The 54,985-nt window shown below is 57.2% G+C and carries 50 protein-coding genes, 1 tRNA gene and 3 pseudogenes; 38 read left to right on the forward strand and 16 right to left on the reverse strand.

Translation table 11 applies throughout. The features are described from left to right. The 3 genes and pseudogenes from DBR44_RS18030 to rstA all read right to left on the reverse strand — a co-directional run. A pseudogene (locus DBR44_RS18030) lies at window positions 1-181 on the reverse strand (hypothetical protein); the annotation flags it as partial. A gap of 138 nt (window positions 182-319) precedes the next feature. Further along, window positions 320-1,591: a two-component system sensor histidine kinase RstB gene (gene rstB, locus DBR44_RS18035; protein WP_124645386.1), complete on the reverse strand. Its 1,272-nt coding sequence runs from the start codon at window positions 1,589-1,591 to the stop codon at window positions 320-322. A 2-nt stretch (window positions 1,592-1,593) separates the two neighbouring features. Continuing rightward, on the reverse strand, window positions 1,594-2,310 hold the full coding sequence (gene rstA, locus DBR44_RS18040) for a two-component system response regulator RstA (protein ID WP_124645387.1): 717 nt from the start codon (window positions 2,308-2,310) through the stop codon (window positions 1,594-1,596). Between the two features lie 308 nt (window positions 2,311-2,618). Between rstA and DBR44_RS20120 the strand changes: the two are divergent. The 7 genes and pseudogenes from DBR44_RS20120 to cyoE form a co-directional block, all read left to right on the forward strand. Next, window positions 2,619-3,698: pseudogene (locus DBR44_RS20120) on the forward strand (FIST signal transduction protein); the annotation flags it as partial. Continuing rightward, entirely contained in the window at window positions 3,681-4,511 is an 831-nt protein-coding gene (locus DBR44_RS20125) for a methyl-accepting chemotaxis protein (protein ID WP_370449679.1), read from the forward strand. The pseudogene DBR44_RS20120 and the gene DBR44_RS20125, both read left to right, overlap by 18 nt. A 781-nt stretch (window positions 4,512-5,292) precedes the next feature. After that, window positions 5,293-6,183 (forward strand): ubiquinol oxidase subunit II, encoded by an 891-nt coding sequence (gene cyoA, locus DBR44_RS18050; RefSeq protein WP_233578661.1) that lies wholly within the window; start codon window positions 5,293-5,295, stop codon window positions 6,181-6,183. Window positions 6,184-6,186: 3 nt separating this feature from the next. Next, the gene (cyoB, locus tag DBR44_RS18055; protein ID WP_124645390.1) at window positions 6,187-8,229 is read left to right on the forward strand and encodes a cytochrome o ubiquinol oxidase subunit I; all 2,043 of its coding nucleotides are present in this window, start codon (window positions 6,187-6,189) and stop codon (window positions 8,227-8,229) included. A gap of 14 nt (window positions 8,230-8,243) precedes the next feature. Continuing rightward, the gene (cyoC, locus tag DBR44_RS18060; RefSeq protein WP_103525800.1) at window positions 8,244-8,855 is read left to right on the forward strand and encodes a cytochrome o ubiquinol oxidase subunit III; all 612 of its coding nucleotides are present in this window, start codon (window positions 8,244-8,246) and stop codon (window positions 8,853-8,855) included. Continuing rightward, window positions 8,855-9,178, forward strand: a complete 324-nt coding sequence (gene cyoD / locus DBR44_RS18065) for a cytochrome o ubiquinol oxidase subunit IV (RefSeq protein WP_124645391.1) — start codon at window positions 8,855-8,857, stop codon at window positions 9,176-9,178. The genes cyoC and cyoD overlap by 1 nt, the downstream gene beginning before the upstream one ends. A gap of 11 nt (window positions 9,179-9,189) precedes the next feature. Continuing rightward, window positions 9,190-10,074, forward strand: a complete 885-nt coding sequence (gene cyoE, locus DBR44_RS18070; protein ID WP_124645467.1) for a heme o synthase — start codon at window positions 9,190-9,192, stop codon at window positions 10,072-10,074. A 182-nt stretch (window positions 10,075-10,256) separates the two neighbouring features. Here the strand turns inward: cyoE and DBR44_RS20130 are convergent. The 4 genes and pseudogenes from DBR44_RS20130 to DBR44_RS18090 all read right to left on the reverse strand — a co-directional run. Next, a pseudogene (locus DBR44_RS20130) lies at window positions 10,257-10,448 on the reverse strand (transposase); the annotation flags it as partial. A gap of 466 nt (window positions 10,449-10,914) precedes the next feature. Next, complete coding sequence (locus DBR44_RS18080; RefSeq protein WP_124645392.1) at window positions 10,915-11,493, reverse strand: hypothetical protein; 579 nt, start codon at window positions 11,491-11,493, stop codon at window positions 10,915-10,917. Then, entirely contained in the window at window positions 11,493-13,583 is a 2,091-nt protein-coding gene (locus DBR44_RS18085; RefSeq protein WP_124645393.1) for a peptidoglycan DD-metalloendopeptidase family protein, read from the reverse strand. Before DBR44_RS18085 ends, DBR44_RS18080 begins: the two co-directional genes overlap by 1 nt. A 12-nt stretch (window positions 13,584-13,595) precedes the next feature. Further along, the gene (locus DBR44_RS18090; protein ID WP_124645394.1) at window positions 13,596-16,214 is read right to left on the reverse strand and encodes a type VI secretion system Vgr family protein; all 2,619 of its coding nucleotides are present in this window, start codon (window positions 16,212-16,214) and stop codon (window positions 13,596-13,598) included. Between the two features lie 609 nt (window positions 16,215-16,823). On the opposite strand from DBR44_RS18090, the gene dusA reads away from it, so the two are divergent. From dusA to recG, 8 genes are all read left to right on the forward strand, one after another. Beyond that, entirely contained in the window at window positions 16,824-17,792 is a 969-nt protein-coding gene (gene dusA, locus DBR44_RS18095; RefSeq protein ID WP_233578662.1) for a tRNA dihydrouridine(20/20a) synthase DusA, read from the forward strand. An 82-nt stretch (window positions 17,793-17,874) separates the two neighbouring features. Next, window positions 17,875-18,468 carry an RdgB/HAM1 family non-canonical purine NTP pyrophosphatase gene (gene rdgB / locus DBR44_RS18100; protein ID WP_124645396.1) on the forward strand — a complete coding sequence of 198 codons (594 nt, stop codon included), beginning with the start codon at window positions 17,875-17,877 and terminating at the stop codon, window positions 18,466-18,468. After that, a complete protein-coding gene (hemW, locus tag DBR44_RS18105) occupies window positions 18,465-19,706 on the forward strand; it encodes a radical SAM family heme chaperone HemW (RefSeq protein WP_124645397.1) in 1,242 nt (413 codons plus the stop codon). Before rdgB ends, hemW begins: the two co-directional genes overlap by 4 nt. Further along, the gene (locus DBR44_RS18110; RefSeq protein ID WP_045847662.1) at window positions 19,707-20,090 is read left to right on the forward strand and encodes a RidA family protein; all 384 of its coding nucleotides are present in this window, start codon (window positions 19,707-19,709) and stop codon (window positions 20,088-20,090) included. It begins immediately after the preceding gene. Between the two features lie 144 nt (window positions 20,091-20,234). Further along, window positions 20,235-20,672: a DUF4124 domain-containing protein gene (locus DBR44_RS18115; protein ID WP_158613664.1), complete on the forward strand. Its 438-nt coding sequence runs from the start codon at window positions 20,235-20,237 to the stop codon at window positions 20,670-20,672. 12 nt (window positions 20,673-20,684) lie between these two features. Continuing rightward, window positions 20,685-21,521 (forward strand): PhzF family phenazine biosynthesis protein, encoded by an 837-nt coding sequence (locus DBR44_RS18120; protein WP_124645399.1) that lies wholly within the window; start codon window positions 20,685-20,687, stop codon window positions 21,519-21,521. Between the two features lie 100 nt (window positions 21,522-21,621). Continuing rightward, entirely contained in the window at window positions 21,622-22,059 is a 438-nt protein-coding gene (locus DBR44_RS18125; RefSeq protein WP_124645400.1) for a DUF2147 domain-containing protein, read from the forward strand. Between the two features lie 75 nt (window positions 22,060-22,134). Further along, window positions 22,135-24,183 carry an ATP-dependent DNA helicase RecG gene (gene recG / locus DBR44_RS18130; protein ID WP_124645401.1) on the forward strand — a complete coding sequence of 683 codons (2,049 nt, stop codon included), beginning with the start codon at window positions 22,135-22,137 and terminating at the stop codon, window positions 24,181-24,183. Between the two features lie 339 nt (window positions 24,184-24,522). On the opposite strand, the gene DBR44_RS18135 is transcribed toward recG, so the two are convergent. From DBR44_RS18135 to pstS, 5 genes are all read right to left on the reverse strand, one after another. Next, on the reverse strand, window positions 24,523-25,983 hold the full coding sequence (locus DBR44_RS18135; protein ID WP_124645402.1) for an inorganic phosphate transporter: 1,461 nt from the start codon (window positions 25,981-25,983) through the stop codon (window positions 24,523-24,525). Between the two features lie 260 nt (window positions 25,984-26,243). Beyond that, entirely contained in the window at window positions 26,244-27,008 is a 765-nt protein-coding gene (gene pstB, locus DBR44_RS18140) for a phosphate ABC transporter ATP-binding protein PstB (protein WP_059284814.1), read from the reverse strand. A gap of 12 nt (window positions 27,009-27,020) precedes the next feature. Next, the gene (gene pstA, locus DBR44_RS18145; protein WP_168190819.1) at window positions 27,021-27,932 is read right to left on the reverse strand and encodes a phosphate ABC transporter permease PstA; all 912 of its coding nucleotides are present in this window, start codon (window positions 27,930-27,932) and stop codon (window positions 27,021-27,023) included. A 15-nt stretch (window positions 27,933-27,947) separates the two neighbouring features. Continuing rightward, the gene (gene pstC, locus DBR44_RS18150) at window positions 27,948-28,910 is read right to left on the reverse strand and encodes a phosphate ABC transporter permease subunit PstC (protein ID WP_124645404.1); all 963 of its coding nucleotides are present in this window, start codon (window positions 28,908-28,910) and stop codon (window positions 27,948-27,950) included. A 114-nt stretch (window positions 28,911-29,024) separates the two neighbouring features. Further along, window positions 29,025-30,065: a phosphate ABC transporter substrate-binding protein PstS gene (pstS, locus tag DBR44_RS18155; RefSeq protein WP_124645405.1), complete on the reverse strand. Its 1,041-nt coding sequence runs from the start codon at window positions 30,063-30,065 to the stop codon at window positions 29,025-29,027. Window positions 30,066-30,230: 165 nt separating this feature from the next. On the opposite strand from pstS, the gene tpiA reads away from it, so the two are divergent. The 18 genes from tpiA (at window position 30,231) to DBR44_RS18245 (ending at window position 46,288) form a co-directional block, all read left to right on the forward strand. Next, window positions 30,231-30,977 carry a triose-phosphate isomerase gene (gene tpiA / locus DBR44_RS18160; protein ID WP_124645406.1) on the forward strand — a complete coding sequence of 249 codons (747 nt, stop codon included), beginning with the start codon at window positions 30,231-30,233 and terminating at the stop codon, window positions 30,975-30,977. A 1-nt stretch (window position 30,978) separates the two neighbouring features. Further along, window positions 30,979-31,329 carry a preprotein translocase subunit SecG gene (gene secG, locus DBR44_RS18165; protein ID WP_124645407.1) on the forward strand — a complete coding sequence of 117 codons (351 nt, stop codon included), beginning with the start codon at window positions 30,979-30,981 and terminating at the stop codon, window positions 31,327-31,329. 17 nt (window positions 31,330-31,346) lie between these two features. Beyond that, window positions 31,347-31,432, forward strand: a tRNA-Leu gene (locus DBR44_RS18170). Between the two features lie 91 nt (window positions 31,433-31,523). Further along, a complete protein-coding gene (locus tag DBR44_RS18175) occupies window positions 31,524-31,880 on the forward strand; it encodes an NADH-quinone oxidoreductase subunit A (RefSeq protein WP_045847652.1) in 357 nt (118 codons plus the stop codon). Further along, complete coding sequence (locus DBR44_RS18180) at window positions 31,871-32,347, forward strand: NADH-quinone oxidoreductase subunit B family protein (RefSeq protein WP_045847651.1); 477 nt, start codon at window positions 31,871-31,873, stop codon at window positions 32,345-32,347. Before DBR44_RS18175 ends, DBR44_RS18180 begins: the two co-directional genes overlap by 10 nt. Before the next feature lie 11 nt (window positions 32,348-32,358). Beyond that, the gene (locus tag DBR44_RS18185; protein WP_124645408.1) at window positions 32,359-32,955 is read left to right on the forward strand and encodes an NADH-quinone oxidoreductase subunit C; all 597 of its coding nucleotides are present in this window, start codon (window positions 32,359-32,361) and stop codon (window positions 32,953-32,955) included. After that, the gene (locus DBR44_RS18190) at window positions 32,948-34,201 is read left to right on the forward strand and encodes an NADH-quinone oxidoreductase subunit D (RefSeq protein WP_124645409.1); all 1,254 of its coding nucleotides are present in this window, start codon (window positions 32,948-32,950) and stop codon (window positions 34,199-34,201) included. Before DBR44_RS18185 ends, DBR44_RS18190 begins: the two co-directional genes overlap by 8 nt. After that, window positions 34,201-34,701: an NADH-quinone oxidoreductase subunit NuoE gene (nuoE, locus tag DBR44_RS18195; protein ID WP_124645410.1), complete on the forward strand. Its 501-nt coding sequence runs from the start codon at window positions 34,201-34,203 to the stop codon at window positions 34,699-34,701. The genes DBR44_RS18190 and nuoE overlap by 1 nt, the downstream gene beginning before the upstream one ends. Continuing rightward, the gene (nuoF, locus tag DBR44_RS18200) at window positions 34,701-35,996 is read left to right on the forward strand and encodes an NADH-quinone oxidoreductase subunit NuoF (protein ID WP_124645411.1); all 1,296 of its coding nucleotides are present in this window, start codon (window positions 34,701-34,703) and stop codon (window positions 35,994-35,996) included. Before nuoE ends, nuoF begins: the two co-directional genes overlap by 1 nt. A gap of 3 nt (window positions 35,997-35,999) precedes the next feature. Continuing rightward, on the forward strand, window positions 36,000-38,354 hold the full coding sequence (gene nuoG, locus DBR44_RS18205; protein WP_124645412.1) for an NADH-quinone oxidoreductase subunit NuoG: 2,355 nt from the start codon (window positions 36,000-36,002) through the stop codon (window positions 38,352-38,354). Window positions 38,355-38,357: 3 nt separating this feature from the next. Beyond that, window positions 38,358-39,404, forward strand: a complete 1,047-nt coding sequence (gene nuoH, locus DBR44_RS18210; protein ID WP_124645413.1) for an NADH-quinone oxidoreductase subunit NuoH — start codon at window positions 38,358-38,360, stop codon at window positions 39,402-39,404. 26 nt (window positions 39,405-39,430) lie between these two features. Continuing rightward, window positions 39,431-39,910, forward strand: a complete 480-nt coding sequence (gene nuoI / locus DBR44_RS18215; protein WP_197077215.1) for an NADH-quinone oxidoreductase subunit NuoI — start codon at window positions 39,431-39,433, stop codon at window positions 39,908-39,910. A 9-nt stretch (window positions 39,911-39,919) separates the two neighbouring features. Continuing rightward, on the forward strand, window positions 39,920-40,564 hold the full coding sequence (locus DBR44_RS18220; RefSeq protein WP_124645414.1) for an NADH-quinone oxidoreductase subunit J: 645 nt from the start codon (window positions 39,920-39,922) through the stop codon (window positions 40,562-40,564). A gap of 26 nt (window positions 40,565-40,590) precedes the next feature. Next, window positions 40,591-40,896: an NADH-quinone oxidoreductase subunit NuoK gene (nuoK, locus tag DBR44_RS18225; protein ID WP_045847642.1), complete on the forward strand. Its 306-nt coding sequence runs from the start codon at window positions 40,591-40,593 to the stop codon at window positions 40,894-40,896. A gap of 35 nt (window positions 40,897-40,931) precedes the next feature. After that, window positions 40,932-42,962 (forward strand): NADH-quinone oxidoreductase subunit L, encoded by a 2,031-nt coding sequence (nuoL, locus tag DBR44_RS18230; protein ID WP_124645415.1) that lies wholly within the window; start codon window positions 40,932-40,934, stop codon window positions 42,960-42,962. 43 nt (window positions 42,963-43,005) lie between these two features. Next, window positions 43,006-44,502 (forward strand): NADH-quinone oxidoreductase subunit M, encoded by a 1,497-nt coding sequence (locus DBR44_RS18235; RefSeq protein WP_124645416.1) that lies wholly within the window; start codon window positions 43,006-43,008, stop codon window positions 44,500-44,502. 18 nt (window positions 44,503-44,520) lie between these two features. Continuing rightward, complete coding sequence (gene nuoN / locus DBR44_RS18240; RefSeq protein ID WP_124645417.1) at window positions 44,521-45,975, forward strand: NADH-quinone oxidoreductase subunit NuoN; 1,455 nt, start codon at window positions 44,521-44,523, stop codon at window positions 45,973-45,975. Between the two features lie 16 nt (window positions 45,976-45,991). After that, window positions 45,992-46,288: a DUF2818 family protein gene (locus tag DBR44_RS18245; protein WP_124645418.1), complete on the forward strand. Its 297-nt coding sequence runs from the start codon at window positions 45,992-45,994 to the stop codon at window positions 46,286-46,288. 222 nt (window positions 46,289-46,510) lie between these two features. Here DBR44_RS18245 and DBR44_RS18250 read toward each other — a convergent pair whose 3' ends face one another. Then, window positions 46,511-47,377 carry a lipid A biosynthesis lauroyl acyltransferase gene (locus DBR44_RS18250; RefSeq protein ID WP_124645419.1) on the reverse strand — a complete coding sequence of 289 codons (867 nt, stop codon included), beginning with the start codon at window positions 47,375-47,377 and terminating at the stop codon, window positions 46,511-46,513. Next, the gene (locus DBR44_RS18255; RefSeq protein ID WP_124645420.1) at window positions 47,374-48,267 is read right to left on the reverse strand and encodes a lysophospholipid acyltransferase family protein; all 894 of its coding nucleotides are present in this window, start codon (window positions 48,265-48,267) and stop codon (window positions 47,374-47,376) included. Before DBR44_RS18255 ends, DBR44_RS18250 begins: the two co-directional genes overlap by 4 nt. Window positions 48,268-48,344: 77 nt before the next feature. Here DBR44_RS18255 and metK point away from each other — a divergent pair, with 77 nt between their 5' ends. Continuing rightward, entirely contained in the window at window positions 48,345-49,514 is a 1,170-nt protein-coding gene (metK, locus tag DBR44_RS18260) for a methionine adenosyltransferase (RefSeq protein WP_124645421.1), read from the forward strand. A gap of 160 nt (window positions 49,515-49,674) precedes the next feature. Here metK and DBR44_RS18265 read toward each other — a convergent pair whose 3' ends face one another. Both DBR44_RS18265 and glnK read right to left on the reverse strand, forming a co-directional pair. Continuing rightward, entirely contained in the window at window positions 49,675-50,985 is a 1,311-nt protein-coding gene (locus DBR44_RS18265; protein WP_124645422.1) for an ammonium transporter, read from the reverse strand. Between the two features lie 24 nt (window positions 50,986-51,009). Then, window positions 51,010-51,348, reverse strand: coding sequence for a P-II family nitrogen regulator (glnK, locus tag DBR44_RS18270; protein WP_124645423.1), 339 nt, complete (start codon window positions 51,346-51,348; stop codon window positions 51,010-51,012). A gap of 273 nt (window positions 51,349-51,621) precedes the next feature. Between glnK and DBR44_RS18275 the strand changes: the two genes are divergently transcribed. The 4 genes from DBR44_RS18275 (at window position 51,622) to DBR44_RS18290 (ending at window position 54,891) form a co-directional block, all read left to right on the forward strand. Beyond that, entirely contained in the window at window positions 51,622-51,909 is a 288-nt protein-coding gene (locus DBR44_RS18275) for an accessory factor UbiK family protein (RefSeq protein WP_124645424.1), read from the forward strand. Window positions 51,910-51,915: 6 nt separating this feature from the next. Beyond that, window positions 51,916-53,415 (forward strand): YifB family Mg chelatase-like AAA ATPase, encoded by a 1,500-nt coding sequence (locus DBR44_RS18280; protein WP_124645425.1) that lies wholly within the window; start codon window positions 51,916-51,918, stop codon window positions 53,413-53,415. 73 nt (window positions 53,416-53,488) lie between these two features. Beyond that, a complete protein-coding gene (locus DBR44_RS18285) occupies window positions 53,489-54,247 on the forward strand; it encodes an SPOR domain-containing protein (RefSeq protein ID WP_124645426.1) in 759 nt (252 codons plus the stop codon). Between the two features lie 26 nt (window positions 54,248-54,273). After that, entirely contained in the window at window positions 54,274-54,891 is a 618-nt protein-coding gene (locus DBR44_RS18290) for a thiol:disulfide interchange protein DsbA/DsbL (RefSeq protein WP_124645427.1), read from the forward strand. Window positions 54,892-54,985: the final 94 nt, after the last annotated feature.

Consider the following 54,985-nt stretch of genomic DNA (forward strand, 5'->3'; position numbering starts at 1 on the left):
TCTTGGCCGGAGCGGAAGCTTCTGCGGCTTGAGCCTTCTGAGCGGAAGCGTCTTTCTTTACTTTCTTCTCAGCCTTCTTGGCCTTGTGGATAGCTACCGGAGCGGAGGTGTCAGCAGCGAAGGAAGCAGTGGAGGTCAGGCCGAAGGCGGCGGTCAGAGCGAGCAGAGCCAGCTTTTTCATTTTTGTAAAACTCCTAAGTTCATCTTGAAAATCAAGTTTGAAGGAGGACAGATAGTCCTATTCAGGGGGGCATCCTAACGGTGCTGCACCGCAACGTCTACCCGTGCGATGTTTCTCAATGTAACAAAATGTACATTCTCATGTTGGCCAACGAAGAATGAATCTCGCTCCACCCAATGGCGATTTCTCCACCAGTACTTCACCGTGATGCAGGCGGGCGATGCCGGCGACAATCGCCAGGCCCAGACCATGGCCGCCAGTCTTGCGGCCACGGCTTTCATCCAGCCGGATAAAGGGGTCGAACACACGGGCGCGATCCGTCTCCGGAATGCCGGGGCCATCATCATCCACCATGATGATGCAGTTGCGGTTTTCCACACAAACCGTGGTCTGGATGGTGCTCTCGGCATAGCGGCGCGCATTGGACAGAAAGTTGTCGAGCGCCCGGGTGACCAGGTATTGGTCAGCCAGAAAATCAAGCTCCTGGCCGGATGGTTCTATCCAGTTCAGGTCCGGTGCCAGCGTGGCCTGTTCGTGGATACGCTCTTTGGCCCAGGCAATGGCATTGAACTGGTTCAGTTGCAGCGGTGCTTCCGGCCGGTCCAGCTTGGCATGGAACAACAGCTCTTCCACCAGCGAGTCGATGGCGTCCAGGTCTTTTTCAATGGCTTTCTTGGCCGGGGAGTCTTCGTCGCCTTCCAGCAGGGCCAGCCGGTAGCGCAGCCGCGCCAGCGGGGTGCGCAGTTCGTGCGCCACCGCATTGGTCAGTGCCTTCTTGCTGGCCAACAGGGCAGCGATGCTGTCCGCCATGTGGTTGAAGGCGGCGGCAACCTGGCGCACGCCAGAGCGGCTGGGCAGGTGGACCCGTGCGGAGAAATCACCGCCCGCCAGTTTGCCGGCGGTTTTTTCCAGCGTAACCAGATCTTTCCAGTGTGGCTGCATCCACAGGAATACCGGTATCGCCAGCGACAGGCCCAATAGCGCCAGCAAGGCGTAATCCACCGATTTGAGCTGATGCAGGAAGAACAGGTAGCGCAGCGGACCAGCCACCAGCAGGTAGTTGCTGTCTTCGATCTTCTGCAGGAACAGGTATTTGTCTTCCAGCATCACGATCTCGCCGCGATTGAGCGCTTCTTCCGATTCCTCGTCCAGCAGGTAGTTACTTTGCTTTTCTACCGTGACCTTGAAGGTGAAGTCGTGATTCGAGCTTTGCAGCGTTTCCGTCCAGCGGTCTTCCGGTATGCCGTGCAGGTCGGCCTCGATCAGCGAGAGCGTGGTGCGCAGGAGATCGGACAGATAGCGTTCGCCCACATCGTCGACTGCTTGCTTGTATACCGCGCCCACCATCACCACCGCCACCATGAAACAGGTGACCAGCAGCAGGTAAAACTGGATAAACAGACGCCGCATGCTTATTCCCAGCCGGACAGCGAGAACAGATAGCCGCGGTTGCGCACTGTCTTGATGCGGAAGGGTTCGGTCGGGTTGTCGCCCAGTTTTTTGCGCAGGCGGGAGATGGCTACGTCTATGCTGCGATCCAGCCCGTCATAGCTGACCCCACGCATTTCCTTGAGCAGGATGTCGCGGTTGAGCGTTTCGCCGGCATGGCTGGCCAGCAGCCATAGCAAGTCGAAGTCCGAGGTGGACAGGGCCACTTTCTCCCGCTCCAGGATGACGTCGCGGCTGACCGGGTCGATGGAGAGCTGGCCGAATACCAGCTTGCGCTGGGTCTTGAGCGGCTGGGTTTCCGTTGCCGGCTGAGCCGGCCGCATATTGCGCAACTGCGAGCGCAGACGTGCCACCAGCACCGAGGGCGGGGTGGTTTTCAGAATGTAGTCGTTGGCGCCCAGCTCCAGCCCCAGAATCTGGTTCATGTCGCTATCCAGCGAGGTGAGCATGATGATGGGGCCATCAAAGTTCGGCCGTAATTCGCGGCAGATGGACAGGCCGTCCTTGCCTGGCAACATGATGTCCAGCAACACCATGTCGGGGGCCTCGCGCTCAATGGTGGCCAGCGCGGTATCGCCGCGCGGTTCGATTACCACGTCCATCTCGTGGCGGGACAGAAAGTCGCTGATCAGTTCGGCCAGGTCGGGGTCGTCTTCCACAAACACGATACGGTAAGTCATGCCATGCAATCCATCGGGTTGATTCAATACCGCAGGAGTATGGCGCTTGGCGACGGCAGACTCAACCTTGCCGCATGGCTGGCCGGTGAGCGGATTAGTTCGTCACTTAAGAATAACCACAATAAATTTGGGATTTTTCTTGCTAATATCAAGGTGGTTCATGTTTTTTGCATGTGAATGATAATTAGTAAAAACAATGCAATGGGAGAGTCGGGATGTTCTTCAAGCGTAATAAGACGACAAACGCCACGCGGTCCAGCCATCTCGGGCTAGACCCCATCCAGCTTATCCGCACGCGTAGCAGCACAATGGATAATGATTTGCGCGCTGCCAGTCGCAGCGACATCAAGCTGGTGCTGGGTTTTATCAACCCGAGCGCCAATCTGGACCAGGTCGCCCGTAGTGCTGCTACGGCATTTCTGGGGGCCAAGGTGGTACTGACCACCACGGCGGGTGAACTGTGCTCGGCCAAGGCGGGTGATGCGCTCTACCTGCCGGCCAATCCGGGCTGGGACAGCATGGTATTCCAGCTGTTCGACCAGCAGGTGCTGGCTGACGTGCATGTAGCCAGCGTGCCGCTGGCCTGTGAGGACATCAAGTCCGGCCAGCCCAAGCTGGGGCATGATGAGCGGGTGCGCCGTCTGGTGGACAATCTGTCGCGGGTGCAGCCGTCCTTTTCCATGAATTATCAGGAAGGTTTTGTACTGACCCTGGTGGATGGCCTGTCCAATAGCGAAAGCTATCTGATGGAAGCCATTTACGAGTCGGACCGCTTTCCTTATCTGTTTATTGGTGGCTCGGCCGGCGGTCCGCTGGATTTCAGCATGACCCGCCTGCATGATGGCCAGAGCGCGCGCGACGGCCATGCCGTATTGGTGTTCATCAAGCTGGCACCGGCTTATCGCTATGGCGTGTTCAAGTCGCAGAACTTCCAGGAAACCGGCACGGCCTTCACCATTGCCAAGGCCAGCTCGGAACTGCGCCGGGTCGAGTCGGTATTCGACCGCGATGGCAAGGTGTGCAATGTGGTGGATGTGCTGGCGCGCCATTTTTCCTGTCGGCCTGCCGAAGTGGCGGAGCGGCTGGGCAAATTCAGTTTCGGCATCAAGCTGAAGAACGAGATGTTTGTCCGTTCCGTGCTGGGGGTGGATGCCGAGAAGGGCGTATTGCAATTCGCCTGTGACCTGTCGTTTGGTGAGGAACTGCACCTGCTCAAGCAAGAGGGGCTGGTGGAGCGCACGCAGAGTGATTTTTCCCGCTTCAGCCAGGGCAAGCCGGCGGCCATTGGCGGTTTGCTCAACGACTGCATCCTGCGCCGCCTCAATAACAGCGGAGCGCTGGCCAATAGCAATGTCTACGGCAATATCCCGGTGGCCGGTTTCTCCTCCTTCGGCGAGCTGCTGGGGGTGAACATCAACCAGACCCAGACCGCAGTGTTCTTCTATCCGGCGGTGGAAAACTTCCAGGACGATTTTGTGCAGCGTTTCCCGGTGCACTACGCCAACTTCAAGAATTACTTCTACAGCCGCGAAGTATCGCGTGCCCACTGTATTGACCGCATGAAAACCCAGGTCATCCATGAGCTGCAGGGCTACAAGAGCTTTGCCAGCCAGTTGATGGAAAGCCTGCCGCTGTTCCGCCAGGCCTCTGCCGAGCTGGTCACGCACCTGATTGCCATCCAGCAGGAAATTGCGCGTTTTTCCGATAGCGTGGAGCAGGGCAACAAGACTTCCGCCAATGTCAGTCAGCGTATCGTTGAGCTGGAAAAAGACGCGCGCCAGATTGGCGACGTGATGCTGATGATCAAGAAGATTGCCGAGCAGACCAATTTGCTGGCGCTGAATGCGGCCATCGAGGCGGCGCGGGCGGGCGAGGCCGGCCGTGGCTTTGCCGTGGTGGCCGACGAGGTGCGCAAGCTGGCCAACAACACCCAGTCGAATCTGGATGCCACCGGTGGCGCGGTGGAGCATGTGATGAGCGGGGTGCAGCAGGTGGGTGTGGACATGCGCGAGATGAATGCCCATGTCGGCAGCTTTGCCCAGGAAATGCAGCAGGTCATGGACTTGCTGGCCAAGCTGGCGGCGTCCTCGGGCAGCAGTCAGCAGCAGCTGGACCAGATGGTGGACAGCACGGGCGAGCTGTACGAACGCATGCGCAAGGTGGATCAGGATCTGGAGGCCATCCTGGCGCTCGAACGCTGATCGCCGGTTCGCAATCTGCATTGCCGGTGTAGTTTCTGCCCGGCCAGGGCCGGCAATGACAGCTTGTCTGCCGCATTGTTACCCCGCCATACACAACACCGCCGTCTTGCTTGCAAGCGGCGGTTTTTTCATGTCTGGCAGCTTCTGCTGCGCGCTTCTGTTCTGGCTGGTGGGTGTTTTTTGTAACTAATTGCAACAATCCGTGTGCGGTATCGCACAGACCATGCGAAAGGCGTAAATCCTTGCTGCGCCTATCACGAGAACGCCATCTTGATATTGACATAAATCAAGTATGCACCATTTTGATGCGGTTTTTCGGGCAATGTCCGGCAGTGACGGCTTGCCCTGGGGAATGAAACTGATTTGTAATAGCGCGCCCGTCACTGTGACAAATTGTCGCAGCGTTGTCAGCCCCCGCTTGTGCGCTGCGGCATGACGGCGCTGCCGGCCAGATCTGCTGGCCATATACCATTTCACCTTTTCCGTTTGGCGGGGGTCTGCACAGGCGCAGACCATCCAGCAACAGCATGGTCAGCGCGTGATGGCTGGTGCTGGCGGGGAGGGTTGGGCAGATGGGGATGGAATGATATTCATTACGGGTAGAGTGGCAAGGTCGTGCGCTCTGCCCGCCGGGTCGGCCCTGTTGCCGGCTGCTGCATCACCGACAGTGCCAGGCCGTGCACTGTCACCCGCGCCAAGGCGCGAGCAACGAATCTTTAACCCGTAAAGTCGTATGATGAGAAACTTTAGACCCACCCGCCTGTTGTGGGGACTCTCGCCCGTGCTGGCTGTACTGCTCTCGGGGTGTCAAGGTGGCATTCTTGACCCCAAAGGACAGGTAGCGGCGGATGAAAAGTCCCTGATCATCACGGCCACCTTGCTGATGTTGCTGGTTGTCATCCCGGTCATCGTGATGACTTTCCTGTTTGCCTGGAAGTATCGCGCCAGCAACAAGGATGCCATCTACACCCCCAAGTGGTCGCACTCCAACAAGATCGAAGCCGTTGTCTGGATCATCCCCATCATCATCGTGGCCTGTCTGGCGGTGGTGACCTGGAATACCACCCACAAGCTCGACCCCTACCGCCCGCTGGATTCGGACAAGAAGCCGATCAACGTGCAGGTGGTGGCCATGAACTGGAAGTGGCTGTTCATCTACCCGGATCTGAACATCGCCACCGTCAACCAGATCGCCTTCCCCAAGAATGTGCCGGTGAATTTCCGCATTACCTCGGATGCTGCGATGAATTCCTTCTTCATCCCGCAACTGGGTGGCCAGATTTACGCCATGGCCGGCATGGAAACCAAGCTGCATCTGGTGGCCAACGAGGCGGGCACTTACAAGGGCTTCTCCGCCAACTACAGCGGTGCCGGTTTCTCCGGCATGAAGTTCAATGCCATCGCCACCGAAACGCCGGAACAGTTTGATGCCTGGGTGCAAAAGGTGCGTGCGTCGGGCAAGGCGCTGAACGCGGATGCCTACCTCGCGCTGGTCAAGCCGAGCGAGAACAATGCCGCGGCCTTCTACACCACGCCAGAACCGCGTCTGTTTGATGCCGTGCTGCACAAATACATGGCAGGCCGCCAGTCGCTGGCTGCCACGGACGACGAACTGAAGCTGGCTGCACTGACCAAGCGTCTGTGCGAAACCCCGGCCGTCAAGGAGCAATAATCGATGTTGTTAGGCAAACTGACTCTGGATGCCATTCCACTCCACGAGCCCATCATCGTGGCTGCGCTGTCCGGTGCCGGCCTGATGGGCCTGCTGGTGATGGCACTCATTACCAAATTCGGCAAGTGGGGCTATCTGTGGCATGAGTGGCTGACCTCGGTTGACCACAAGAAAATCGGCGTGATGTACATCATCGTCGCCATGATCATGCTGCTGCGCGGCTTTGCCGATGCGCTGATGATGCGTGCCCAGCTGGCCATGGCCACTGACGGGCATCTGGGGGTATTCCCACCAGAGCATTACGACCAGATCTTCACCGCCCACGGTGTGATCATGATCATCTTCATGGCCATGCCCTTCATGACCGGCCTGATGAACATCGTGGTGCCGCTGCAGATCGGCGCGCGCGACGTGGCCTTCCCCTTCCTGAACTCGCTGAGCTTCTGGCTGCTGGTGTCGGCGGTGATTCTGGTCAACCTGTCGCTGGGCGTGGGCAACTTTGCTCGTACCGGCTGGGTGGCCTATCCGCCGTTGTCCGAGCTGGGTTTCAGTCCTGATGTGGGGGTGGATTATTACACCTGGGCATTACAGATATCCGGGATAGGGACGACGCTAACGGCGATCAACTTCCTGGTGACCATCATCAAGATGCGCGCACCGGGCATGAAGCTGATGCAGATGCCGATTTTCACCTGGACCTGCACCTGGGCCAACGTGCTGATCGTGGCTTCCTTCCCCATCCTGACCGGCGCCCTGGCCATGCTGAGCCTGGACCGCTACCTGGACTTCCACTTCTTTACTGCGGAAGCCGGTGGCAACGCCATGATGTACCTGAACCTGTTCTGGGCCTGGGGCCATCCTGAAGTTTACATTCTGGTGCTGCCGGCTTTCGGTATCTTCTCCGAAGTCATCTCCACCTTCTCCGGCAAGCGCCTGTTCGGCCATACCTCGATGATCATCGCCAGTGGCGTGATTTCGGTACTGGGCTTCATGGTGTGGCTGCACCACTTCTTCACCATGGGTTCCGGTGCGGATGTAAACGCCTTCTTCGGTATCGCCACCATGGTGATTTCGGTACCGACCGGCGTGAAGCTGTTCAACTGGCTGTTCACCATGTATCAGGGTCGTATCCGCTTTACCCCGCCGGTATTGTGGACCATGGGTTTCATGGTGACCTTCTCCATCGGCGGCATGACCGGTGTGCTGATGGCCGTACCGGGTGCCGACTTCGTGCTGCACAACAGCCTGTTCCTGATTGCCCACTTCCACAACACCATCATCGGTGGCGCGGTATTCGGCTATCTGGCTGGTTTCTCCTACTGGTTCCCCAAGGCTTTCGGCTTCAAGCTGAATGAAAAGCTGGGCAAGGCGGCTTTCTGGTTCTGGCAGAGCGGCTTCATGTTCGCCTTCATCCCGCTGTACATCCTGGGCTTCCTGGGCATGACCCGTCGTCTGAACCATACCGACAACCCGGCATGGGACCCGTGGCTGTACCTGGCCTGCGTGGGCGCGGTGCTGATTGCCTGCGGTATCGGCTGCCAGCTGCTGCAGATCGTGGTGAGCATCCGCGACCGCAAGAAACTGGCCGACGTGACCGGCGACCCGTGGAATGGCCATACCCTGGAATGGTCCACTTCCTCGCCGCCGCCGTTCTACAACTTCGCTACCGTGCCGCATGTGCATGATATCGACGCCTTCACCGACATGAAGGAAAAGGGCGAGGCCTACAAGGTGCCGCAGAAGTACGCCCCGATTCACATGCCGAGCAATACCGCCACCGGCGTGTACATCGGCGGCTTCACTACCCTGCTGGGTTTTGCCTTGATCTGGCATATCTGGTGGCTGGCGATTGTCGGCCTGGTTGGCATCATCGGTGCCATGCTGGCCCGTGCCTACGACAACAATCTGGACTACTACGTGCAGCCGGATGAAGTCGAAACAATCGAGCGTGCCCACTTCGAGCAGATGGGCATTGATGTGGACAACTACACCGAACGCGATGCTGAAAAGCCGCGTCGTGGTAGCCGTCCCACCACTACCGCTTAACAGGTTGAGCCAAGATGAGTACTTATGTAGAGCACGCGCACGACGCGCATGACGACCACGAGCACCACGACAGCGGTTCGCAAACCGTGCTGGGCTTCTGGTTCTATCTGATGACCGACTGCATCCTGTTCGCCACCGCTTTTGCGGCGTACGCGGTGCTGTACCGCAACGTCGCCACCGGCGTTTCGGGCAAGGAAATCTTCGAGCTGCCTTATGTGATGGGTGAAACCGCAGCCCTGCTGCTGTCCTCCATCACCTACGGCTTTGCCATGATTGCCGGTTACAAGGGCAACAAGTCGGCCGTGCTGGGCTGGCTGGCAGTCACCTTTGCCTGCGGCGCAGTGTTCATCGGCATGGAGGTGAACGAGTTTCACCACCTGATCGCCGAGGGCCACGGCCCCAATGTCAGCGCCTTCCTGTCGTCCTTCTTTGGTCTGGTGGGCCTGCACGGCCTGCACGTGACTGCCGGCCTGATCTGGATGACGGTGATGATGATCGAAGTGGCCAAGACCGGCCTGACCGGCCGCGCCATGACCCGCCTGAACTGCCTCAGCCTGTTCTGGCACTTCCTCGACATCGTGTGGATCTGCGTGTTCACCGTCGTCTACCTGAAAGGAGCCATGTAATGAGCCAGGCACATGAACATGCCGCCGATCATGGCAGTGTAAAAAGCTACCTCACCGGCTTCGTGCTGGCCATCATCCTCACCGCCATTCCCTTCTGGATGGTGATGAGCCACGGCTTCACCAAGCAGGCCACGATGATCGGCATCTTCGGCTTTGCCGTGGTGCAGATCATCGTGCACCTGAAATACTTCCTGCATCTGAACTTCACCAAGGAAGGCAAGCTCAACAGCTTCTCCTTCCTGTTCACCGCGATGATCATCGTGATGCTGGTTGGCCTGTCGGTGTGGATCATCTCCACCGCCGACGCGCTGATGCTGCGCTGAGCCGGGACGTGATGAAGCTCAAGCGTTATTTGCAGGTGACCAAGCCGGGCATCATCTTCGGCAATCTCATCTCTACCGTGGGCGGTTTTCTGCTGGCCACGCAGGGTCGGCTGGACTGGACCCTGCTGCTGGCCACGGTAGCGGGATTGTCGCTGGTGGTGGCCTCCGGCTGCGCCATCAACAACTGCATCGACCGCGATATCGACGCGCGCATGGCCCGCACCCAGAAACGGGTGCTGGTGACTGGCGACATGAGCCCCAAGGCGGCGCTGGCACATGGTTTTGTGCTGGGGGTGGCCGGCTTTGCCACGCTGGGGATCTGGACCAATAGTCTGACCCTGGCTTGCGCGCTATTCGGTTTCCTCATCTATGTGGGCGTGTACAGCCTGTATATGAAGCGCAAGTCGGTGTATGGCACCCTGGTGGGCAGCCTGTCCGGCGCAGTACCGCCAGTGGCGGGCTACTGTGCCGCCAGCGGCCGCTTTGACAGCGGTGCTGCCATCCTGCTGCTGATGTTCTGCCTGTGGCAGATGCCGCACTCCTACGCCATCGCCATCTTCCGCTTCAAGGATTACGAAGCCGCGAAGATTCCGGTGCTGCCGGTAGTGAAGGGCATTTCCGAGGCCAAGCAGCAGATCGTGCTGTACATCCTGGCTTTCGCCGTGGCCACGCTGCTGCTGGTGTTCTACGGCTATGCCGGCTACGGCTACCTGGCGGTGGCCTGTGCCACCAGCCTGTGGTGGCTGAAGATGGCGCTGTCCGGTTACAAGGAAAGCACTGACGACCGCATCTGGGCGCGCCAGGTGTTCTTCTTCTCCATCATTACCGTGACCGCACTGTCGGTGATGATGGCGGTGGATGGCCAGGTACCGGCACATATCGGCTGGATGCTGTAAGCACTGCCCGCATCAGATCAAACCTCCGCCTGCAGCATGGCTGCCGCGGAGGTTTTTCTTTGTCTGGGCTGAGTACAGGGCTTTCTACGGCAGCTATTGAGTTGTGGGGCATTCATGCAATGCCAAGTGACCGGCTGGGTGTAAGGCTGATCAATACTGGGGGGACGTCGCCCAAACCCCGTTTACACAAAAATTCGGACAGGCTCTACCCGGGCGTAAAGCGAGATGACTTTGTCGTCGAATCCGGTCCAGCGGGTCTGGTGCTTGGGAATGAGTTGCGGCTCAAAGGTACCCTGGCGGTCGCGTGGTAGCTCGATAGGTAACTCTCCGAACTCGCCCTTGAGGGTCTGCGGCTCTTGCCGTTCCGGGTGTTGCTGGCGGGATTGAGCACTGGCTCGTGTTTGCTATGACCAAGGTGTGCGGCCATCTCGGCATCTAGGGCTTTCTCGACCAGCAGCTTGGTCATTGAGTAGGCCGTTCTCACCGATGAGGTCTTCGGGCTTCTGGTAATCGGCCAGCAAGCTGTTCAGTAGTGCGTCAGGTACGTCGTGTTTTTTCGAGCTCATTGTGTCTCCAGACTAGGTGGCAGTTTCCTGCCAAATGTCCGTTTACACAAAATTCAGTACACGCCCTTATCAGTACTTTATGAACGTTCATTTTTTGGACAAAGCAGTCGTTCTAGCTTGAGATGTGCGTGGTTGTGCGTGAAAATCGCGAGTTACTCTATACTGGGGAGACGCCCCCCCCTGATGCTAGCCGACCCTGAGTGTTTTCATAATGGCGCTGTAAGCTTTCACTTGGATTACTGAGATCAGTCTATAGTATCTGTTCGAATAGTAGTTACTTGCTTCGCTCAAATATTTTAATTTTATATTCTTTTAGAAATTTCGAAAAAAATGAGACTCTTTCTTTCACGAGTTTCTGCCAGCACATACTATCTGGCCTGCACTTTGAGGCACGGCCTAAGTAGGAATTATAAACAAACTTCTTATTTTCATTTTGCCCAGTTATTGTTAGGCACTGCCCCCCCATGGAAACCTCACCCTTTTCATTGCTTATTTGGCACAAATTAAATGCCGTGTAAATATGATGTTCATCCAACTTCACAGTATTCACTTCAGAGTAAAGTGGGGTATTGAAGTAATCAGCTCCACCAATTTGAGCCCAGTCATCTTTTGCACACATTTCAGCAGATGTACATATTTGCATGGAATCTGAATCGTAACCATCTCGACTTCTTGCCAAAAATAAATCAATATAAATTTCCCCAGCACTTTCGCTAAAGCTTATATTGCGATACAAATTGCCACCGGCTTTACTTACTTGCTGCTTGTTTTTTAATGCAATGGATTCTGCCTGCGATGTAGGGCTGATATAAAAAAGTGCAAGGAAAATTATAAATAATAATTTTTTATTCATTAAACTAAGTCCATTAGTATTTTTGCAATTCTGACGGTATGGTACTGTCTATTCTCCAGTCCGTTAGTTCCTCCATTAATTTCCACGCAAACTGTCCTTGCGATGGCACTAAGATCGCCTTGAAATTCGTCAATAATTTTATTAATTGTACTATTTTTCCTTGGCTCACCTCTTCTTGGTCCTGACTCCCAGTACCATGCCCCTGCATCTATTGTTGCATAGATGTCATTAATTAATAAATCAGGATTATTGATTTCAGGTCTTCTAGCGTTCTTTTTAGACCACCACGCAGAGTCAAATGAACTCCTTGTTATTTTGCCTCGATAAATCCAATAGCCAGCATAGTTGGATTTACCTGTAAGCTGTTTAATTCCCCTGCCTCTGTATTTATATCCATCACCAGGAAGATCATTGCCAAGTTTACCACCATACAGGTCGTTGCATGATTTTTCAGATCGTGATTCACTCATCCATGTAAGTGTACGGGATTCTTCCGCCCCTTGCGCAAAAAAATTCGTCATTCGCAAGCCAGTTTTATTAATTAGATGTTTTCTGATTGCGATGCAAATCTCTCTCCTATACTTTTCTCGAATAGTTTCGCTCAATCCATTTTTAGCAGTCTGAATTTTTCCTTTATCTTTCTTTTGAATGTCATCAGGATATATTCTCTTTAGTTCGTTCTTATCGATCCAGTTGCACCGCCTAAACTGCTCAACAAATAATCTAGGATGAAAATGCCAATGGGTACTAGGGATCTCCAATTCAGCCTCTTCCCAAAATGATAAAGATTCAACATATCCCTTGAATTCGGCATATTTCTTCTCATCCATTGGATCGTCTAATACATCACTTTTACTTTTTAGCCAGGCATATCGCGTATCAATTGTGGATCTTTCCCACTCAGTCGGAAATTTACAAATTGTTCGTGAAAGCCGTGACTGAACTTTGCTATCGCTCAGTGCGGCTGCTAGTACGCCTTTTTCCAACTTCTTCCCACTATTTCCTGTGAGCCATTTCTCAAGCGTGGGGGAGTTGCATTGGCTATCCGGTGTAGGATCATCCTCAATCAAGGTCCAGCCAAGCCAGTGGGGGAAGTCGGCATCGCTGAATTTTTTGATGTCTACAGCATTCAGGTTAACCCAGCCTTGGCCGCCTGGATAATTGACCTTGTGCCAATGTGGTACTGTACCGGCAGAGAGCGATGTTTCATTTTCAGTGTTGATGACCCGACCAAATCGCAACAATTCGTAAGCAGCGCTCGGTGCAATATGGAAGGCATCCCCTAATGCAGTTGCTTTGTTGTAAAGACTGTACTCATATTTGTCATCGCTATTTGCTAATGGCGAGCCAATCTCAATGAAGATACCCTCTTGCTGAGTATCCTTTTGCCTAGTTGTTAGCAGGCATTTTCCGCGTTCAAAGTGCATCGTCACAAACAATGGGACGTTGGATGTATGCACCGCAGCGCCACTTCCTGAGGGAGCTTGCGGCGATGCAATAGAAGCAAAAAATGGTGTGCCTGGCGGTAGATAGAAATGTATATCGCCGTAGACAATCTTGTCCCGCCCATCCTTACTGATATCCAGCTTGCCCGAGTTTCTACCGACGATTTTTTTCAGATTGGCATCGTCGCAGATGATTTCCAGATGGATAGCATTATTACCGTTGCAGCTACCTACGCTGCCCAAGCTATCCTTGCGATTGACCGGCTGCTTTTTTTTGACAAAAACCTGCTTGAGATGCATATAAATCGAGTAGTACTCGATCTGCCCATCCGGACCTTCACCAATTTCTGTGCTGTGCTTGATGACCACACAGCCATTATCGGTTGCTCCCTGATAGGCCAAAGGCTTTTTGTCTGCATCAGGAGATGGGTCGCGCTTATAAACCACCACTCCATCGGCAATTGCACGCACCGGCTCCCCCTGTGCTCCGGTATCGGTATGTTCGATATGTTGGCCACCGTGCCAAGCCATACGACTGGCAATTGGAAAACCTCCGCGAGAGGTAAAGGGTATCAAAGCAGCTAGCCACTGTTCATCACTGGCATTACCCTGAGGTGTTTTGAGAATAGGTGGACTGATAATCATGTTGTTACCCGCTTATTCAGAGAAAGGGTGGGTATTGGGTGGGGTGTATTTGTCTTTGGGCAAGCTGGGTAGTGGGATATTCATGCTATCCGGCCCGCTCAAGTCATGGCTTGCCCCTTTTACGGTTACCGTACCCGGGCAATGCACCTCGATATTGCCGCCGGCGATGCGGATATAGCCGCCACCTGCCGTCAGTAATATTTCCTGCTTGGCATTGACCACAATCTTGTCTTTGCAGGATGTAATCGTCACATCCTTGTCTGCGGTGATCTCCATCGCATCGCTCTGCGCTTGCACCTGCACCTTGCCCTTCGCGGCAATCAGCTTCAGCGCGATCTGGTCTTTTACTCCCGCCACGAACAGGCTGATGTGCTGGCCAACGTTGTGCAGCCAGCGGCGGCCGGTGGTGTGGTTGCTGTCGCGCTGGGCGATGAGGTTGAGGTTGGTGCCGGCAGAAATTGTCTGGCTTTGTTCGGTCAGGCTGGCAATGCCGGCTGGGGCGGACAGGATGAGCAGCGGCTGTTGGCCGGCCTGGTCTTTGGCCGTTTTGCCGTCTTTGTCGGTGTTGCTGCCGGCTTCCCAGGCCTTGACGGCGGCGGCGTGGTGTTGCAGGTGGCCGCTGTCTTTCTTGCCGTCTTTGCTGTTGTCCGGCTTGATGCCGTCTGGCCCGGTTTCCATGGTGTCGGCCAATTGGCCAGTGGCCACTTCCGCCAGGCTCTGGCTGAGGCTGAGCGCGGCGTCGAGCTGGCTTTGCGCGTGGTCGCGCGCCAGTTGTTTGCCGCCTGCGCCGTTTTGCGCTTCGGTGCTGATGAGCAGGCCGTGGCCGGCGCGGATGGCACCGTGCTGGTCGGTGCGCAGTTCGAAGCCTTCACCGCGCGGCTGGGCTTTGCCATTGCTGCGCGGGTGGGTGAGGAAGCCCTGGTTGAGCTGGGTTTTGCCGGGTTCGCTGGATAGCTTGGCCCGCACTTCGCCGGGGGTGTCGTCGAACAGCAGTTCGTTGTACTGGCCGCCCTGGTGTTCTTTGGACTTGATGCCGGACAGGGTCTTGTTGGCCGGCAAGGCTCCGGCGCCGCTAAAGGCCGGGGTGGCGTGGCTGCCGTTGTACAGCACGCCGACAATCACCGGGCGGTCGATATCACCTTCGATGAAGTCGACCAGCACTTCCTGGCCGATGCGCGGGATGAACTGGTGGCCCCAGCCGGCACCGGCGCTGGGCATGACCACGCGCAGCCAGCAGGAGGATTTGTCGTCCAGATTGGCACCAATCCCGGGGTGTTCGTCCGGCCGTTGCCAGTGGAACTGCACCTTGATGCGGCCCAGTTCGTCGGTGTGGACTTCCTCGCCAGCGGGGCCGACCACGGTGGCGGTCTGCACACCTTTCGCTGTCGGCTTGGCCTGGGTGCTGTGGGCATAGGCCGGGGTAAGCTGGATGCCACGACGCTGGGCGGTGATCTGGGTCTGGAAGGGGCTGCTGTTCTGCGAATCGGCAGCATTGTCTTGGCCGAGCAAGCCCCGCAGGCTGCTGGCCAGATCGCCCGGCAGATTGTTGTTGGCGCGGAAGGTTTGGCCGGTGACGACGAATTCACGCTGCTCGCTGCTGTCGCCCTCGTGCGCTGGGTGTTCGTCCAGCCGGAACCACTGGCCGGCCTGCAGGCTGCGCACACTGCCGCTACCAGAGAACTGCTTGGCCTGCACATCGTGCGCCTGCTGGCGCAGTTGGGCGTATTGGCTGAGCTGCTCGGCATCGCTGGCGTAGTACAGCGACTGCGGATCGTAATCCTGCAGGGTGGATTGCAAGGCATCGCCACTGCGGCCTTGCTGGATGCGGCTTTGGTCGCCAGTGTGCTGGGTGCTCACCGGCTGGTAGTCGAAACTGGCCAGTGCGACATTGCCGGATACCACTTGGCGGGCGGTGCTCCAATCAGTCAGGCCATCTTCTTCCTCGGTGGCATCGCTGCGATGAAAGCGCACGCGCTCACTGGCGGCCGGCGGCAGGCTGAAGGCATCGTCGAACACCACCAGCTTGACCTGCGGATGCTCACCATCGACATGCTCGAAACGCCAGGCATAACCCTCTTCGTGCAACAGCCGCACGATGAAGTCGAAATCGCTCTCGCGATACTGCAGGCAATAACTGCGCGGGCTGGCGCTGGCGGTGTGGAATTCCAGCGTCTGCATCTGGGCGAACACCGGATTATTGGCCTGATGTTCAGCCAGGATTTGTTTGACGATGTCGGGGACGGACAGGTCCTGAAACACCCGCGAGGTGCGACGCAGCCGCAGCAGGGCAAACGGCGGTTCGATAGTGAGACCGTACTTGGCAAAACCGCCATCGGACCCCAATAGCTCGGCGCGCGACACCACGCCACAGCGCACCACCTCGCTGCCAGCGGCATCCAGCACGCCTAGGCGGGCGGCCACGCCCAGCAGCGATTTGAGTTCGATATTGCCATCGGGCGACAAACACGTGAGCTGATAGCGATAGGCTTCCGACACCCCCTCGCTGCCATCCAGGGCGTGGGGCAGCAACTGCTCGGCGGCGATCTGCCCGCCATCCAGCTGCAAGGTGAGCAGGCGCTGGTGCTGGGAAAAGGCGGCGGCGAAGCTGGCGAGCAGTGCAGAAAAGTCCATGGCGTCTCATCACGTCTGCTGACGTGAATCTTCACATTCTGTTGAAAGTTCAACAGTTTATGCGCCTAACATGCTCCGGACAAGGTGGAAGGGCATGGCTAGGTATTTATACGGGGAGTCGGTGAGCCGTACATGACTCATCGAGCATTTAGCTAATGCGCATGTCAATGGCCTGCCTTATATGTTGGCGAATGGCGGGATAGGTAATTGCAATGCCCGGGATTATTTTGGCTGTCTGCAGCAGGACTGAGTTGCCCAGCTTTTCGAGGCAGGATGATTTCACACGCAGCAAGCTGGAAAACGAAGGCGGGAAATTGAGCACTGCATGGATGCTTAATCTTGCCAGCGTGCTTGACCCGCACTTGTGCGCGATAGGATAATTCTCCGTTTTTTCAACTGCTTAGTGGTCGTTGCCATGTGGCGGGTATTCCGGTGCCAGGAAGTAGCGCGAGAGTGTTGCCAGATCCCTGCACGGGTAGTGCCTTAGCTAGCGCCAATGTGGCGAATAACAGGCAGAAATTGGCTGGAATGAACGTAAATAAGACTATCCACAACGGCGCTGAAACGAGCGCCAGTCAAGCATTCCCAGGGAAAAAGTCCTCCCGGCGCATGAGCGTGGCCCCCATGCTGGACTGGACCGACCGTCACTACCGCTATTTTGCCCGGCTGATCAGCCACCACACCTGGCTGTATACCGAGATGGTGACCACCGGTGCGCTGTTGTATGGCGATGTGGAGCGTCACTTGCGCTTTGACGAGGCCGAGCACCCGGTGGCCTTGCAACTGGGTGGTTCCGATCCGGCTGAGCTGGCGCAATGCGCCCGGCTGGCCCAGCAGTGGGGTTACGATGAGGTCAACCTCAATGTGGGCTGCCCGTCGGAGCGGGTACAGAAGGGGGCCTTCGGTGCCTGCCTGATGGCCGAACCGCAACTGGTGGCCGACTGCGTCAAGGCCATGCGTGATGTGGTGGATATCGACATCACGGTCAAGCACCGCATCGGCATCGACCAGATCGAGCATTACGACTATCTGGCCGGTTTTGTCGACCAGGTGGCTGAGGCCGGCTGCAGCACCTTTATCGTGCACGCGCGCAATGCCATCCTCAAGGGCCTCAGTCCCAAGGAAAACCGCGAAATCCCGCCGCTGAAATACGACTATGTCTACCGGCTGAAGCGGGAGCGCCCCGAGCTGGAAATCCTGTTGAATGGCGGCGTCAAGACCAATGCCGAAATCGCCGAACATCTGCGCCATGTTGATGGGGTGATGGTGGGGCGCGAGGCTTATCACAATCCCTGGCTGATGGCCGATTGGGATGCCGCTTTCTATGGCGATGACAGCACCGCTGTCAGCCGTCAGCAGGTGGTGGATGCCATGCTGCCGTATATCCGCGCCCGGCTGGCGGAAGGCCACAAGCTGCGTAATATCGCGCGCCATATACTGGGCCTGTTCCAGGGTATGCCGGGTGCACGCCAGTGGCGGCGCATGCTGTCCGACGCCAAGCTGCTGGATGGCGCGGACGAAGGCCTGCTGCTGCAGGCGCTGGCGGCCATGCCATCGCGCGTCAGCGAAACCGAATAATCCGTCCTGACAGCAGGGTGGACGCGCCATGCGTCGCCGCTTACCCTGCGTCTTTGGTCTGCATTCAACAGGATAAATCCGCATGTTCGACAAACTGGTATTGGCCAGCAATAACGCCGGCAAGCTGAAGGAATTTTCCGCGCTGCTCGCCCCGCTGGGCGTGACGGTCATTCCGCAAGGTCAGCTCAATGTGCCGGAGTGCCCGGAGCCGCATTACACCTTTCTGGAAAATGCGCTGGAAAAAGCCCGCCACGCCAGCCATGTCACCGGCCTGCCGGCGTTGGCCGACGATTCCGGCATCTGCGTGGAAGCGCTGGGCGGCAAGCCCGGCGTGTTGTCGGCGCGCTATGCCGGCGAACCCAAGTCTGACGAGCGCAACAATGCCAAGCTGATTGAAAAGCTGCAAGGCAAGGCCAATCGCCGCGCCTGGTATTACTGCGTGCTGGTGCTGGTGCGCCATGCCGATGATCCACAACCGCTGGTGGCCGATGGCATGTGGTATGGCGAAGTACAAGATACTGCTGCGGGCGAGGGTGGCTTCGGTTACGACCCCTACTTCTACCTGCCGGAATTCGGCTGCACCGTGGCCCAGCTGGCAGCGGAAGACAAAAACCGCGTCAGCCATCGCGGCAAGGCCATGCAGGCGCTGCTGAGCAGACTGCGTGAGCTGGCATGAGCGTGATTGACCTGTCCGGGCTGAAGGGCGGCCTGCGTGAACTGCCGCCGCTGTCGCTGTATATCCATTTCCCCTGGTGCGTGCGCAAATGCCCGTATTGCGACTTCAACTCGCACGAGCTGAAAAACAGTAACGGTCAGACCGTGCAGTGGAATCCGCAAGCTGACGTTGCCAGTGGTGGTTTCGATGAAATGGCCTATGTGCAAACCCTGCTGCGCGATCTGGAATACAGCCTGCCGGCCATCTGGGGCCGCAGCGTCAGCACCATCTTCATGGGCGGCGGTACGCCCAGCCTGTTTTCTGCCGCAGCCATGGATACCTTGCTGGCAGGCATTCGTGCCCGGCTGCGGCTGGCACCGGATGCGGAAATCACCATGGAGGCCAACCCCGGCACTTTCGAAGCAGAAAAATTCCGTGGCTATCGCGAGGCGGGTATCAACCGTCTGTCCATCGGCATTCAGAGCTTCAACCCGCAGCATCTGCAAGTGCTGGGCCGTATCCACGACGGCGACGAGGCGCGTCGTGCCATCGACATCGCGCTGTCCTGTTTCGATAACGTCAATCTGGACCTGATGTACGCCTTGCCCGGCCAGAGCGTGGAGCAGGCGCTGCAGGATCTCGATACCGCGCTGTCTTATGGCATCACCCATTTGTCGGCCTATCACCTCACCATCGAGCCGAACACGTTGTACGCGGTGCGTACGCCGCAGAATCTGCCGGATGACGAGATTTCTGCCGATATGCAGGACGCCATCGAAGCGCGGCTGGCACAGGCTGGTTTCGAGCACTACGAAACGTCAGCCTTTGCCCGTCCGGGGCGGCGTAGCCGTCATAACGTCAATTACTGGCAGTTTGGCGACTATCTGGGCATTGGTGCGGGCGCGCACGGCAAGATCAGCAGCCACGAGGGCATCGTGCGGGAAATGCGCCACAAGCAGCCGGCAGCCTATATCCAGGCAGTGGCCGATGGCCAGCCGGTGCAAAGCAGTCGCAAGGTGAAGCGTGACGAATTGCCGTTTGAATTCATGATGAATCTGTTGCGGCTGACCGGTGGCTTCGAGACGCGCCTGTTTACCGAGCGTACCGGTTTGCCTGTATCCTGTATCCGCAATGAATTGCAGCAGGCCATCCAGCAAGGATTGCTGGAGCAGGATGCCACCACCATTCGCCCCACTCTGCAGGGGCAACGTTTTCTCAATGACCTGTTAACCCTGTTTCTCGGGGACGGAGACCAGTAAATGACCAAAGAAATCATCCATACCGAACATGCCCCGGCCGCCATCGGTGCCTACTCCCAGGCTGTGAAGGCAGGCAATACCGTTTACCTGTCCGGCCAGATCCCGCTGGACCCGGCTACCATGACCGTGGTCGAAGGTGGCTTTGCCGCCGAAACCCATCAGGTATTCAAGAACCTGAAAGCCGTGTGCGAAGCCGCCGGTGGCAGCCTGGACCAGATCGTCAAGCTCAATGCCTATCTGACCGACCTGTCCAACTTCGCCACCTTCAATGAAATCATGGGCCAGTATTTCAGCCAGCCTTACCCGGCACGTGCTGCCGTGGGTGTGGCCAGCCTGCCCAAGGGCGTGCAGGTTGAGGCCGAAGCGGTACTGTTCCTGGGCTGATTTTTCGCCCGACTGCACTAGAAACAGGCGATCTTGATCGCCTGTTTTTTATTGTGCGGCTGTCCCTGACTGATGGCGCAGCAGCCAGCACAGCTGGAATCGGCTTTTATCTGGAGTCCGATCCCTGCTGGTGGAGTGCTGGCCATGTCGCGTCTTCTTCCCCTGCTGTTCTGGCTACTGGTGCCGGCCGTGCTACAGGCTGCCGTATTCAAGTGTATTGGCCCGCAAGGGCAGCATAGTTATCAGGACCATCCCTGTCCGGCCGATCACCGCAGTCATACCTTGCAGGGCGGCAGCTTCAGTCTGGTAACGCGTGAGCCCTATCAGCTGCGCGAGCTGCAAGACAACCGGCAGCAAACGGTCAAACAAGCCAGGGCCATGCAGCAGGAGCAAGCCAAGGCGCTGCAGTTGCGCCAGCGGCAGGTTCTGCAGCAACGCAAACAGTGCACCCGCCTGCAAGCCAGACAGCAAACGCTGCAGCGCCAGTTGACCCTCAGCCGTTCTCCCTTGCAAACACAGCGTTTGCAGAGCCGGCTTGCCAGCATGGCAAATGACTTGCACGATGCGGCTTGCCTATCCTGATGCGAGACCGCCATGCGCCGCTACACTTTTGAAATCGTCAATGTATTTGCTGAAACGCCCTTCGGTGGCAATCCGCTGGCCGTGTTCTGCCAGGCCGAGGGGCTGAGCGAGCTGGAAATGCAGCTGCTGGCGCGGCAAATGAACCTGTCGGAAACCGTATTCCTGCTGCCGTCCTCGCAAGCGAATGCACATCTGCGCATTTTTACGCCAGCGCATGAGCTGCCTTTTGCCGGCCATCCCGTACTCGGAGCCGCCAGTGTGCTGCATCGCCGGCAGTTGCTGGGGGAGGCGTTCACTCTGCAGACTGCTGCTGGCGTGATTCCCATCCAGCATCAGGATGGTTTGTTTACCCTGCAGGCCAATGCCGCCAGCGAGCGCCCATCCGGCCTGAATGCCGAACAGGCCGCTGCCATGCTGGGTTTGCCGGCACAGGCGGTGCTGGAGGCTCCTGCATGGCTGAATACCGGCAGCGAGCAGCTGCTGGTGGCGGCAGCCAGCCGCGATGTCGTTTTGGCGGCGCGCCCGGTAGCCGAGCTGTTTCTGCGTGATGCCTGCTTGCAGCCCGGCCGCAGTGTGGCCTATCTGTGGCACGAGGCCGATGGTGTGGCGACTGTTCGGCTGTTTTACGGACAGGATGGTGCGGTGCTGGAAGACCCGGGTACTGGCTCGGCTTGCGCCAATCTGGGCGGCTGGTGCAGCCTGCACCAGCGCTATCCCTTGCAATGGCGGGTAGAGCAGGGCGCGGTGCTGCAGCGCCCCAGTGTATTGCACTTGACGGTGGATGATGCGCGTCGTATTTATGTCGGCGGTAAGGTGGTGGCGCTGGCACAGGGCGAGTTGACTTTGTGAAACAAGCGTATGACTTGACGCAATGCCGACCCGTTGGCATGCTAGAGTCGCAGCTCCAAACTAGCGTTTCATAAAGACAGACAACACGAGGAAAGACATCATGAGCAAGTTGTGGAAAGCGGCCGCTTTGGCCCTTGGATTAGCCGCATTGTCGCATAGCGTGCTGGCCGACAGCCCGATTGGCAGCTGGAAAACCATCGACGACGACACCAAGCAGGCCAAGGCGGTGGTGCAGATTGCCGAAGGTGCCAACGGCGAATTGTCCGGCAAGATCGTCAAGCTGTTCCAGAACCCGGAAGTGGTGTGCGAGGCCTGCGATGGCGACCGCAAGGGTAAGCCGGTCAGCGGCATGACCATTCTGTGGGGCCTGAAGAAAGACGGCGACAGCTGGGCCAATGGCAAGATTCTTGACCCGCATAACGGCAAGGTTTACAGCGCCAAGATGAAACTGGTGGACGGTGGCAAAAGGCTGGAAGTACGCGGCTTCCTGGGCGTGTCGCTGCTGGGGCGTACCCAGGTGTGGGAACGTCAGCAATAAGCCTGTCCGACGCGACAGCCAGGGCGGAGTGCCGGCAGCGGCCTCCGCCTTGTTTTTTGGGTACAATCGGCGCTGATGACCCATGCCAACGACCTCGCCGGGCAGCCGCTCAATGTAGCACCAGCCCTGGCCAAGAAACTCGACAAGCTAGGCCTGCACCGGCGCTTTGACCTGGTGTTGCACCTGCCGCTGCGCTACGAAGATGAAACCCATCTCTATCCCATCACGGCGGCACCTTATGGCCAGCCGGTGTTGGTAGAGGGGCGGGTCATTGGCCACGAAGTACAATTCCGTCCACGCAAACAGCTACTGGTGCGCATCGAGGATGCCGGCGGTGTGCTGCTGCTGCGCTTCATCCACTTTTATCCCAGCCAGCTCAAGCAGTTTGCCGATGGTGCCCTGGTGCGGGCCATGGGTGAGATTCGTCGCGGTTTTCATGGCGACGAGATGGTACATCCGAAAACGCGCGAGGTGGTCGATGGCACGCCGCTGGCTGAAAGCCTGACGCCGGTGTACCCGACGGTCAACGGCGTGACCCAGCCCATGTTGCGCAAGCTGATTCGCAGCGAGCTGCAAAGCCTGCCATTGCCGGAAACCTTGCCCCCCGCCGCCATTGCCCATCTGCAGCTGCAAAGCTTTGCCGATGCCGTGCGGCTCTTGCATTCACCGCCACCGGAATACAGTGCCAGCCAGCTGAGCGAGCCTGCTTTGCCGGCATGGCAAAGGCTGAAGTTTGACGAGCTGATGGCGCAGCAGTTGTCGATGCATCTGGCTTATCGTGCCAGACGGCAGGGCAGGGCTCCGGTGGTGCGCGGCAGCGGCCGTCTGCGCGAGGCATTGTTTGCCAGCCTGCCGTTCCGTCTGACGGCGGCGCAGCGCAAGGTGCTGGACGAAATCGATGCCGATCTGGCTCAGGCGCATCCCATGCATCGCTTGCTGCAGGGCGATGTGGGCAGCGGCAAAACCGTGGTGGCGGCGCTGGCCGCTCTCACCGCCATCGAGGCCGGGTTTCAGGTGGCACTGATGGCACCGACAGAAATCCTGGCCGAGCAGCATTATCGCAAGTTGTCCGGCTGGCTTGCCCCCCTTGGGCTGACCGTCAGCTGGCTCTCTGGCAGCCTGCGCAAAAAGCAGAAAGAGCTAGCGCTGGAGCAGATGGCCAGTGGCACGGCCCATCTGGTAGTGGGGACGCATGCCCTGTTTCAGGATGGGGTGGATTTTGCCCGCCTGGGGCTGGCCATTGTCGATGAGCAGCATCGTTTCGGTGTTGGCCAGCGGCTGGCGCTCAAGCAAAAAGGCCAGGAGCCACATCAGCTGATGATGTCGGCCACACCGATTCCACGCACCCTGGCCATGAGCTTTTACGCTGATCTGGACGTGTCGGTTATCGACGAGCTGCCTCCGGGACGAACTCCCATCGTCACCAAGCTGATCAACAGCGGTCGGCGTGAGGAGGTCGTCGATTTCGTCCACAAGACCTGCAGTGAAGGCCAGCAGGTGTACTGGGTGTGCCCGCTGATCGAAGAGTCGGAAACCCTGCAGTTGCAGACTGCGGTCGAAACCCACCGCCAACTGGCAGCACAACTGGGACAGTGGCATGTAGGCCTGCTGCATGGCCGCATGAAAGCGGATGAAAAGGCAGCCGTCATGGCCGCTTTTGGCAGTAACCAGTTGCAAATCCTGGTGGCCACCACAGTCATCGAAGTTGGTGTGGATGTACCCAATGCCTCGCTGATGGTGATAGAGCACGCCGAGCGCATGGGGCTGGCCCAATTGCATCAGTTGCGGGGCCGGGTAGGGCGGGGCAGCGCACGCAGCGTCTGCATGCTGCTGTTTGAAAACCCGCTGTCCGATATTGCCAAGGCACGCTTGAAAGTGATTTATGAGAATGTTGATGGCTTCGAGATCGCTCGTCAGGATTTGCTGATCCGTGGCCCGGGCGAGTTTCTCGGTGCGCGCCAAAGCGGAGTGCCCATGCTGCGCTTTGCCAATCTGGAAGACGATATCGAACTGCTGGAGGCGGCGCGGGAGCTGGCACCGGAAATACTGGCGCGCTGGCCAGAGGCCGCAGATGCCCATCTGGAGCGCTGGCTGTCTGGCCGTGAACAATTCCTCAAGGCATGAATGTCCGAGTAGTAACAGATCAAGCAGGTTAGGGCGGGCCGATTCAGCTGGAAGCTAGCTGCGGTTTTTCTCCGTTATTGATCTGTGCAATCACTATTGCAGATAGGTAAGACGTATGCAAAAAAAAGCGCCTCATCCGTAAGGATGAGGCGTCAAGGGATTGCTGCAAACAACAAAGGAGAAACCATGATGAAACATGATTATATTAGCAAATTATAAAGTTCGGAATCAATGCTGAATAATCGCTTGTTTGATGTAGGTCAAATTTGACCCGTCATGATGAGGATCATAGAAAAAGCCGCCCTTGGGCGGCTTTTTTGTCGGCAGTCGCAGGCTGGATTACTTCAACCAGTTACTAGCCAGGTAATACAGGCTGCCGGATAGCAACATGGCAACCGGCATGGTAAACAGCCAGGCGAGAAGAATGGAGCGCACGGTAGACCACTGCAGGCCGGCCTTGTCGGCCACCATGGTGCCGGCTACGCCGCTGGATAGCACATGCGTGGTCGAAACCGGCAAGCCAAACTGACTGGCCAGGCCAATGGAAACCGCGGCTGTCAGCTGCGCCGACATCCCTTGTGCATACGTCATGTCTTTCTTGCCAATGCCTTCGCCAACGGTTTTTACCACGCGACGCCAGCCGATCATGGTGCCACCACCCAGCGCCAATGCCACCGCGATGATGACCCAGGTCGGTGCATATTCGGTGGTAACGGTCAGGTCCTTGCGCAGATTGCTCAGCAGCTGCTTGTCATCGGCACTCAGATTCGGCAGCGAAGCCGCCTTTTTGGCTGCATCGTCCAGGCAGAGCAGGTCGGTACGGACATCCCAGCGCTTGTTGTCCGGCAGGCTGCGGTAGCTGCTGCCATCGCCGAGTGCGGTGATCAGATTATCAGCGGTACGCAGGGTGTCACGCGGTCGGCAGTCGTGGATATTGCTGCCTGCGACCGTCGGTTTGAACATGGTATCCAGCGCAGTCTGGTGGCGATTGTAGAACTGCTGCAGATGCAAGGCCGCATCGCGGGTGCGTTCGATCTGGTAAGGCGTGCTGTCCAGATTGAGTACATATTTGGCCGGAACGATGCCGATCAGCACCAGCATGATCAGGCCGACGCCTTTTTGACCATCGTTGGAGCCGTGGGAGAAGCTGACCCCCATGGAGCTGACGATCAGCATGAAACGCATCCAGAACGGAGGATGCTTGCGTCCTTCAACCTGTTGGCGCTGGAAAGGCGTCTTGTGCATATTGCTTTGCGGGCGGGCACGCCGCAGGCTGATGACCAGCAGGCCGGACAAAAAGGCACCGACCAGTGGCGAGCACAGCAAGGACAAACCCACATCGATGGCTTTGCCCCAGTTCACCCCTTGCGACAAAGGGGTGCCGTTGATCAGACAGTTGGCCAGACCCACACCGAGGATGGCGCCGATCAGGGTGTGCGAGCTGGAGGCCGGTAGGCCGAAATACCAGGTACCCAGATTCCAGGCAATGGCTGCCGCGAGCAAGGCAAACACCATGGCCATGCCGCGCGCGGTATTGACCGAAACCAGCAGGTCTACCGGCAGCAGGTGCACGATGGCGTAGGCGACGGCCAGGCCACCAGTCAATACCCCGAGAAAGTTGAAGACGCCCGAGGCAAAAACCGCCAGACGCGGCTTCATCGACTGGGTATAAATGACGGTAGCGACCGCATTGGCCGTATCGTGAAAACCGTTGATGAACTCGAAGGCCAGGACAAAGCCCAGCGACAGAATCAGGGTAATGGCCACATGGGTGTCCAGCCCTGCAAAGAGGTCCAGCATGATCGTGAAAATCGTGTAAAGGAAAGCCGGGATTGTTGTGTCCAGACCCTCAGGCGTCAAGTAAATGAAACAAAAAAAACGGGGCTTGTCGTTTTCCCGTCGTGGCAATGGGGCTGTTCTTGACAGGCTGGTCTTTCGCCCGGTTTTTTCAGGATTTATCGGATGGCCGGCGCAGGAATATCAAGCAAGAAGCGACTGCTGCATAAAGCAACACCCCGCATGCATGGAGGCAGGCGGGGTGTCGGTAGCAGCCAGATGTCTTAGCCGAATTTGCCGGTGATGTAATCCTCGGTAGCCTTTTGTTTGGGCGCGGTGAAGATATTGTCGGTTTCGCCGAATTCCACCAGCTCGCCCAGATACATATAGGCAGTGAAGTCGGATACCCGGGCTGCCTGCTGCATATTGTGGGTCACAATCGCGATGGTGTAGTCCTCTTTCAGCTCATGTATCAGTTCTTCGATGTGAGCAGTTGAAATCGGGTCCAGCGCAGAGGTCGGTTCGTCCAGCAGCAGTACTTCCGGGCGGGATGCCACCGCGCGGGCAATGCACAAACGCTGTTGCTGTCCGCCGGACAGCGAATTGCCGGACTGCTTCAGCTTGTCCTTCACTTCATCCCACAGCGCAGCCTTGCGCAGGGCCCATTCCACCCGGTCGTCCATTTCGGTCTTGGCCAGCTTCTCGTACAGCTTCACCCCGAAAGTGATGTTGTCGTAGATGGACATGGGGAAGGGGGTGGGCTTCTGGAACACCATGCCCACCTTGGCGCGCAGCAGGTTGATATCCACGTCGCGGCCCAGGATGTTGTTGCCATCCAGCAGGATTTCACCTTCGGAGCGCAGCCCCGGATATAGCTCGTACATGCGATTGAAGGTGCGCAGCAGCGTGGATTTGCCGCAGCCGGACGGGCCGATGAAGGCCGTGACCATGCGCGGGGCAATATCCAGATTGATGTTCTTCAATGCGTGGAAGTTGCCGTAGAAAAAGTTCAGATTCTTGACCTGAAGCTTGACATTGTTATCAGCCATAGTCGTCATGCCTTAATGCGATTGGGTTTTCTGGCTGCCCATCCAGCGGGCAACAATATTAAGCGTCAACACGCTCAGGGTAATCAGCAAAGCACCGGTCCAGGCCAGGGTGTGCCAGTCTTCGTACGGGCTCATGGCAAACTGGAAAATCACGATGGGCAAGTTGGCCATCGGCTGGTTCATATTGCTGTTGAAGAACTGGTTGTTCAGTGCGGTAAACAGCAAGGGTGCGGTTTCCCCTGAAATGCGCGCAATGGCCAGCAGGATACCGGTCATCACGCCGGCCTTGGCCGAACGCAAGGTAACGTACAGCGTGATTTTCCACTGCGGCGAACCCAGCGCGGCGGCGGCTTCGCGCAGGGTATTGGGTACCAGGCGCAGCATGTTTTCCGTGGTGCGCACGACGACCGGAATCACCAGCAGTGCCAGTGCCAGCGATCCGGCCCAGCCGGAGAAGTGCCCGACGCTGACAACATAGACTTCATAGACAAACAGGCCGATCACGATGGACGGTGCCGACAGCAGAATGTCGTTGATGAAACGGGTGGCCGGTGCCAGCCAGCCACGCTGACCGAACTCCGCCAGATAGATACCAGCCAGAATGCCGATCGGGGTGCCGATCAGCGTGCCGGAAATGGTCATGGCCAGGCTGCCGTAAATGGCATTGGCCAGGCCGCCCTGGCTGCCGGGTGGTGGCGTGCTCTGGGTGAATACCTGCATATTGATGCCGGACAGGCCGTGTTGCAGCAGGGTAAATAAAATCCAGAACAGCCAGAACAGGCCAAAGGCCATCGTCAGGGTGGACGCACCCATATTGAAGGCATTGACCAGACGGCGACGACGATAGATAGAAGTATTCATGGTGCTGCTGCTTCCGCTGCGATCCTGAACGTTCAGGGATTCGCTCAATGTGCTGTTAGCCATGATGATAGCGCCTTGTCAGGATGCCTTGCCTTCCTGTTTCTGCAGACGCAGCAACAGGAGCTTGGCGCAGGCCAGTACGACGAAGGTGATGAAGAACAGGATCAGACCCAGTTCGATCAGCGAGGCCATATGAAACTCGCCAGTCGCCTCGGCAAACTCGTTGGCCAGAGCCGAGGAGATCGACTGGCCCGGCTCGAACAGACCGACGGCAAAGCGCGATGAGTTACCGATCACGAAGGTCACTGCCATGGTTTCACCCAGTGCGCGGCCCAGCCCCAGCATGATGCCGCCGACCACACCGGTCTTGGTGTAAGGCAGTACGACATAGCGCACCACCTCCCAGGTGGTGGAGCCCAGACCATAGGCCGACTCTTTCAGCATGGTCGGTACCACTTCAAACACATCACGCATGACCGAGGCGATAAAGGGAATCACCATCACGGCCAGAATCAGCCCGGCAGTAAAGACGCCAATACCCATCGGCGCGCCCTGGAACAGCAGCCCGATCAGCGGGATATCGCCCAGATTGTCGATCAGCACGGGCTGGATATGGTCGGCAAACAGCGGGGCAAACACGAACAGGCCCCACATGCCATAAATGATAGAGGGAATGCCTGCCAGCAGCTCAACAGCAATACCCAGCGGGCGCTTGAGAACGTTGGGGCAAAGCTCGGTCAGAAACACGGCAATGCCGAAGCTGACTGGTACACCAATCAGCAAGGCAATCACCGATGTGGCCAGCGTGCCGAATACCGGCACCAGAGCGCCGAATTTCTGTGCGACCGGATCCCAGTCACTATCGATCAGAAAGCTCCAGCCGAAACGGCTCAGGCTGGGCATGGCACCAATGATGAGGGAAATCAGGATGCCCACCAGCAAGGCCAATACCAAAAAGGCAAAGCAGCGAGTGGATACCCTGAAGATATTGTCTAGCAGCATCTGGCGCTGCATTTGCTGGTTATTGCTGAACTTTTCCATGAGGATACTCGGTCGCGTCTCAGACAAAAAGCCGGGGTTGCTCACCCCGGCCTTGGTACCACACCGGCAGCTGCATCAGCTTGCATGCCGCTGGCCGGTGTCGCCATGCTGCACTCAGTTCAGTACCGGCTTGCCACTGGCGTCGGTAATCTGCTTCCAGCTGGTGCGAATCACGGCCTTCACGCTGTCCGGCATCGGGATGTAATCCAGATCCAGAGCGGTCTTGTCGCCATTCTTGTAAGCCCAGTCGAAGAACTTCAGTACTTCAGTACCTTGTGCCGGCTTGTCCTGCTTCTTGTGCATCAGGATGAAGGTGGCGCCAGAAATCGGCCAGCTGTCCTTGCCTGCCTGATTGGTAAGAATCAGATAGAAGCCAGGGGCTTTTTTCCAGTCAGCATTGGCCGCTGCGGCTTTGAACGTTTTTTCATCCGGGGAAACAAAGTTGCCGGATTCGTTCTTCAATTGGCCATAAGCCAGTTTGTTCTGTTTGGCATAAGCGTACTCAACATAACCAATGGCACCCTTGATGCGGGTTACATAGTTGGCCACGCCTTCATTACCCTTGCCACCTACACCGGTCGGCCAGTTAACCGCAGTGTTGGAACCAACCTTGCTGGCCCACTCGCTGGAAACCTTGGACAGGTAGTTGGTGAAGATGAAGCTGGTACCCGAGCCATCGGAACGGCGCACCACGGTGATTTTCTGATCCGGCAGCTTGACGCCCGGATTCAGGCTGGCCAGTGCCGGGTCATTCCATTTGGAAACCTTGCCGAGGAAAATGTCAGCCAGCACCGGGCCGGTAAACTTGACCTGGCCTGCGCTGATGCCCGGAACGTTGACAACCGGAACCACGCCGCCAATAACGGTCGGGAACTGGGTCAGCCCGGATTTTTCCAGCTCTTCAGCTTTCAGCGGCATGTCGGAAGCACCGAAATCAACAGTCTTGGACTGGATTTGCTTGATGCCGCCACCAGAGCCGATGGACTGGTAGTTCATGCTGTTATTGGTTGTAGCCTTGTAGGTGGTTGCCCACTTTGCATACAAGGGATACGGGAAAGTAGCGCCGGCGCCGGTGATGTCGGCAGCCATGGCTGCACCAGCGACGAAGCCGGCGGACAAGGCCAGCGAGGCGACCAGACGTACGGACTGTTTCATGCTTGCTCCTGAATTATTAGGGTAAGGCCCTGCGAGGTGTTGAGGCGCATCCTATCCCTTCAAGTTTTCAGAAATATTACAAGTCGTGGAAAAGCAGATTGCGGAGTTTTGACGATGACGGGACTAGGGATATAATCCGCAGCACTTAAACGGAGGCACCCGGACATGGCAGGCAAGCTGATTATCGGAAACTGGAAGATGAACACCCGCGCGCAAGGCGCGCAAACCCTGCTGGATGCACTGCTTGCTGAGCCGGCATGTAATCAGTCGTGGGTCGGGGTGGCCGCCCCTGCCGTGTACCTGGCTATGCTTGCGCATCGGCTGCAGGGTGCATCTCTTCAACTGGCTGCGCAGGATGTGAGTGCCTTTGCTAATGACGGTGCGTATACCGGGGAGGTCTCGGCGGCCATGCTGCGGGATGTCGGTTGTGCTTATGTTCTGGTCGGCCATTCCGAGCGCCGGCAGTATTTTGCCGAGAGCAACCCGCTACTGCTGGCCAAGATGAACAATGCCCTTGCCGCGGGCGTGGTGCCAGTGCTGTGCGTGGGCGAAACGCTGGAGCAGCGCGAGCAAGGGGACTACCTGCAGGTCATTTATCAGCAATTGTCCATTCTTGCTGATATCGATGCCGGCGAGTACCTGGTCGCCTATGAACCGGTGTGGGCTATTGGCACCGGTAAGGTCGCAACGCTGGAGCAAATTGCCGAGATTCACAGCGCCATCAAAACGTGGTGCTTGCAAAATGCCAAGCCCTCCGCTAATATTCGCGTCCTCTACGGCGGCAGTGTAAAGGCAGAGAATGCCGAGTCAATCCTGATGACAGACAATGTCGATGGAGCCCTTGTTGGTGGGGCATCTCTGGACGCCGGATCATTCAGGATGATTTGCCAGGCCGCAGGAAAATTGATATAGTATGGAACTTATTAAGACGCTTATTTGGGTTGTTAACCTGCTCTCCGCAGTGACGATTATTGTCCTTGTCCTCATGCAGCATGGCAAGGGTGCGGATATGGGTGCAGCTTTCGGCAGCGGCGCTTCCGGAAGTCTGTTTGGTGCGTCTGGCTCTGCGAATTTTTTGAGTAGAACCACTGCGGTTGCAGCGGTTGTATTCTTCTCCACGAGTCTCACTCTTGTTTATCTGTCGGGGGGCGGAAAAACAGATCTGGGTGTGATGGGTGGCAAGGTTGAACAAGTTGCGCCGCAAATCCCGGTCGGGGCAACCACTGGCAAAGCTTCGGGCACGACGTCAAAAATTCCGGAGTGACAGTAAAGTTATATTGTGCCGACATGGTGAAATTGGTAGACACGCTATCTTGAGGGGGTAGTGGCCGTAGGCTGTGTGAGTTCGAGTCTCACTGTCGGCACCACCATTCAAAAATAGGCCACCGGGATTCCGGTGGCCTATTTTATTTGGAGCCAAGGGGGGTAATTCCTCCTTTTTTTGGGGGTGTACGGGAAATGCTGCAAAATTATTTTCCCATTCTGTTGTTTGTCATCGTCGGGTTGCTGGTTGGCGTGGGTCCTATTGTTCTTGGCAAGGTCCTCGCCCCCAATCGTCCTGACCCTGAGAAACTCTCTCCTTATGAGTGCGGATTCGAGGCCTTCGAAGATGCACGCATGAAATTTGACGTTCGCTACTACCTCATTGCCATTCTTTTCATTCTGTTCGATCTGGAAATTGCGTTTCTGTTTCCCTGGGCTGTGGTCCTGAAAGAGCTGGGTGCATATGGCTTTGGTGTAATGGTGGAGTTCCTGGCGGTATTGACGCTGGGCTTCGTCTACATGTGGAAAAAGGGAGCGCTGGAATGGGAGTAGAAGGTATTCTGGAAAAAGGCTTCGTGACCACGACGGCCGACAAGCTCATCAACTACACCCGTACCGGTTCGCTGTGGCCGATGACCTTTGGTCTGGCCTGTTGTGCCGTGGAAATGATGCATGCTGGTGCCGCGCGTTACGACCTGGACCGTTTCGGCATCGTTTTTCGCCCCAGTCCCCGTCAGTCTGATCTGATGATCGTGGCCGGTACGTTGTGCAACAAGATGGCGCCGGCACTGCGCAAGGTGTATGACCAGATGGCGGAACCGCGCTGGGTCATCTCCATGGGCTCCTGTGCCAACGGTGGTGGCTATTACCACTACTCCTATTCTGTCGTCCGTGGCTGTGACCGCATCGTGCCGGTCGATGTCTACGTGCCAGGCTGTCCGCCGACTGCCGAAGCACTGCTCTATGGCATCATCCAGTTGCAGAACAAGATCAAACGCACCTCCACCATCGCCCGATAAGGTAAGCACTTATGGCCTCCAAGAAAATGGAAGCATTGGGATCGGTCGTCGAGCGGGTGCTGGGCGACAAGCTTGTTTCAAGCACGCTGGCCCTCGATGAACTGACCATCGTCTGCAAGGCGGCAGATCTGATCGCCGTGGCCACCACGCTGCGTGATCATGCTGAACTTTCTTTCGAACAACTGATTGACCTGTGCGGTATGGACTACAGTGCCTATCGCGACGAAGTATGGGATGGCCCGCGCTTTGCCGTGGTCTACCACCTGCTGTCGCTCAAGCACAATGTTCGTATCCGTTTGCGCGTATTTGCCGAGGATGACAGCTTCCCGCTGCTCGCATCGGTCAATCCGGTATGGAATGCTGCCAACTGGTTCGAGCGCGAAGCCTTCGACCTGTACGGCATCGTCTTCGAAGGTCACCCCGACCTGCGTCGCATCCTGACCGACTATGGCTTTGTCGGCCATCCTTTCCGCAAGGATTTCCCGCTGTCCGGTCATGTTGAAATGCGTTACGACCCGACCCAGCAGCGCGTGATCTACCAGCCGGTCACCATTGAGCCGCGCGAAATTACCCCGCGCATCATTCGTGAGGAGAACTACGGTGGCTGAGATCCGTAACTACACGCTCAACTTCGGTCCCCAGCACCCGGCAGCCCACGGCGTATTGCGTCTGGTGCTGGAACTGGACGGCGAAGTCATCCAGCGTGCCGACCCGCATATCGGCCTCTTGCATCGCGGTACCGAGAAGCTGGCTGAAAGCAAGACTTTCATCCAGTCTTTGCCGTATATGGATCGTCTCGACTACGTATCCATGATGTGCAACGAGCACGCCTACTGCCTGGCCATCGAAAAGCTGCTACAGATCGAAGTGCCGCTGCGCGCGCAATACATCCGCGTGATGTTTGCCGAAATCACCCGTATCCTGAACCACCTGCTGTGGATTGGCGCACACGCCATCGACATCGGCGCCATGACCATGTTCCTGTACGCTTTCCGTGAGCGCGAGGATCTGATGGACTGCTACGAAGCCGTGTCCGGTGCCCGTATGCATGCCGCCTATTTCCGTCCGGGTGGCGTTTACCGTGATCTGCCGGACTCCATGCCGCAGTACACCATCTCCAAGATCAAGAATGCCAAGGAACTCGCGCGCCTGAACGAAGGCCGCAAGGGTTCGATGCTGGACTTCATTGACGACTTCACCAAGCGCTTCCCTGGCTATGTTGACGAATATGAAACCCTGCTGACCGATAACCGTATCTGGAAGCAGCGTACCGTTGGCATTGGCGTAGTCAGCCCGGAACGTGCCAAGAATCTGGGCTTTTCCGGCCCGATGCTGCGTGGTTCCGGCATCGAGTGGGATCTGCGTAAAAAGCAGCCCTACGATGTTTACGATCGCATGGATTTTGATATTCCGGTGGGCAAGGGCGGCGACAGCTATGATCGCTATCTGGTGCGCGTGGAAGAAATGCGCCAGTCCAACCGCATCATCCAGCAATGCGTGGCTTGGCTGCGTGACAATCCGGGTCCGGTCATCACCGACAACCATAAAGTGGCTCCACCGTCCCGCGAGGGCATGAAGTCGAATATGGAAGACCTGATTCACCACTTCAAGCTGTTTACCGAAGGCATGCATGTGCCGGAAGGCGAAGCCTACGCCGCGGTAGAGCATCCGAAGGGTGAGTTCGGTATCTATCTGGTATCCGACGGCGCCAACAAGCCGTACCGACTGAAAATCCGTGCCCCGGGCTTTCCACATCTGGCAGCCCTCAATGAAATGGCTACGGGCCACATGATTGCCGACGTGGTGGCCATCATCGGTACCCAGGATATCGTGTTTGGGGAGATCGACCGCTAATGCTATCCGCACAATCACTCGCCGCCATTGACCGCGAAGTCGCCAAGTATCCGGCCGACCAGAAACGCTCGGCGGTCATGGGCGCGCTGCGCATTGCCCTGGTGGAGCGCCGTGAAACCGGCAAGACACCGGAAGAGCGCTGTCTGAATACCGAGGTGATCGAATTCGTTGCCAACTACCTGCAGATTGCGCCGGTAGCTGCTTACGAAGTCGCCACCTTCTACAACATGTACGACATGAAGCCGGTTGGGCAGTACAAGATCACGGTCTGCACCAATCTGCCCTGTGCCCTGTCCGGTGGCGTCAACGCTGCCGAGTACATCTCCAAGAAACTGGGCATCGCCATTGGCGAAACCAGTGCTGACGGCAAGTACACCTTGCTGGAAGGGGAGTGCATGGGAGCCTGCGGCGATGCGCCGGTCTTGCTGGTGAACAACCACAAGATGTGCAGCTTCATGACGCCCGAAGCAATCGACAAGAAACTGGCGGAGTTGAACTAATGGCAGTCTTCGTCAATGGTGTGATTTTCGACGGCATCGATACCTCTGCACAGGATTGCTGGAAGCTGGAGGCCTATGTGGCCCGTGGCGGCTACCAGGCTCTGCGTCGCATCATCGAATCCAAGATGGCGCAAGAGGACGTGATTGCCGAAGTGAAAAATTCCGGCCTGCGCGGTCGTGGCGGTGCGGGCTTCCCCACCGGCCTGAAGTGGAGCTTCATGCCGCGCTCCTTTCCGGGCGACAAATACGTGGTGTGCAATACCGACGAGGGTGAGCCGGGTACTTTCAAGGACCGCGACATTCTGCGTTTCAATCCGCACGCCCTGATCGAAGGCATGATCATCGCCGGTTATGCCATGGGTACCAAGGCTGGTTACAACTACATCCACGGTGAAATCTTCGAAGAGTACGAACTATTCGAAGCCGCACTGGATGAAGCCCGTCAGGCTGGTTTCCTTGGCAACAACATCCTGGGCAGCGATTTCAGCTTCGATCTGTTCGCCCACCATGGTTATGGTGCCTACATCTGCGGTGAGGAAACTGCGCTGCTGGAATCGCTGGAAGGCAAAAAAGGCCAGCCGCGCTTCAAGCCGCCGTTCCCGGCCAGCTTCGGTCTGTACGGCAAGCCCACCACCATCAACAACACCGAATCCTTCGCCTCCGTGCCTTTCATCATCCGTGATGGTGCACAGAAGTTCCTGGAAGCGGGCAAACCGAATAATGGCGGCACCAAGCTGTTCTCCGTGTCGGGCCATGTGAATCGTCCGGGTAACTACGAGATTCCGCTGGGTACCCCGTTCTCGGTACTGCTGGAAATGGCCGGCGGCATGCGTGATGGCAAAAAGCTGAAGGCAGTGATTCCGGGTGGTTCTTCCGCCCCCATCCTGCCTGGCGACGTCATGATGCAATGCACCATGGACTACGACAGCATTGCCAAGGCCGGCTCCATGCTCGGTTCGGGCGCTGTCATCGTGATGAATGAAGATGTGTGTATGGTGAAGGCGCTGGAGCGTCTGGCCTACTTCTATCACGAAGAATCCTGCGGCCAGTGCACGCCGTGCCGCGAAGGCACCGGCTGGCTGTACAAGGTGATCCATCGCATTGCCCAGGGTGAAGGTCGCCCGGGTGATCTGGAGCTCCTGGATTCGGTAGGCAATAACATGGCCGGCCGTACCATCTGTGCACTGGCAGATGCTGCCGTGTTCCCGGTTCGCAGTTTCACCAAGCACTTCCGCAATGAGTTCGAGTACCTGATCGAGCACAAGAAGCCCTTGGTGGACCACAAATGGTGTTGAGCGATGCTTGAAATCGAAATCGACGGTAAAAAACTGACTGTCCCGCAAGGCAGTACCGTGATGGATGCCGCCCATTCCGTGGGTACCTACATCCCTCACTTCTGCTATCACAAGAAACTATCCATCGCCGCCAACTGCCGCATGTGTCTGGTGGAAGTGGAAAAAGCACCCAAGCCGCTACCCGCCTGCGCTACGCCGGTGACCGACGGCATGAAGGTGCATACCCATTCCGACATGGCCAAGAAGGCGCAAGCCGGCGTGATGGAATTCCTGCTGATCAACCACCCGCTGGATTGCCCGATTTGCGATCAGGGCGGTGAGTGTCAGTTGCAGGATCTCGCCGTAGGCTATGGCAACTCTTCTTCCCGTTATCAGGAAGAAAAGCGCAGCGTAGTTGGCAAGGATATGGGCCCGCTGGTTTCCGCAGAAGAAATGTCGCGCTGCATTCATTGCACCCGCTGCGTACGCTTCACCGAAGAAATCGGCGGCTTCCAGGAAATCGGCATGGCCAACCGTAGCGAATTCTCGGAAATCATGCCTTACCTGGGCAAGACCGTGAATTCGGAAATCTCCGGCAACGTCATCGACCTCTGCCCGGTGGGTGCGCTGACTTCCAAGCCTTTCCGCTACAGCACCCGTGCTTGGGAGCTGTCGCGCCGCAAATCGGTCAGCCCGCACGATGGTCTGGGTTCCAATCTGGTGGTGCAGGTCAAGAGCAACGAAGTGATGCGTGTTCTGCCGCTGGAAAACGAAGCCATCAACGAGTGCTGGATCGCCGACCGCGACCGTTTCTCCTACGAAGGCCTGAACTCCGCCGAACGTCTGCAAAAGCCGATGATCAAGTTCGACGGCAAGTGGCACGAAACCGACTGGGAAACCGCGCTGGCGTATGTGGTCAAGGGCCTGAACGGCGTATCGGCCGATCATGGCAAGGATGCCATCGGTTTCCTCACCAGTCCGCACTCCACCACCGAAGAGCTGTATCTGGCGCAAAAACTGGCCCGTGCCTTCGGTGTCAACAATATCGACTACCGTCTGCGTCGCAGTGACTTCTCCGCCGATGCCGCCCAGCAGGGTGCGCAGTGGCTGGGTTCCAGCATTGCCGAGCTGACTGCTGCCAAGTCCATCCTGGTGGTGGGTAGCACCCAGCGCAAGGAACAGCCGCTGCTGGCTTCTCATCTGCGTCAGGCAGTGAAGAAGGGTAGTGCGCTCAACGTGATCCACGTTGCCGACGATGCCCTGCTGACTGCACTCAATGCCAAGCTGATCGTATCGCCGCTGGCGCTGGTCAATGCACTGGCCCAGGTGCTGAAGGCTGTGGTTGAGATCAAGTCTGCCCAAACCGCCGTCGATCTGGCTGCCGTAACCGTGGGTGCCGAGGCGCAAGCGATTGCCGCCAGCTTGGCAGGTAGCGAAAGCGCCGCCATCGTGCTGGGCAATGTGGCACAACACCATCCGGCCTTTGCCCAGCTGCTGAAGCTGGCGCAGGAAATCGCCGCGCTGACCGGCGCACGTTTTGGCCTGTTGGCTGAAGCTGCCAATAGCACCGGTGCCGAGCTGGTGGGTGTCTTGCCGCACCGTGCCGCTTTTGGTGCCACCACCACGGCTGGCCTGAACGCCGCCGCGATGATCGCCGCGCCGCGCAAGGCTTACTTCCTGCTGAATACCGAAGTGGAATTCGACAGCTACAATCCGCAAGCTGCCGTGGCCGCTATGAAGCAGGCTGCCACCGTGATCGCACTGACTGCCTACAAGGGCGCAGGGCTGCTGGATTACGCCGATGTGCTGCTGCCGATTGCCCCGTTCTCGGAAACTGCGGGTTCCTTCGTCAATATGGAAGGCAAGCTGCAGTCCTTCAACGGCGTGGTCCGCCCGCTGGGCGAAACCCGTCCGGCCTGGAAGGTCATGCGCGTGCTGGGCAATATGCTGGGTCTGACCGGTTTCGAGCAGAACAGTGCGGAAGAAGTCCGTGCCGAACTGCTGGCCAAGGGCGCGCTGGAGTCGGCCTTCAATAATGCACTGGGTGATGTGGCGGTGAATACCGCTGCGGCAACTGGTCTGGTGCGTATCGGTGAAGTCCCGCTGTACCAGGCTGATGCCATCTGCCGCCGCGCCCAGTCGCTGCAGCAGACTGCTGATGCTGCTGCACCGCTGGCAACTGCCCATTCCAGCCTGTTGGCCCGCCTGAATATGGCCGCCGGCAAGGAAGGCTTGCTGCGTCAGGGTTCTGGCGAGCTCAAGGTGCTGGTCGAGGCTGATGACAGCCTGCCGGCTGACACGGTACGTCTGGCAACGGCACATCCGCTGACTGTTGGTCTGGGTGGCATGTTCGATTCCATCGAGCTTACACAGGGGTAAAACATGGAGTTCTTGCAAGGCATTCTCGGTAATGAAGCGGGGCTCACGGTGTGGACCCTGCTCAAGATCATCGCCATCGTGGCTCCGATGATGATTGCCGTCGCGTATCTGACCTACTTTGAACGCAAGGTAATCGGCTACATGCAGATCCGTATCGGCCCCAACCGGGTTGGTCCGCTGGGTCTGCTGCAGCCTCTGGCTGACGGCCTCAAGCTGTTGATGAAGGAAATCATTCTGCCGGCGCAGTCCAGCAAGGGCTTGTTCCTGCTGGCTCCGGTGCTGGCCATTGGCCCGGCACTGGCTGCCTGGGCGGTGGTTCCCTTCAGTGACACGCTGGTGCTGGCTAATGTCAACGCCTCGTTGCTGTACATCCTGGCGCTGTCGTCCATCGGTGTATACGGCATCATCGTCGCTGGCTGGGCGGGTAACTCCAAGTACTCCTTCCTTGGTGCGATGCGTTCCGCGGCCCAGATCGTTTCTTACGAACTGGCCATGGGCTTTGCGCTGGTCGGTGTACTGATGGTATCCAGCAGCCTCAATCTGGTTGACATCGTCAAGCAGCAGGGGCATGGCATGGCTGGTGGTTCGCTGTTCTCCTGGAACTGGCTGCCGTTGTTCCCGCTGTTCATCGTCTACCTGATCTCTGGCGTGGCTGAAACCAACCGCGCACCGTTTGACGTGGCTGAAGGTGAATCCGAAATCGTGGCCGGTTTCCACGTGGAATACTCCGGCATGGCGTTTGCGGTGTTCTTCCTGGCTGAATACGCCAACATGATTCTGGTATCGGCACTGACTTCCATCCTGTTCTTGGGCGGCTGGCTGTCACCCTTCCCGGCAAGCTGGGGCCTGCTGGGTGCCGGCGGTTTCTTCTGGCTGGCCATGAAGATGGCGTTTGTACTGTTCTGCTTCCTGTGGTTCCGTGCCACGTTCCCGCGCTATCGCTATGACCAGATCATGCGTTTGGGCTGGAAGGTGTTCATTCCGGTCACCCTGGTGTGGATCCTGGTCCTGGGTATCTGGATGATGACCCCGCTGTCGCTGTGGAACTGAGGGGATAGGTAAAGAACATGGATACGATTCGCAACTTTTTCAAAACCTTCCTGCTGGTGGAGCTGGTCAAGGGCCTGATGCTGACCGGGCGCTATTTCTTTGCCCGCAAGATCACCGTCCAGTTCCCGGAAGAGAAGACGCCGATTTCCCCACGCTTCCGTGGCCTGCATGCGCAGCGCCGCTATGCCAACGGTGAAGAGCGTTGCATTGCCTGTAAGTTGTGCGAGGCAGTGTGCCCGGCAATGGCCATCTCGATCGAGTCTGAGCAACGTGAAGATGGCACGCGCCGTACTTCCCGCTACGACATCGATCTGACCAAGTGCATTTTCTGCGGTTTCTGCGAAGAGGCCTGCCCCGTCGACGCAATCGTGGAAACGCACATCTTCGAATACCACGGTGAAAAACGTGGCGACCTGTACTACACCAAGCCGATGCTGTTGGCGGTTGGCGACAAGTACGAGGCCGAAATCGCTGCCAACAAGGCGGCGGATGCCAAGTACCGCTAAGGGGGCCTCATGAGCATGACTACGGTTATTTTCTACATCCTGTCCGCCATTTTGCTGTTTGCGGCGATACGGGTGGTCACTGCCAAGAACCCGGTTCACGCCGTGTTGTACTTGGTGCTGGCTTTCTTCACCAGCTCTGGTCATTGGCTACTGCTGCAGTCCGAGTTCCTGGCCATTACCCTGGTACTGGTTTATGTGGGCGCGGTGATGGTGCTGTTCCTGTTTGTGGTGATGATGCTGGACATCAACGTGGAAAAACTGCGCGAGGGTTTCTGGCGCAATTTCCCGGTGGCTGCCACCGTTGGCCTGATCATGGCTTTCGAAATGGTGCTGATCCTGACCAATCCGCATACCGGTCTGGCTGACTACAAAGCCGGTGCGGCGCTGGCGGCTGATGCCAGCAATGTGAAGGTACTGGGTCGCCAGCTGTACACCACCTACCTGCTGCCGTTCGAACTGGCTGCTGTGGTGCTGTTGGTGGCCATGGTGGCTGCCATCGGTCTGACCCAGCGTAGCCGCAAGGACACCAAGGTGGTGGATGCTGCAGATCAGGTCAAGGTTCGCAGTCAGGACCGTGTGCGCATCGTGAAGATGCAAGCCGAAAAAAATGTGGAAGCGGCCGATACTGCCGAGTCCGGTGAGCAACAGGCCTGACGGCCGAACAACATAAGGGAGGAAATGTGCTGACACTAACTCACTTCCTGGTGCTGGCCGCAATCCTGTTTGCCATCAGCGTGCTGGGGATTTTCCTGAACCGGAAGAACCTGATCGTGCTGTTGATGGCCATCGAACTGATGCTGCTGGCAGTGAATTTCAATTTCATTGCCTTCTCGCATTACCTGTCCGATACAGCAGGCCAGATTTTCGTATTCTTCATCCTGACGGTAGCAGCGGCAGAGTCGGCCATTGGTCTGGCCATTCTGGTGGTGCTGTTCCGCAATATGCGGACCATCAACGTTGAAGACCTGGGCAGCCTCAAGGGCTAAGGCAAACCGGTTACCAAACTACAAAGCACACAAGCATGGATATGAAAAGCTTATACCTGCTGATTGCGCTCTCACCACTGGTGGGATCCATCATCGCAGGCTTGTTTGGATGGGCAATCGGCCGCCGCGCTTCCCACGTCGTGACGATTCTCGGCGTGGCAGTCTCGGCAGCCCTGTCCTTCAAGGTACTTTATGCCTTCCTTAGCGGGCAGGCAGAAGTCTTCAACGCGCCGGTCTATACCTGGCTGACCGTCGGTGGCTATGAGTTCTCCGTCGGCTTCCTGGTGGATTCGCTGACGGCAATGATGCTGGTGGTCGTGACCTTCGTGTCGCTGATGGTGCATATCTACACCATCGGCTATATGCAGGAAGATCCCGGCTATCAGCGCTTCTTCAGCTATATCTCGCTGTTTACCTTCTCGATGCTGATGCTGGTGATGAGCAACAACTTCATCCAGCTGTTCTTCGGTTGGGAAGCGGTGGGCCTGGTGTCCTACCTGCTGATCGGCTTCTGGTTCAAGCGTCCGACCGCGATCTACGCCAACCTGAAAGCCTTCCTGGTCAACCGTGTGGGTGACTTCGGTTTCCTGCTGGGCATCGGCTTGGTACTGGCTTACTTCGGCGGTTCGCTGAATTACAGCGATGTATTCGCTGCAGCACCGGCGCTGGCCAGCAAAACCATCCAGATCATCCCGGGCCACGACTGGTCGCTGCTGAGCGTTACCTGCATCCTGCTGTTCATCGGTGCCATGGGTAAGTCGGCACAGTTCCCGCTGCACGTGTGGCTGCCGGACTCGATGGAAGGTCCGACTCCGATCTCCGCGCTGATCCACGCCGCCACCATGGTGACGGCCGGTATCTTCATGGTGTCGCGCATGAGCCCGCTGTTCGAACTGTCCGATACTGCGCTGAACGTGATCCTGGTGGCTGGTTCGATCACCGCGCTGTTCATGGGCTTCCTTGGCATCGTGCAGAATGACATCAAGCGCGTGGTGGCTTATTCCACCCTGTCGCAGCTCGGTTACATGACGGTTGCCCTGGGCGCTTCGGCCTACCCGGTCGCCATGTTCCATGTGATGACCCACGCCTTCTTCAAGGCACTGCTGTTCCTTGGCGCCGGTTCGGTCATCATGGGCATGCACCATGATCAGGACATGCGCAATATGGGCGGCCTGCGCAAGTACATGCCGATTACCTGGCTGACTTCGCTGCTGGGTTCGCTGGCGCTGATCGGTACCCCGTTCTTCTCCGGTTTCTATTCCAAAGACTCCATCATTGAAGCGGTACAGCTGTCGCACCTGCCGGCAGCCAGTTTTGCCTACTTCGCGGTGATTGCCGGTGTGTTCGTGACGGCCTTCTACTCCTTCCGCATGTACTTCCTGGTCTTCCATGGCAAGGAACGCTGGATGGAGAAAAAGGATGATCACCATCACGGTCACGACGACCATGACCATCACCATGGTCTGGGTCCGAATGACAAGCCGCATGAATCGCCGTGGGTGGTGACCCTGCCGCTGGTGCTGTTGGCCATTCCGTCGGTACTGGTTGGTTTCTTCGCCATCGAACCGCTGGTTTACGGTTCCTTCTTCAAGGGTGTCATCGCCATTCACAGCGAGGCACACCCGGCACTGGAAGAACTGGCGCATGAATTCCACGGTGCCAGCGCCATGGGCATGCACGCCTTTACCTCGCTGCCTTTCCTGCTGGCCCTGGCCGGTGTGGTGACAGCCTGGTTCTTCTACATGAAGGCTCCGCAGATTCCGGCCGCCATCAAGCAGAAGTTCAGCTTCATCAATCAGGTACTGGAAAACAAGTACTACCTGGACGAGCTGTACTACGCCGTGTTCGCCAAGGGCTCGCGCGCCCTGGGTACCTTCTTCTGGAAGGTGGGTGACATGCTGCTGATCGATGGCCTGGTGGTGAATGGTGCAGCCAAGCTGGTGGGAACCTTCTCCAAGCTGGTACGCAAGCTGCAGACCGGTTTCATCTACAGCTACGCCATGACCATGATTATCGGCGTGCTGGCATTGATGACGCTGTGGTTCTCGCAGATCATCCTGCGCTAAGGCCCAGACCTCTGGAATTGGAATAACTACTTAGGTTTTGACTATGTTCACAAATCAGTTAAGTCTGGTGATCTGGGCCCCTATCGTGGCCGGGTTGCTGGTGCTGGCTACGGGAGGAGACCAACGGGCCAATCTGGCCCGCTGGCTGGCAGTAGCCGGTGCCTTGATCGGTTTCCTGCTGTCTCTGCCGCTGTTTACCGGCTTCGACAACCTCAACGGTGGCATGCAGTTTGAGGAAGTGAAGCCGTGGATTGCCTCGTTCGGCATCCAGTACCACCTGGGCGTGGACGGCATTTCCATGCTGTTCGTCATCCTCAACAGCTTCACCACTCTGATGGTGGTGCTGGCTGGCTGGCAGGTCATCCAGAAGCGTCCGGCGCAGTACATGGCCGCCTTCCTGATCATGTCTGGTCTGATCAACGGTGCGTTCGCCGCACTGGATGCCATCCTGTTCTATGTCTTCTTTGAAGGCATGCTGATTCCGATGTATCTCATCATCGGTGTCTGGGGTGGTCCGCGTCGTGTGTATGCGTCTTTCAAGTTTTTCCTGTACACCCTGCTCGGCTCGCTGCTGATGCTGGTGGCCTTGATCTACCTGTACTTCCAGGCTGGCAAGACCTTCGACATCCAGGCTTTCCAGGCGATTGCCAAGATTCCGCTGAACGTGCAGATCCTGCTGTTCATCGCCTTCTTCCTGTCGTTTGCAGTCAAGGTACCGATGTGGCCGGTTCATACCTGGTTGCCGGATGCCCACGTTGAAGCCCCGACTGGCGGCTCCATGGTGCTGGCAGCGATTACCCTGAAGATCGGTGCTTATGGTTTCTTGCGGTTTGCCCTGCCCATCCTGCCGGATGCGGCACGTGAACTGTCGTGGATCATGGTGGCGCTGTCGCTGGTAGCCGTGGTGTATATCGGCCTGGTGGCGCTGGTACAGAGCGATATGAAGAAACTGGTGGCTTACTCCTCCATTTCTCACATGGGCTTCGTTACCCTGGGTCTGTTCATGTTCAGCGGTTCGCACCTGAACCAGTGGGCTGTGGAAGGTGCGCTGGTTCAGATGGTGTCGCACGGCTTTGTTTCCGCCGGCATGTTCTTCTGTATCGGTGTGATGTATGACCGCGTACACAGCCGCAACATTGCCGACTACGGTGGTGTGGCGAACAAGATGCCTATCTTTGCCGCTTTCATGATGCTGTTTGCCATGGCCAACTCCGGCCTGCCGGCTACTTCCGGTTTTGCCGGTGAGTTCATGGTGATCATGGGCGCAGTTCAGGTGAATTTCTGGTATGCGGCTCTGGCTGCCACTACGCTGATCTTTGGCGCTGCCTACACCCTGTGGATGTACAAGCGGGTGATCTTCGGCGAGGTGAGCAATCACCATGTGGAAGAAATGGCTGATGTGAACAAACGCGAATTCCTGGTGCTGGCCGTGCTGGCCATTGCAGTGCTGGGCATGGGTCTGTACCCGCAAGGCTTCGTCGAAAAGATGCACCTGTCGGTGAATGACCTGATTGCGCATGTTGCGCAGACCAAGCTCTAAGGCCATAAGGAAAACATAATGAATTGGGCTGATCTGAACCTGATGCCTGCCTTGCCCGAACTGTTCATGTTCCTGGCGATGCTGGTCATCCTCATGCTCGATGCTTTCATTTCGGATGCGAAGCGCGGCATCACCTACGGCCTCACCCTGCTGACTCTGGCAGGCTGTGCGGCGCTGCAGGTGTATACCTACTCCGCCGTGCCGGTGCATAGTTTCTCCGGCATGTTTGTTAGCGATGCGCTGTCCAGTCTGGTGAAGCTGGCCATGTACGGCAGCACCGCCATGGTGCTGGTATACAGCCGTCAGTACATTGCTGATCGGGGTCTGTTCCGTGGCGAGTTCTTCACCCTGGCCGTGTTCGCCCTGCTGGGCATGAACATCATGGTGTCGGCGTCGCACTTCCTGTCGCTGTACATGGGCTTGGAACTGCTGTCGCTGTCGCTGTACTCGCTGATCGCCTTGCAACGTGATGAAGTGAAGGCAACCGAAGCTGCCATGAAATACTTCGTACTGGGTGCGCTGGCTTCCGGCCTGCTGCTCTACGGTATTTCCATGGTTTACGGTGCCACCGGCACGCTGGACCTGGCCTTGGTAGCCAAGGCCATCAAGATGCACACTGCCAACGATATGTTGCTGGTGTTTGGCCTGGTGTTCATCGTGGCTGGCTTGTGCTTCAAGCTGGGTACGGTTCCCTTCCATATGTGGGTACCGGACGTGTATCAGGGTTCGGCCACTGCCGTGACGCTGATGATTGGTGCTGCACCCAAGCTGGCTGCCTTTGTATTCGTGCTGCGCATCCTGGTGCAAGGCATGGAGGCCATGGTGGCTGACTGGCAAGCGATGCTGGCACTGGTTGCCGTGCTGTCGATGGCCATCGGTAACATCACCGCCATTGCTCAGACCAATATCAAGCGCATGCTGGCGTACTCCACCATCTCGCACATGGGCTTCCTGCTGCTTGGCCTGCTGGCCGGTACGCCGGAAGGCTATGCCGCTGCACTGTTCTACTCGCTGATCTATGTGCTGATGTCCATGGTGAGCTTCGGCATCCTGCTGGGTCTGTCCCGTGCCGGTTTCGAATGCGAAACCCTGGATGACCTGAAGGGCCTGAACAGCCGCAACAGCTGGTATGCCCTGCTGATGCTGCTGACCATGTTCTCCATGGCCGGTGTGCCGCCGCTGGCAGGTTTCTATGCCAAGTTTGCCGTGATCAAGGCTATCGTGGACATTCACCTGTACTGGCTGGCCATCATTGCCGTGATGATGTCGCTGATCGGTGCCTTCTACTACCTGCGCGTAGTGAAGAACATCTACTTTGATGAAGCCCAGGATACGTCGGCCATCGTGATGCGTGCTGACATGAAGCTGGTGCTGTCCATCAATGCACTGGCCTTGCTGGTGCTGGGCATGCTGCCGGAGCGTGTGATCGAGTTGTGCATTCAGGCGATGAAGCAATCGCTCACCGTTATCTGATAGGAAAGCTGCCAGCATGCAAGCCAGTGTTGCTACTTTGTTGATTGTCGCCTTTGTGGCAGCCAATCTGCCCTTCCTGACCCAGCGTCTGGGCGGTGTGATCCGCATGGGCAACAAGCACTTTGGCTGGCGCTTGCTGGAGCTGCTGGTGCTGTTTGTGCTGGTCGGTGTGTTTGCCCGCTTTCTGGAAGCGCGGCAGATGCCTGTTCAGCCACAGCACTGGCAGTTTTACGTGACAACGGCGGCCCTGTTTTTGGTGTTCGCTTTCCCCGGGTTTGTGTATCAAACCTTTTGGAAGAAACGTAGCAGTTAAGCTGTACTGTGTTGTTGAAGAACCCGGCTCTGGCCGGGTTTTTTATTGGCTGTATGTGGATGAGACGCTTGTCAGCCCAGGCTGCTTTTCAGCAGAGTCTATGTCGTCGCCTGAAGTGGCGTGCAGTAGAGGTGAAACAAGGAGGCGGCTGGCAAAGACAAGAAAAACCCGGCGCGTAGCCGGGACAGTAGCAATCAGGCAGGAACTGAAACGCAAATTGCATCAATAGATGCGTTCCTCACCCTCTGGCCGGGTCTTGAAGCGCTTGTGCAGCCAGAAATACTGCGCAGGTACTTCGCGGATACGCTCCTCCAGAAAGGCATTCATGCGGCGGGTATCGGCTACCACGTCATCACTCGGATAGTTTTCCCAGGCCGGGTAGAACTCCAGCTCAAAGCGGTTCCCAACCCGGCGTGCAATCAAGGGTACAACGCGCGCCTTGGCCAGCTTGCTGATGCGCGACAAGCCGGTAATGGTCGCGGCGTCTTTTTCAAAGAATTTCACGAAGACTGAGTCACGCGCGCCAAAATCCTGATCGGGCAGGTAGAGGAAGGGCGTATGCTCCTTGCGCATGGCCTTGATGATGGAGCGCAGCCCTTCATTACGCGGCACGATGTAGCAGTTGTCATAGCGCTGGCGACCCGCATAGATCTGTGCGTCCAGGGTGTCGTTTTTCTGCTGCGAATAAACACTGACCAGCGGCAGCACCTGATTGAGCGCAAACACGCACATTTCAAAGCCGACAAAGTGCGGATAGAACAGGATGACATCCTCGCCCTTGGCCCGCAGCTCTTCCACGATATGCAGATTCTTGATGGTGACCAGCTTGCGGATACGCTCGGCTGAGCTCCACCAGGCCACGCCATATTCCAGCGCCAGCCGGATCATGAAGCCGAAGTTGGCCTTGACCAGCTGGACACGCTCGGCTTCCGTCATCTGTGGGAAACACAGCCGCAGATTGGTTAGCCCTACCTTGCGACGATCTGCCGCCAGGTGGTAGGCAAGCAGGCCAATGGCATCAGCCAGCATGCCAATGGCCCACATGGGCAGCAGGCGAATCAGCCACAACAGGGCAAAAGCGATCTTCATGGGTTTCCTTGCAGATGGTCTGGCGGAGTGACGCCGGCCGGACATTTGTAACGGTTATAGCTCCACAGGTATTGGCTGGGGAAGCGGCGGATCAGGTTTTCCACAGTGTGGTTGAGCAAGGCGCAGTCGGCATCCTTGTCACCGCTGAAAGGCTGCGGCATGGACTCAATATGCACGACAAAGCCCTCTCCCTGTGGCAGGCGCTCGCCGACGAAGAACAACACCTCGACCCCGCTCACCTGTGCCAGACGCGGCACCAGACTCATGGTGTAGGCCGGTTTGCCAAAAAAAGGCGCCCATACACCCTCGCCATTGCCCGGAACCTGGTCGGGCAGGATGATGGTTGCCTCGCCGGACTTCAATGCTTTCATCAGGATTCTGACGCCGGCACCGGTGGCCGGCGCAGTCTTGCCCTTGCCTCTGGCCCGGCCAGCCTGCATGACCGGCTCCAGCCAGCCAAGCTTGGGCGGGCGATACATGGCGGTAAGCGGAAAGGGCAGGCGCGAGCTGATATAGCGTCCTGCGATATCGTAGCTGCCCAGGTGTGGGGTAACGAACACGATGCCGCGACCAGCCTGCAATGCCGCTTCCACGTGCTGCCAGCCGTGACATGCCTTGACCAGCGCCGCGATGTCTTCCGGCTCTCGACACCAGGCAATGGACAATTCCAATGCACCTTTGCCGGTTTCTCGTGCGGATTGTTTGACTAGTCCTTGTAAAACCTGATAATTTTCACAGATTTTACTCGACGCCAGATTATCTCTCATCCTTTGCGCATAGCGGGGGGAGGCGAGATAAGTTAGCCGCCCCAGTATGGCGCCGAGACTTTGCAGCCACGACAGCGGCAAACGCGCCAGCAAGGACAACATGAGTTGGACCAGCTTGGACATGGTTTAGTCAGTGGTGATCGTAAAGCGGCCTATTTTATCATCACACTGTTTTGCTTTATTCGGGAATCAACAAACAAATGAGCGAATATCTGTTTACGTCGGAGTCGGTATCGGAAGGCCATCCGGACAAAGTCGCCGACCAAATCTCTGATGCCATCCTCGATGCCATCCTGCGCGAAGACAAATACGCTCGCGTTGCTGCCGAAACGCTGGTCAATACCGGTCTGGTAGTGCTGGCTGGCGAGATCACCACCTCGGCCAATATCGACTACATCAAGGTCGCACGCGAAACCATCAAGCGCATCGGCTACGACAACTCCGAACTGGGCTTCGACTACCACGGCTGCGCCGTCATGGCCTGCTACGACAAGCAGTCGCAAGACATCGCACAAGGTGTCAACGAAGGCGAAGGCATGGACCTGAACCAGGGTGCTGGTGACCAGGGCCTGATGTTCGGCTACGCCTGCGATGAAACCCCGACGCTGATGCCTTTCCCCATCTATTACGCCCATCGTCTGGTACAGCGCCAGGCCGAATTGCGCAAGGATGGCCGTCTGCCGTGGCTGCGTCCGGATGCCAAGAGCCAGATCACCTGCGTCTACGATGGCGAAACCGGTCTGCCCAAGCGCATTGACACCGTGGTTCTGTCCACCCAGCACAGCCCGGAAATCGATCACAAGACGCTGACCGAAGCCGTGATCGAAGACATCATCAAGCCGGTGCTGCCGCCGGAAATGCTGACTGCCGAAACCAAATACCTGGTCAACCCGACCGGGCGCTTCGTCATTGGCGGCCCGATGGGCGATTGCGGCCTGACCGGTCGCAAGATCATTGTCGATACCTACGGCGGTGCTGCACCGCACGGCGGTGGTGCTTTCTCCGGCAAGGACCCGTCCAAGGTCGACCGCTCGGCAGCCTATGCTGGCCGTTACGTGGCCAAGAACATCGTAGCCGCCGGCCTGGCGCGTCAATGCCAGATTCAGGTTTCTTACGCGATCGGTGTGGCTGAGCCGACCTCGATTGCTGTGGATACCTTCGGCACCAACAAGATCCCGAACGAAAAGATCGTGGAGCTGGTGAAGAAGCATTTCGACCTGCGTCCGAAAGGCATCATCCAGATGCTGGACCTGCTGCGTCCGATCTACGGCAAAACCGCCGCTTACGGCCACTTTGGCCGCGAAGAGCCGGAATTCACCTGGGAACGCACCGACAAGGTAGAGGCCCTGCGCGCAGACGCTGGCCTGTAAGCTGGCAGAAGCTTAAAGCAAGGCAAAAGCACCGGATGTGAATCCGGTGCTTTTTTTATGCACTGAAACCGAACATGGCTCTTGCGGCAGGCAAAAAAAGAGGGCGCCGAAGCGCCCCTAAGTCCCTTACCACAACAAGTAAATCGGTATTGGTCTGCTGTTATTCCACACGTTCGCCATGCAGAACCACGTCCAGGCCTTCACGTTCTTCGTCTTCAGCCACACGCAGACCCACGACCAGATCAATCAATTTCAGCAGGATGAAGGTGATGATGGCGCAGTACACCACGGTCACACCCACACCCAGTGCTTGTGTCGCCAGGCTGCCTTCCGATCCGCCAATGCTCTTAACCGCGAATACACCGGTCAGCAGCGCACCCACAATACCGCCCACACCATGCACACCGAAGGCATCCAGCGAGTCGTCATAGCCCAGCATGTGTTTCAGGCCAGTGGCACCCCAGAAGCAGATTGCCCCGGCAGCAGCACCGATAACCAGCGCGCCTTTCACATCCACGAAGCCAGCCGCAGGGGTAATGGCAACCAGACCAGCCACTGCACCAGATGCCAGACCCAGTACCGACGGTTTACGCTTGGTCACCCATTCAACCAGCATCCAGGCCAGGGCCGCAGTGCCAGTAGCAACTTGGGTGGTCATCATCGCCATGCCGGCACGACCATCGGCAGCAACGGCGGAGCCGGCGTTAAAGCCAAACCAGCCAAACCACAGCATGGAAGCACCAATCAGGGTCAGAATCAGGTTGTGCGGCGGCATGGCTTCCTTGCCAAAACCCACACGTTTGCCCATGACCAGTGCACAGATCAGGCCTGCGATACCGGCATTGATATGCACCACGGTGCCACCAGCGAAATCCAGCACACCCTTGTCAGCCATCCAGCCGCCCGGAGCCCAGACCCAGTGCGCAACCGGTACGTAAACCAGCAGCGACCACAGCGCGGTGAAGATCAGTAGTGCAGAAAACTTCATCCGCTCGGCAAAGGCGCCGGTGATCAGGGCCGGAGTGATGATGGCGAAGGTCATCTGGAACATCATGAACACCGACTCCGGGATGGTTCCAGCCGACGGGTGCACTGCAATCTTCTTGGTGTCCGCCAGGTAATCCATGCCACTCAGCAGGAAACGGCTCAGGTCGCCCAGGTAGGGGCTGCCTACGGTAAAGGCCAGGCTGTAACCGATAACGGCCCACAGTACGGTCACCAGTGCGGTGATGGCAAAGCTCTGCATCAGCGTGGCCAGCACGTTTTTCTTGCGGACCATGCCGCCGTAGAACAGTGCCAGACCCGGAATGGTCATGAACAGCACCAGTGCGGTGGAAGTCAGCATCCAGGCGGTATCGCCCGAATTGATGACCTTGAAATCGGCCATGGCCGGGCCGGCCGGTGCATCAGCCAGAACCGGGAGTGCCAGCGCCAGCAGGCCGGTACCCAATGCAGCAAATTTTTTCTTCATTTCATTTCCCCTGTAGAGCGTGGCTTAAACCGCGTCGATACCGGTTTCCCCGGTCCGGATCCGCACGATTTGTTCAAGGTCGAAGACAAAAATCTTGCCATCACCGATTTTGCCGGTACGAGCCGATTTCTCGATGGCCTCAACCACTTGGTCGAGCAGGTTGTCATCGATGGCGATTTCCAGTTTTACCTTCGGCAGAAAGTCCACTACGTATTCGGCACCGCGGTAGAGCTCGGTGTGACCCTTCTGACGACCAAAGCCTTTTACTTCCGTGACGGTAATGCCTTGTACGCCAATGGCGGATAGCGCTTCACGTACTTCATCAAGCTTGAACGGCTTGATCACGGCGGTGACCAGTTTCATGTTCACTCCTTTGTAATGGACCCAGATGTGTATTTGCCTAGCTGATGGAGGTCATTGCATAAACCGTGCCAGCTTGCTATCTGACTGTTAGCTAAGAAATTTCTTTGCAACAACTGGCATTTGCCAGCTGAAACTAGGCATCGGCACCACTGAGGAGCATTTATCATAAATAGACTGCACCGCTTTGGTGCGCCAGGGCAAAACTGCAGTGCGGAAGGGATTTTGCTAAACTCAACACAGATCATCGAACCCACCGTCCTAAGGAGAGCTGAAATGTTGAGTCAGAAATTGTTTGAGGAAATCAGCGCCAAGATCAGCGATACCATCGCTGCCAGTCCGGCCAAGGATATCGAAAAGAATATCAAGGCCATGATGGCATCGACTTTTTCCCGTATGGATCTGGTGACCCGGGAAGAGTTTGATGTCCAGCAAGAAGTATTGGTCCGTACCCGCGAAAAGCTGACTGCTCTGGAAGCGCGGCTTGCCCGGCTGGAAAACCAGCTTTTCCCAGAAGAAGCCCAAGCTAAGTCTGAAGCTCAGGCCGAGCTGGGACACTCCTGATCGACGATGGCGCTTGCCGTTGTCGCAAGCCGCGCACTGGCGGGGCTGCAGGCTCCGGAAGTTGCGGTTGAAGTACACCTGGCCAATGGACTGCCGCAATTCACCATCGTTGGGCTGCCCGATACCGAGGTAAAGGAAAGCCGTGACCGTGTGCGAGCTGCCATCATCAATTCCGGTTTTGAGTTTCCCGCCCGCCGCATTACTGTCAATCTGGCACCGGCAGATCTGCCCAAGGATTCCGGCCGTTTTGATCTGCCGATTGCCATTGGCATTCTGGCTGCGGCTGGCCAACTGCAGTGTCCACAGCTGTCTGACTATGAGTTTGCTGGAGAGTTAGCACTCAGCGGGCAGTTAAGAGACATTCGGGGTGCATTGGCCATGGCCTGCCAGACCAGCCAGGCTGGCCGAATGTTTTTTTTGCCGCGTAACAGTGCTCTTGAAGCTGCACTGGTGTTGTCGGGAAGTGTCTATGCAGCCGACAGCCTGTTGCAGGTCTGTGCCCATCTCAATGGAGTGCAGTTGTGTGAACCCGTCTTGGTCAACCAGAACAGCATCAGTCCCGTTTATCCTGATCTGGCTGATGTAAAGGGCCAGCTAGCCGCACGGCACGCACTGGAAGTCGCAGCTGCAGGCGGACATAGCTTGTTGCTGGTCGGGCCTCCCGGTACGGGCAAGTCCATGCTGGCCTCGCGTCTGCCTGGCATTCTGCCCGCTATGGATGACCAGCAAGCATTGGAAACCGCCGCAATACAGTCGCTAGGTTCGCACGGTTTTCATACTGCACAGTGGCGGCAACGACCGTATCGTGCCCCGCACCATACCGCCTCGGCAGTCGCCCTTGTCGGGGGTGGATCTGATCCTCGTCCGGGTGAAATCAGCCTGGCACATCATGGTGTGTTGTTTCTGGACGAGTTGCCCGAGTTCGAGCGCAAAGTGTTGGAGGTGTTGCGTGAACCTTTGGAGTCGCAGGTAATCCATATTTCCCGTGCAGCACGGCAAGCGACCTTCCCAGCAGATTTTCAGCTGATTGCCGCCATGAATCCTTGTCCTTGCGGCTATCTGGGGCAGCCTTCCGGTCGTTGCCAGTGTACCCCGGAGCAGATTGCCCGCTATGTCGGTAAATTGTCGGGCCCCTTGTTGGACCGCATCGACATGCATGTACAGGTGGCCAACCTCAGCGCACAGGAGCTGACCAGTGATCAGCCTGCCGAGGCTAGCAGCAGCATTCGCCAGCGGGTACAGCATGCAAGAGACCGTCAGCTGCAAAGACAGGGGTGCTGTAATGCCCGTCTGGCCGGGACAGAGCTTGAGCGCCATCTGCATGCCAGTGCCGATGTCCTCGGCTTGTTGGCACAGGCCTTGGATCGCCTTGGCTTGTCCGCTAGAAGCTATCATCGGATACTGCGCATTGCGCGCACTGTGGCGGACATGGATGGCAGTGTGCGGCTCGGGCGGCAGCATATGCTGCAGGCCATCCAATTGCGACGTAGTGGATTGACCTTATAATGCTGTGAAATATATTTTCACTGAGTTTTAATAGATAATGAGCGGATTGACTGCATGGAAATGGTAGTAGTACATGGCTAATCGTGATGTGAAAAATTCGTCGCGTTCATCGTCCTCTGGGCGAGCGCGCACTGCCGGCAAAAGCGGTGGTGGTGGCATGGTGGCAGGCATTGTTATTGGCCTGATTGTCGGTGTTGCCGTTGCAGTTGGGCTGGCGATGTATTTGAATCGTTCTGCTACTCCCTTTTCCAACCTGGAAAAACTGGATCACAAAAATTCGTCATCTGAGGCTTCGGCTCCGTCGACAGAGTTGCTGGAGCCCGGTACCAAGATCGCCGATGTACAGCCTGCCGCTCCCGTAGCCTCGGCACCAGCGAAAGTCGAAGCTCCGCCTGTCCCACCTATGCCAGCCGAAGTGTCTCCTCCGGCCGCAACGCCTCCCGCAGCCAAGAGCAAGCCGGCTGCACCCGCTGCCAACACTAGCAAGGATGAGCAGCGTTTTGACTTCTACAAAATTCTGCCGGGTCAGGTAGATGCCGTCCCGGCTGATGGCAAGACAAATGGCAAGGAGCGGGAACCTTCCGCAGCTGCTCCGGCCAAAAAGGTCTACCTGCAGCTGGGCGCTTTCCAGAACGAAAACGAGGCTGACAATCTTAAGGCCAAGCTGGCCTTGCTGGGTGTGGAAGCCAAAATCCAGTCCGTGTCGTTGGCTGACAAGGGCATGGTGCATCGGGTGAGGGTGGGGCCGCTTAGCAAGCAAGAGGATGTGGACCGGATTCGCTCCCAACTGAAACAGGATGGTATCAATGCTGCCGTGGTCAAGGCAGAGTGAACGTCATAGCGTCTAAAGGATAAAAAATGAAAAAGTGGTTGATGATGGGCTTTCTGCTGCTGAGTGGCGCTGCCAGTGCCGCATCGGAGCTGGGTAAGGACTACATGCTGATGAGCAAGCCGCAGCCGGTAGCTAATCCGAAGAAAGTGGAAGTCATCGAATTCTTCTCCTATACCTGCATCCATTGTTTCCATCTTGACCCGCTGATCAGTGCCTGGGAAAAGAAAAAACCATCGTATGTTGATTATCGTCGCGAACAAATTGTCTGGCAGAAGCCGATGGAAGGATTTGCCCGACTGTTTGCCACGCTGAATGTGACCGGTTCGATGGAAAAGCTGAACAGCCCGGTGTTTGATGCAGTCATGCAGAAGAAAATCAACTTGGCTGATCCTGCGATATTGAGCGACTGGCTGAAAAAGCAGCCTGGTGTGAATGTCAGCAAGTTCATGCAGACCTACAATTCTTTCGGCATCAACAGCCAGGTTGCCCGTGCCAGCCAGATTACCCGTGCATACAATATCGAAGGTACGCCTACTATTGTGGTGAATGGCAAATATGCATTGGCACCTGCAACGCCGGAACGCTTGATCGAAGTGATGAATGATGTGATTGCCAAGGCCAAGGCTGAAAGCAATATCAAATAAGCTTGGTACTTTGCGGTGGTGTCAGAGCGCTTGTTCAGCTATTTTTGGTCAAGTGCTTGACGTCATCCGGTTAGTGCGATAAGATGCATTTCTC

The sequence above is a fragment of the Aquitalea sp. FJL05 genome (assembly GCF_003852595.1).
In the GTDB taxonomy this organism is placed as follows: Bacteria; Pseudomonadota; Gammaproteobacteria; order Burkholderiales; family Chromobacteriaceae; genus Aquitalea; species Aquitalea aquatilis.

Excerpts from the sequence above, each read along its gene's own strand:
- rstA (WP_124645387.1), bottom strand. The coding sequence starts at position 2,310 with ATGACTTACCGTATCGTGTTTGTGGAAGACGACCCCGACCTGGCCGAA.
- DBR44_RS18125 (WP_124645400.1), top strand. The coding sequence starts at position 21,622 with ATGAGCAAGTTGTGGAAAGCGGCCGCTTTGGCCCTTGGATTAGCCGCA.
- rstB (WP_124645386.1), bottom strand. The coding sequence starts at position 1,591 with ATGCGGCGTCTGTTTATCCAGTTTTACCTGCTGCTGGTCACCTGTTTC.
- nuoH (WP_124645413.1), top strand. The coding sequence starts at position 38,358 with ATGGAGTTCTTGCAAGGCATTCTCGGTAATGAAGCGGGGCTCACGGTG.
- DBR44_RS18280 (WP_124645425.1), top strand. The coding sequence starts at position 51,916 with ATGGCGCTTGCCGTTGTCGCAAGCCGCGCACTGGCGGGGCTGCAGGCT.
- DBR44_RS18275 (WP_124645424.1), top strand. The coding sequence starts at position 51,622 with ATGTTGAGTCAGAAATTGTTTGAGGAAATCAGCGCCAAGATCAGCGAT.
- secG (WP_124645407.1), top strand. The coding sequence starts at position 30,979 with ATGGAACTTATTAAGACGCTTATTTGGGTTGTTAACCTGCTCTCCGCA.
- recG (WP_124645401.1), top strand. The coding sequence starts at position 22,135 with ATGACCCATGCCAACGACCTCGCCGGGCAGCCGCTCAATGTAGCACCA.
- nuoE (WP_124645410.1), top strand. The coding sequence starts at position 34,201 with ATGCTATCCGCACAATCACTCGCCGCCATTGACCGCGAAGTCGCCAAG.
- pstC (WP_124645404.1), bottom strand. The coding sequence starts at position 28,910 with ATGGAAAAGTTCAGCAATAACCAGCAAATGCAGCGCCAGATGCTGCTA.
- DBR44_RS18185 (WP_124645408.1), top strand. The coding sequence starts at position 32,359 with ATGGCCTCCAAGAAAATGGAAGCATTGGGATCGGTCGTCGAGCGGGTG.
- DBR44_RS18285 (WP_124645426.1), top strand. The coding sequence starts at position 53,489 with ATGGCTAATCGTGATGTGAAAAATTCGTCGCGTTCATCGTCCTCTGGG.
- DBR44_RS18255 (WP_124645420.1), bottom strand. The coding sequence starts at position 48,267 with ATGTCCAAGCTGGTCCAACTCATGTTGTCCTTGCTGGCGCGTTTGCCG.
- tpiA (WP_124645406.1), top strand. The coding sequence starts at position 30,231 with ATGGCAGGCAAGCTGATTATCGGAAACTGGAAGATGAACACCCGCGCG.
- DBR44_RS18265 (WP_124645422.1), bottom strand. The coding sequence starts at position 50,985 with ATGAAGAAAAAATTTGCTGCATTGGGTACCGGCCTGCTGGCGCTGGCA.
- pstB (WP_059284814.1), bottom strand. The coding sequence starts at position 27,008 with ATGGCTGATAACAATGTCAAGCTTCAGGTCAAGAATCTGAACTTTTTC.
- DBR44_RS18090 (WP_124645394.1), bottom strand. The coding sequence starts at position 16,214 with ATGGACTTTTCTGCACTGCTCGCCAGCTTCGCCGCCGCCTTTTCCCAG.
- cyoB (WP_124645390.1), top strand. The coding sequence starts at position 6,187 with ATGTTGTTAGGCAAACTGACTCTGGATGCCATTCCACTCCACGAGCCC.
- DBR44_RS18135 (WP_124645402.1), bottom strand. The coding sequence starts at position 25,983 with ATGCTGGACCTCTTTGCAGGGCTGGACACCCATGTGGCCATTACCCTG.
- DBR44_RS18085 (WP_124645393.1), bottom strand. The coding sequence starts at position 13,583 with ATGATTATCAGTCCACCTATTCTCAAAACACCTCAGGGTAATGCCAGT.
- cyoE (WP_124645467.1), top strand. The coding sequence starts at position 9,190 with ATGAAGCTCAAGCGTTATTTGCAGGTGACCAAGCCGGGCATCATCTTC.
- DBR44_RS18120 (WP_124645399.1), top strand. The coding sequence starts at position 20,685 with ATGCGCCGCTACACTTTTGAAATCGTCAATGTATTTGCTGAAACGCCC.
- nuoN (WP_124645417.1), top strand. The coding sequence starts at position 44,521 with ATGAATTGGGCTGATCTGAACCTGATGCCTGCCTTGCCCGAACTGTTC.
- nuoL (WP_124645415.1), top strand. The coding sequence starts at position 40,932 with ATGGATATGAAAAGCTTATACCTGCTGATTGCGCTCTCACCACTGGTG.
- DBR44_RS18115 (WP_158613664.1), top strand. The coding sequence starts at position 20,235 with ATGTCGCGTCTTCTTCCCCTGCTGTTCTGGCTACTGGTGCCGGCCGTG.
- DBR44_RS18290 (WP_124645427.1), top strand. The coding sequence starts at position 54,274 with ATGAAAAAGTGGTTGATGATGGGCTTTCTGCTGCTGAGTGGCGCTGCC.
- DBR44_RS18080 (WP_124645392.1), bottom strand. The coding sequence starts at position 11,493 with ATGAATAAAAAATTATTATTTATAATTTTCCTTGCACTTTTTTATATC.
- glnK (WP_124645423.1), bottom strand. The coding sequence starts at position 51,348 with ATGAAACTGGTCACCGCCGTGATCAAGCCGTTCAAGCTTGATGAAGTA.
- nuoG (WP_124645412.1), top strand. The coding sequence starts at position 36,000 with ATGCTTGAAATCGAAATCGACGGTAAAAAACTGACTGTCCCGCAAGGC.
- DBR44_RS18220 (WP_124645414.1), top strand. The coding sequence starts at position 39,920 with ATGAGCATGACTACGGTTATTTTCTACATCCTGTCCGCCATTTTGCTG.
- DBR44_RS18245 (WP_124645418.1), top strand. The coding sequence starts at position 45,992 with ATGCAAGCCAGTGTTGCTACTTTGTTGATTGTCGCCTTTGTGGCAGCC.
- DBR44_RS18250 (WP_124645419.1), bottom strand. The coding sequence starts at position 47,377 with ATGAAGATCGCTTTTGCCCTGTTGTGGCTGATTCGCCTGCTGCCCATG.
- cyoC (WP_103525800.1), top strand. The coding sequence starts at position 8,244 with ATGAGTACTTATGTAGAGCACGCGCACGACGCGCATGACGACCACGAG.
- hemW (WP_124645397.1), top strand. The coding sequence starts at position 18,465 with ATGAGCGTGATTGACCTGTCCGGGCTGAAGGGCGGCCTGCGTGAACTG.
- DBR44_RS18180 (WP_045847651.1), top strand. The coding sequence starts at position 31,871 with ATGGGAGTAGAAGGTATTCTGGAAAAAGGCTTCGTGACCACGACGGCC.
- pstS (WP_124645405.1), bottom strand. The coding sequence starts at position 30,065 with ATGAAACAGTCCGTACGTCTGGTCGCCTCGCTGGCCTTGTCCGCCGGC.
- pstA (WP_168190819.1), bottom strand. The coding sequence starts at position 27,932 with ATGGCTAACAGCACATTGAGCGAATCCCTGAACGTTCAGGATCGCAGC.
- nuoF (WP_124645411.1), top strand. The coding sequence starts at position 34,701 with ATGGCAGTCTTCGTCAATGGTGTGATTTTCGACGGCATCGATACCTCT.
- DBR44_RS18110 (WP_045847662.1), top strand. The coding sequence starts at position 19,707 with ATGACCAAAGAAATCATCCATACCGAACATGCCCCGGCCGCCATCGGT.
- rdgB (WP_124645396.1), top strand. The coding sequence starts at position 17,875 with ATGTTCGACAAACTGGTATTGGCCAGCAATAACGCCGGCAAGCTGAAG.
- DBR44_RS18175 (WP_045847652.1), top strand. The coding sequence starts at position 31,524 with ATGCTGCAAAATTATTTTCCCATTCTGTTGTTTGTCATCGTCGGGTTG.
- metK (WP_124645421.1), top strand. The coding sequence starts at position 48,345 with ATGAGCGAATATCTGTTTACGTCGGAGTCGGTATCGGAAGGCCATCCG.
- dusA (WP_233578662.1), top strand. The coding sequence starts at position 16,824 with ATGAGCGTGGCCCCCATGCTGGACTGGACCGACCGTCACTACCGCTAT.
- DBR44_RS18235 (WP_124645416.1), top strand. The coding sequence starts at position 43,006 with ATGTTCACAAATCAGTTAAGTCTGGTGATCTGGGCCCCTATCGTGGCC.
- cyoD (WP_124645391.1), top strand. The coding sequence starts at position 8,855 with ATGAGCCAGGCACATGAACATGCCGCCGATCATGGCAGTGTAAAAAGC.